The organism is Acinetobacter sp. ANC 5414, from assembly GCF_013004295.1.
In the GTDB taxonomy this organism is placed as follows: domain Bacteria; phylum Pseudomonadota; class Gammaproteobacteria; order Pseudomonadales; family Moraxellaceae; genus Acinetobacter.
In genome coordinates this window covers 1-57,653 of the sequence record NZ_JABERM010000035.1, presented here as the reverse complement: position 1 = coordinate 57,653, position 57,653 = coordinate 1, and the positions used below count along the sequence as shown (strand labels likewise).

The window sequence follows — 57,653 nt, the reverse complement described above, 5'->3', positions numbered from 1 at the left end:
GTGATGTACTGAAAAGGCTGCCGACACATAAAGTGACCCAAATAGAAGAATTACTGCCACACCGTTGGAAACCTGAACCCCGTTAAAACATAGCAATGGGGTTCAGCGGATGCTTACAGAGCTTTGCTTTTAATCCTTCGACTAACTGTTCAACCATTTTAATATCTGCTGTATGCCCATTTGATAAAGCTGTACTGACAATCTCTCCTGACTGATTCATGATTAAATGCAGCTTACAGTCAAAGAACCATCCCATTGAGCTTTTGCCGCGGGTTGCAATCGCTGCCAGGAATTTATGCCGTTGAATCCGCTGATTTTTGCATACAGGTAGCGTCGTCGAATCAATCCATAAATAATGACTTTGACAATCTTTCATCAAGGCAAAATGTAAAGCATGCAGCACCAATCGATGAACTCTGATGAGATGAACCATCCGCTGGTAACACGGTAAATATCGAAATAGTTGACTTTGATTCTGCTTTAATGAAAAGAAAAAGGCTTTGAAGTTATTGAAATGAGAGCTTTTATACCAAATGGCGATGAACACGATTTCTGAAACTGTCAATTGAGAAGAGTGTTTTCTCAAACGCTTGTTGCTGTATTTTAAAAATTCCCAATAGGTTGCTTCAAATTTCTGAAAAAAGTCATCAATGATGCAGAAGAAATATGTAAAATCGAACATGATGGCTGAAGGCGTAGGTGGTGTGGTAACTCCCTAATGGTTTTCAGCCACCTTTTTTTCAAGTTAATTTCTTATCCGCGATTCAGGTTAGTAATACCATCTGAAATGGTGCTACTAGGACTCTGATAATTTTAAAATGAGTTAAATGGGTTGCCAAACTGGTGGAGATAAACCGAGCCAATTTCAGCTGATCCCACATAGTTAAGATGGTCTTTGTCTTTATGAACATAAAGCGGGGTCTGATTTAAACTTAACGAACACGTCGCTTCTTTGCATATCACTTTTTTAGGATCAATAAATTTGATTTGAGGGAATTCTTTCTGTAAGTCAAATAATATTTTCAGCGTTTTCGCATCTCGAGCTTGTATTTGATCGATTGGCTGAGTACATGATTGATTCACACCAATAGATTCGACACGAGCAGGACAATTAGCTCGTATCCCTTTAAGTTCAGGAACATCTAAAATTACGAAAATTTTATCTGTTGATTGGCTAATATTATTAAATGCTCTGCGTAGACCATTTTTGAGCACATCTTCTCGATTTGTGTGTTGACCATCGCGAATATCGAACATCGTATCTAGATACAGTGAGTAGTAACCTGCGAATATGACAAAATCATATTGATGATTGTTTAAATGAGCAGTAATTGCATCATTTCGGGTTTTATATTCAGGGCGAAGATGATAATCTTTTTGGTTCGCTGCATAATAGCGGTCGACATCAGGCATATACATGGTTGCTGTGTGTGTTGGATCGTAGCCTCGTAAACCAGCATCTTTTGCCCATACATCTATAGCACCAATCATGCTATTGGCATGTGAGTCACCAAGAACGATAAAGTCGATATGGTCTTTTTCTATGCCAATCCTACAGATATCAGGATTAGGTAGTTTGCGCTCATCATTTGGTGAGTCATGGCACTGTTGTCTTGCCCTATGAGGAGCAGCTTGTAAAGCCAGTACTTGTTTTGAGACTAAAGTGTTGTAACGGTTAGGAAAGCCTTGGAATTGATATGTACAAGCCACAATCATGGTGAAAATTAAGCTAGGTGCAACGAAGCCTTTAAGAATGACCGTTTTATTTGGAAGGTTAAGCCATTTCTTACTTGGATCTTCGATATAAGTGTATGTGAGATATGAAAGTACAATGGTCAAGCAGACGATGAAAAGTTGGTTAGTCCAATTAAATTCAATGTAATAGAAGTTAAAGAACACGACTATTGGCCAATGCCAAAGATACATCGGATAAGAGAGTTTCCCTATCCAACTGTTGATAGGATTACTTAATAAAAAGTTATGGTTAAGCGGGTTTTTACCTAAGTAAATGATGATGCCAGTTGCAATACATGGGATCATTGCATTAATCCCAGGGAAAGTTGTGAACTGATTATAGCTTACTGCACAGTAGCTAATCACACCGAGGCTTAAAGCTATCGAAATTTGTGCATAGATTTTTTTGAACTTTACGAGAGGTAGAAAGTAAATAAGTGCACCGAGAAGTAATTCACAAGCACGAACTGGCATTCTGTAATACGCTTTCGCTGCACTTTTAATAATTTGCTGTTCTGCATAAAAAACAGAGAGTGCAATGCATCCAAGAATGATCCAAATAATGTATTTAGAATAAGATCTTTTAAACAACAAGAGTAAGAGTAAAGGCCATACTAAATAGAATTGTTCCTCAACACCAAGTGACCAAAGGTGTAATAATGGAATTTCATCGACTGAGCCTGAAAAATAGTCACCAGCTTCTTTCCTCATATAAATATTAGCAAGGAGAAATGTTGAATAAATTAAGCTCTTTGAATATTCCATTAGTTCATTTGGAAGCATAATGAAATAACTAGTAACAGAAACAACAGTGAGTACAGTAAATAATGCAGGCGCTAATCGAATGATGCGCTTTTTATAAAAATTACCTAGAGAGAACTGGTGATTACTAATATCTTTATGTAAAATCTTGGTAATCAAAAATCCAGAAATCACAAAAAAAACATCTACCCCAATAAACCCGCCAGAAAACCATGTCAAATTGATATGATTAAAGATTACAAGCAAGATTGCCAAAGCTCTTAAGCCTTCAATGTCAGATCGATATCTCATGTAAATATTCAAGAAAACTAGAAGATTGTAAGTGTAAAGATATTGTGTCTAGATTATGTTTAATTTTGTTGATTTTGACAGTTAATAAAATGGACTGCTCCCAGTATCTTAGACATGAGACAGCCTCATTTTGAAGCTGCCTCAAAGGCTTCTGGACTCATCCCATCGAGATGCGAATAATGCCTGATTCGATTGTAAAACATCTCGATATAATCAAACACATCCGCACGGGTCATTTCTCGTGTTTTATAGATCCGCTTTTTACTTCTTTCCTTCTTCAAGCTGCTAAAAAAGATTCTGCAACAGCATTGTCCTATGAGCAGTATACTGCGCAAGACCTCGATGACTCATACTCGGAACTAAGTTATGCTTCTGACAGAATTTCTGCCAGTCTCCGCTGCTATATTGTGAGCCTTGGTCTGAGTGTATGATCACAGGTTTATTGGGTCTGCGTCGCCACACTGCCATTAAAAGTGCATCTAAAACGATATCCTTAGCAAGCGTAGGTTTCATTGACCAACCGATGACTTTCCTTGAATATAAATCGAGAACCACAGCCAGATATAACCAGCCTTGCCAGGTGCGTATGTAGGTAATATCAGTTACCCACGAGGTATCAGGTGTGTTTACAACAAATTCTCGATTTAAATGGTTAGGTGGCACAATCTGAGGACGACCACGACCATAGCTTTTATGTATGCTTCTTATATCCTCGAACAGCGGAAATGCCATTGTTCTTCATGATCTTCAGCACACGATTAGGCCCACAGCTTTCACCTAGCTCTTTAAGATCCAGCGTGATGCGACGATAACCGTAGATGCCATAACTGGCATCATAAGAAGAACGGATGAGCTGTAATAACCGCTTATCTTCAATAGTCCTGCCTGATTCAGGTTCATGCAACCAGGCGTAATAGCCAGCACGAGCAATCTTAAGAACCCGACACATCGTTTTAATTTTAAATTGATGGCTGTATTCAAGGATAAACTGATACTTTACTCTGGCAGGCTTGCAAAGCGGCGTGAAAGCAGTGCTTTCACTTTAAGATTTCCCGTTCCTCTTCAGTTTGTTTAAGCTGACTTTTAAGGCGAAGGATTTCTTTCTTTGCCTCGAGTAGTTCATGTTCATCAGGGTTATTGCGTAAAGGCTGTACCGCCTTTAGCCATTTATAAATGCTGTGTTGTGATACGCCTAAACGTTCTGCTACATCAGTGACAGAATATCCACGTTCAGTAATCAATTTAACAGCTTCATCTTTAAATTCTGGGGTGTATCGTTGTCCACTCATAATATTCTCTCCTATGCAAAAAGAATAGACGATATTTGTCTAGGAGAGTGGTGGCAGTCCATTTTGGTCAAGATTAGTGTTTAAGCTTCTTCATGCTACAGGTTATAATACTGACAGTATTCACTCTATTGGAATCAAAGTGACTCATCTTCTTATCAAATCGAATATTCATGATGCAAAATATAAGATCTCAATCACCTCTAACAAATACGACCCGATAGAATTTTTATTTCCTTACGAAGCTTTACCGAAGATTAATTTCCATGATTATGCACTTTGGGCGATTTTACCTTTAGCCATGAAGAATGGCGATCATATTGAAATTCAAGAGCCAATTTCAAAAAGAGCATATGAATCAGTGCTGAAAGTTGCACGTATTTGGAATTTTTGGGTACCGCACTTTTATCAAAAAATTAAAATTACGGCCCATCAAATTGTTGAGACTGAAAAAGCCAACAATCAGAAATCATTAATGTGTTTTAGTGGTGGTATTGATTCGACCTATAGTACCTTAAAATTGTATCAGCAACAGGTAAAAAACGTAGATAGTCTCACTGTTCATGGGATGGACTATAAAGTCAATGACACATCTAAATTTGACCAATTGTTAGAAAAAACTCATAAACTCAGAGCATCTGTGTTTGGTCAAAGCCGTTTTGTAAAAACCAATATTTACACGGTTTATAATCAGCAAAAGTGTAATCCTAAAGGCACTCACGTTACGCATATTTTTTCATTATTTGCCTCACTTTCGCTTTTTGAAGGGTATGAACATTATTTGATTGCATCTGATGAGCGTATTGATCAACAATTTGTGAGTCATCCTTATGGCTCTAATAGTGCTTCGAATAAGTTAATGCATAACGTAAGCGGTAGCTTGGTTACCGTTGACGACGATGTCACTCGTTTTGAAAAAACAGAATATCTCGTTAAGAATCAATTTGACCTCACCAGTTTGTCTGCTTGTGGAGATGCAAAAGCACGTCCGCATAACTGTGGTGTTTGTATTAAATGCTTGTGGACAAAGTCGATGTTACTCGCTGTGACGGGTAAAATTCCAAACATCTTTTTAGATATAAATCTGAGTCATGATTGGTATGAAAGAATCGATTTAAGAGATATTACCAATCAGATGTATGCATTCGATGTTTTAGAGTATCTAGATATTCATAATAAGACTGATCTCCTACCTGGTTATCAGGGGCTACGAGAAAAGCTTAATCTTGTGATGTTAAGACGAGAGCTGGATAGACTGAAAAATTATCCCAAATTATCTTTGTTAAAAGAGTTGATCACACTTTAAGTTAAGATGATTATTTATATTGCATACATTATCTTAAATTTTGAATTAATCTTGGAGCTAATGCTTAGAATGGGCATTACTTAAATGGAATAAGTTCTTTGAAAATCGCATATTTTATTAATACATTTAAATCGACGAATTGGGGTGGACAAGCAACTTCAACAGGTATCCGACATTTGCTTAAATTCGAGTATCCACACGCAGAGTTTGTGCCTTTAGACTTGCCTGATCTTCCATTTAAAAAGCTCAAATTACTCAGATCATATTACGAAAAAAAGCTCTTGAAGGCGCTGATTCAGCATCAGCATCAGGACATTCTTTACTTCCTTGAAAAGATGAACATTCCTGAGCAATTTTTCGATGATTTCACCCATGTGTGTTTCAATGGTGAAGGGGCTGTACATTATAAATCGGGGCATCTTGTTCGATTTTTAGGTCTGTTGTATTTAGCAAAATATAAAAATAAAAAAGTCGCTTCAATTAATCAAACCGTAGATTTGAATAATCAAAAGGCATTGGCACAGGCTATCGTGGGTATATATGGCCAATGTGATTTTGTGTCTGTTCGAGAGCCACTGTCTTATGATTATTTAAAACATATTGGTTTGGAAAAGACGCATTTGATTCCGGATGCGGTGTATGGTCTACCAATGCTAAAAGAGGAGTTTATTCAGGCGACCCTGAATAAATTCGGTTTGAAACACAAACAGTTTATTACAATGACAGGTTCTTCATTTTTAGAGCGTGATGCTAAAAGCGTTAAATTCATGAAGAATATTGTTGAATTCACATTTAAAAATCAGCAGTTACCGATAGTTTTCTTATCTAACGCCAAAACCGATTTGTATTTAATCAAAAAAATTATCGAATTAAATTCTGAACTCAAAAATCATATTCAGATTGTTTCATCAGACAATACCCACTTCAATGAAGTAATGGCATTAATCGCTGGGTCGTGTTTATTGGTCGGTGGTAGACAACATCCAAATATTTTTGCGTTTATTTATAAAACGCCTTACCTGCCTTTTGATGGAAACACTTTCAAGAATTTAGGCGTGGCTAAACTCCAAGAGTACCAAATTGAACCGTTGAAATGGGATTGTAATCTAGAAACGTTCAGTAAGAAAATGCATGAGGCATTAGCGCTGAAAGCAGATCAATTTAAAGATGTTCGAATTAATGAATTTAAAATCTTTGAATGATGTATTGGAATAATAATATAGGCTTAGTCTCAATATTACGCTAAGCTTGTTTTCATTTTATAGCTAAGCCAAAAAAGTTTAATACAATACGGAAAAACCCTGCTTTGTAACTATGCCAAAACCATATTTCAATGATCTTCGTCAAAAAGTTTTAGATTATTACAAACAATACGGACATAAATCTAAAACATGTACGATTTTCAATATGTCGGGTTGCCTAAAGCATCAGTGCGGGCATGAATTTTGGTGCTTAAGCTACCTTTACTGGGTCCAATCGCCTGATTTTTTCCCCAGCGCTGTGTTGGTGAGCACGTACAATGGTGGAGCCTAAATGGCATATTCATTATCACTATCATGTGCCAGCATTTCAAAGACCCTCTGCCACACACCTGTTTTAGCCCAACGACTATGCACGACTCTAAAATCACCAAAGCATTCTGGTAAGTCTCGCCACGGGATACCTGAACGATACCAATACAATACTGCTTCAACAAATAGTCGGTTGTCTTTGGCTGTTACTCCAACAGTACTCGTTCGTTCAGGGTAAGCATCCGCTGAACCCCACTTTTTTTATCTGCTCAGCATCATGATAGTGTCCACTTAAAAATGAAGTGGACACCTATTATGGATTTAAAGACAGTCTCAGACAGCACACCAACACTAAAAAAGCCCCGTCGAATCTTTACAGCTGAATTTAAACAGCACCTGATCGAGCTTTGCCAGCAGTCAGAGGCATCTGTAGCCAAGGTGGCAATGCAACACAAGTCAATGCCAATCTACTGCATAAATAGATTCGCCAGGCCAGATCAATGCCTCCTGCATTAAAAAGCCTGCACAGTCCACAGACCGACTTTCTTCCCGTCATTGTTCACCCGACGCCAGTCAAACAAGAGACATCTCCGCCACCTGTGCCGGAGAAGAACGCTACCGCTCATATCAGGATTCCACTGCATGAGGAACAAGGTTAAGCAAGGGATCAAATGATCGAAATCGAATGGCCGGTGGAATCTGAAACTGAATTACTGTTGCTAATCCAGGGTTTGACTCAATGATCCATATCGATGAAATCTGGCTCTCTACCCAGCTCATGGACATGCGTGCAGGGATGGATACTGCCATGGCACAGATTATGAAAGCCTTTGGCTCGATCAAACCGCATTGCGCCTAACTGTTCTGTAATAAACGTGGCCATCGTATGAAAGTACTGGTGCATGTTGGACTGGGCATCTTGCTGTGTGCCTGGTGGCTGGAACAGGGTAAATTTCACTGGGCACGAAACCGTAGCCCTCAGCCCGGAACAGTTACAGGCACTGATCCAGGGTTTACCCTCGCAGCGCATTGGACTGCAGCATGTGGTGACTATGCTCTAAACCAAGCCAGTGCATTCTGCCATTCTCCAAACATTCTATTTCATTCTCCTCATGACCTCAGGCATACTGCAGTCATGAATATGCTGCCTGACTTAAGCCAACTGACCCATGAACAACTACTGGAATTTACCAGACAGTTGGCGATGCAGCATCAACAACTCGCAGAAGATAAACAGCAATTAGACTCTAAAGTTCAACATCTTTCTATTCTCACTCAAAAATACGAGCATGAGCTTGCCCTGTTTAAACGGCATAAATTCGCCCAGAAGAATGAGCATTTAACGGCCAAACAAATCCATCTCTGCGATGAGGCGGTCGAAGAAGATATTGGTGGATCTGGAATTAGAACGATTAAATGCAGGTAAAACCGATGCATTCGCGCAGAAAGCCACAGCAAATAAACCTAAACGTCGACCGCTGCCAGATCACCTGCCAACTCTCCGTATTGAACACGAACCTGCCTCAAAGCAATGCAGCTGTGGCTGCCAATTACGTCGTATCGGCGAAGATATCAGTGAAAAACTGAATTTTAGACCGGCACAGTTCTATAAGGAACAGCATATCCGTAGTAAATGGGTCTGTGATCAGTGTGACACCCTGACTCAACAAGCGATGCCTGCCTATGTGATTGATAAAGGCATTGCCAGTGCAGAATTGCTGAGTCATGTGCTGGTGTCGAAATATGCCGATCATTTGCCACTGTACCGTCAGCGCCAGATTTTTCTACGTGCGGGAATTGATTTATCCAGATCCACTCTGTCTCTTGCGAAGCATTGCTTCTCAGGTTGGTCGCTGTGGGGTGGAACTTGCCCCCCCCCTGGCAGATGCCTTAAAACAGGTATTGCTGCAGCAATGGGTGATCCATGCAGATGAAACGCCAGTAACAGTCATGCAGATCGGTGAGAAAAAACCGAAGAAAGGTTATGTTGGGGCCTATGCCACCACACAGGATAATCCAGTTCAGGCGGTGATCTATGACTTTCAAGATAGTCGTTCAGGCCAGCATGCTGAAGAGTTCCTGAAAGGCTGGCAGGGTCATTTGGTTTATGATGATTACAGTGATTGTAAAGTAAAGCACGCTTTAGATCAAGCCAGGTCATTGAGGTAGGCTGCATGGCACATGCACGTCGTAAATTCGATGAACTGCATGTGACCGGGAAAGTCAGATCGCTGAACAGGCATTAGTACTGATTCAGGGACTGTATGCCATAGAAACAGAATTAAGAAAAAAGACCGACACTACAGCGGAACAACGCTACGAATACCGGCAACAACATAGTCAATCGGTCATGCAACAACTGTATGAATGGCTCAACCAACATCATCTGACTGTGCCATCGAGTTCTGCCACTGCCAAGGCAATCAATTACAGTCTGAAGCATTGGACTGCTTTAAGCCGTTATCTGGATGATGGAAATTTGTCTATAGACAGGAGAAGCACTGCTTCAGAAGGGGTGGAAAACCAAATGCGTCCCTCTTGCGCTGCTTTAACCACAGCTCATGGGGCGTAAGAACTGGCTGTTTGCTGGCTCGGTACGTAGTGGTCAGAGAGCGGCGAACATCATGACCCTGATTCAGTCAGCAAAACTGAATGGGTTGGATCCCTATGCTTATTTAAGTGAGGTACTGAACAGCCTGCCAACACAGAAAATGAGCCAGATAGAAGAATTACTGCCACACTGCTGGAAACCTGAACCGAATTAAAAAATAGCTATGGGGCTCAGCGGACGCTTACCGTTCAGGTAACAGATCTTTAATCTGGTCCCACTATCATCTCTTAATACATGGCGTTTAGTCATAAAAGTGTAATGGGGACAAGGCAGTTTTCTTCAAGTTAATTGATGACACGCCTTAAATGGAACATGTTATTTGCAATGACATAGTGCATAAAATAGCTACTAAACGATTGAAAAATACAATCAGCATGATTCTATGGTTACGGATAGCAAAATGCATCGCCATTTATATTGTGCTTGATGTATAAAGATTTTTATTTCCATCAACCTTTCTAAACCGCTTATAAGACCAAATATATTGCTCAGGTGAAACATTAATCATCTCTTCTAGATTTTGATTCAGGCAATCAACAGAATTTTGCAAATCTTTTGATAAAATATTATCTGACAAACGTAAGCAATGCACATTAAATTCTGATTTTTGATCACGAATACAACTCAGTCCAATCACATTACATTGGGTTTTACTGGCTAATTTTGAAACCAGAGTAGTGGATAAGGTCTTTTGCCCAAAAAACTCTGAATAAATACCACCTGATGCTTTAGGAAGATGATCCGGTAAGATGACCGTCAATCCCCCTTGCTTGAGGTGTTTAAAGATCGCACGTACGCCATTTTCATCGGTAGGGACAAGGGTGGCATTCAATCGCTGGCGTGCTTCTAATATAAAGCGATCCACCGATTTATGTTTGTTAGGCTTGTACATGATCATGGGTGCGGTATACAGATTTAGCCATGCATTTAAAAGTTCCCAACAGCCAAAATGGGCAATTACGACAATCACCCCTTTTTTATTGTTTAAAGCTTCGGTCAGATGCTGTTCGCCAAAAGTATTTTTGATCAAGCCAACATTATATTTTTGAGGCATTCCCCAGATTTTAATGGACTCTATATAGGTTAGACACTGACTTTTTAGTGTTGTCTTGAGTAAAGCTTGATGTTGTTCAATATTTAATTCTGGATACGCAAGTTTTAAATTAATACTACTCACTCGTTTCATGGATGAATTATAGCTATTAAGTAATATGGCAATCCAAGATGCAATCAATTGCAAGACACAGAGTGGAAGTAAAGAGACAACTTTGAATAAAAAATACATAACAACGCACAACTCTTTATAGCCAAGATAATTATAAAAAGAAAATTTTGGAAAGAGTTTTATTGCATCAAAGATGCTGCGTCATTTCTAAACCACAGAAAATGAGGTCAAAAGTCTTGAGAACAAAATAAATAAGGAGGGCAAAATCACTGGAAGAAGAATCTTATAAATCCAGTGGAGACTGGAAGATGATTAAGGTTTGTCAGCGTTGCCTTTCAACACCATATAAATCAAACTCACAAAAATAAGTAAGGCTCCGCCTAAGCTGCTCACACAAAAATATAGAATACGTTGATTGGTATCCATATTGAACAAACCATTGGCTAAGATATAACGCATAAACAACCATTGAGCTATAGCAAATATAATTAACACAAGTGCACGACGACGGACAGCAGGACGCATAGCCATAAGGTTGTTCACCACAAAGTAGAAATAGGCAGCTATTATGCCATTCTCAAGTCTTGATCTCAATGCAATAAAAAACCCTGCATAAGCAGGGTTTTTTATCACTGAATTAAAGCCTTAAGCTTCTACTTTAACTTCAGCTTTTGGTTTTTCGCGTAAACGAATACCTAAGTCACGCAATTGATTAGGTTCAACTGGTGCAGGTGCTTGAGTCAATGGACATTCAGCAGTTTTGGTTTTAGGGAATGCAATCACGTCACGAATTGAAGTCGCACCCGTCATTAACATCACTAAACGGTCAAGACCGAATGCCAAACCACCATGCGGAGGCGCACCGAATTTCAATGCATTCAACAAGAAGCTGAATTTCTCTTCCGCTTCTTCTTCAGAAATACCTAAAGCTTCAAAGATTGCTTTTTGCATTTCCAAGTTGAAGATACGGAGTGAACCACCACCCACTTCAGTACCGTTCAATACCATATCGTAAGCAACAGATAATGCAGCACCGGGGTTGTTTTTCACTTCTTCAACGCTTGATTTAGGCAGCGTGAATGGATGATGCACAGACGTCCATTTACCATCATCAGTTTCTTCGAACATTGGGAAGTCAATCACCCAAAGCGGTGCCCACTCGCAAGTCGCCATCTTCATGTCATGACCGACTTTGATACGTAAAGCACCCATCGCATCATTCACAACTTTGGCTTTGTCCGCACCAAAGAATACGATGTCGCCATTTTCAGCGCCAACACGTTTCAATAGATCAAGCACGATTGGCTCGATGAATTTCACGATTGGAGATTGAAGACCTTCGATACCTTTTTCAAGTTCGTTGACTTTGATATAAGCCAAACCTTTCGCGCCATAAATGCCAACGAATTTAGTGTATTCGTCAATTTGGCTACGTGGCAATGAACCTGCACCCGGTACGCGAAGCGCAACGATACGGCCTTTAGGATCTTTAGCAGGGCCTGCGAATACTTTGAACTCAACGTCTTGCATCATGTCTGCAACGTCAACCAGTTTCAAAGGAATACGCATATCCGGTTTGTCAGATGCATAGTCACGCATAGCATCTGCATAGGTCATACGTGGGAATTTGTCGAATTCAACGTTAAGAAGTTCTTTGAACATCTTGATCGTTAAGGTTTCCATCAAATCCATAATGTCATCGTCACTCATGAACGATGTTTCAACGTCGATCTGGGTGAATTCTGGCTGACGATCCGCACGTAAGTCTTCATCACGGAAACATTTAGCGATTTGGTAGTAACGATCGATACCGCCCACCATCAACAACTGTTTGAATAGCTGTGGCGATTGTGGAAGTGCATAGAAGCTACCATTCGATACGCGGCTTGGCACTAAGTAGTCACGCGCGCCTTCAGGCGTCGCACGAGTCAAAATCGGTGTTTCAACGTCTAGGAAACCGTTATCTTCGAAGTAGTTACGAATCAGGTTAGTTAACTTAGAACGGAAACGTAAACGATCTAGCATCTCTGGACGACGAATATCCAAGAAACGGTATTTCAAACGAATTTCTTCAGAAATATTGGTGTTTTCGTCGTTTAATGGGAAGGGAGGTGTTTCAGAAGCAGCAAGAACTTCGATGTCTTTGGCTAGAACTTCGATTTGACCGCTCACCATGTTGGCATTTTCTGTGCCTTGATAACGACGACGTACACGACCTGTAATTTTTAATACGAATTCAGAACGTGCCTTGTCAGCAGTTGAGAAAGCTTCGGGAGTATCTGGGTCAATAACGACTTGAACAAGACCGTCACGGTCACGCATATCCAGAAAGATAACACCACCGTGGTCACGGCGACGGTGTACCCAGCCGCATAATGTTACGGTCTGGTCAATTTGGGCTTCGGTTAAAGTACCGCAGTAATGAGTTCGCATCATAGCGTAAAAAATCCAACTATATGGGTTAAGGCAAGCGTATACGTAAACAGCGTACCGCCTTTGAATGTTGAATTATGCCTCTTTGGGGATTTTGTCACAAGAACTAGATCTAAAATCACCATGATTTCAATGCTGAGATTGCTTGAGTCTGGGTAATATTCCTTAATTTTCATCATTTATTGATCTAGTTGATGATTTCTGTCTAAAAATAGAAAGAGAACACAGCCCAAACTAAATGCAGTTAAAAATGCACTGGCAAATTGATTGGCCGATCTACCTATAAATGAATATAGATCAGTTGACCATAAATGGGCGTCAAGTATTTGCATAAAATGGATATATGAATAGCAACCATAAAAGAATGAGATAAGAAGAATGAATAAAGCAGAAGTTTTTATTTTGCTGGAAATAGGTTTTAACTGCTTATATTTAAAATAATAATGTATTCCCATCCACGCCATAAATGGTAAGGCAATGATTGAAGTTCCAATTTGTAAAATACGGTGCATCGGATAGACGTGATTAAGCAGTGAAACAGGGCGATTTAAGAAAGAATCAAAGGCAAATGTTCTGAAATCTGAATGTGTCAGCCCATCCCAAATTAAATGGCTAGAAATCCCCACAATTAAAGCAAGAATGACACTTAGAATAAACCCTATCACTTTATCGAAAGAGCCACAATCAATGGGTTTCTCCATCCCAATCCATCGAAAAATCACCGGTCGATAGAGCCCATACCATAGCAAACAAAAACCTAAACCAATCAATAGATTTGGAAAAATCAAACCCTGCCATTGATGTGATATATCGTAAGTTTCTGAAGTAAATAGGCGGTAAAGGTCAGGTGTCATGCTGCCAATTGCAAGTGCTGAAATCGGTAAGCGATAGCCGGTGAGTTTGGCAATGGGAGGCGCTAAAACAGCATGTGAGATCGTAAAGGGCATCTAAAAACTTTAAAAGTTAATTATTAATTAATGAATTTAGAAGTCAGTGTATCCGAAAGTATACAAAAAGAATGTTTTTTATTGCAAAAATAGTGAAATGTTATATTATAACATTATTCAGAAATTGCAGCTTTGAGCCAGTTCCATGTCTTTTCATAAGAATTTAATTACACTCTCTATTTTTGCAGTCATTGCACCCGCTGTCTTTGCAGAAGAGCAGCGCACAAACCAACAATTAGAAACCATCAAATTACAGGCACATCCCTTAGTGCAGTCTGCTGCAGATTTTGCAGTTGCCGATCAGGTCATTGATCATAAAAAGCTTGCACAAGGTGGAGTGACGATTGGTGACGCTTTGGCGGGTGAACTGGGAGTATCTTCAAATCAGTATGGTTCTGGTTCAAGCCGTCCAGTAATTCGTGGGCAAGATGGGCCACGCGTTAAAATTTTACAACATGCTTCTGAAACGGCCGATGTCTCAACACTTTCACCAGACCATGCGGTAACGGTTGATCCTATTTTAGCCAAGCAAGTTGAGATTATTCGCGGACCATCTACTTTACTCTATAGCGCAGGCACAGTCGGTGGATTGGTGAATGTTACCGATAATAAGATTCCCACCCAAATGCCTGAAAAAGGTTATGAAGGGCAAGTGGGTTTACGCTACAACTCTGGCAGTGATGAGAAATTAGCTAGTGCGGGGGCAACGGTTGCTTTAACTGATCATGTTGCATTAAGGGTTGAAGGTTCAAAACGTGATGCTAATAGCTATATTGCACCTGATTATTTTCATGATGGTGAAAAAGAGCGTCGTGTAGACAACACCTTTGCCGAAGGTGAAACGGTGAATGTCGGTTTATCCTGGATTCATGACCGTGGTTTTAGCGGTATTTCATATAGTAACCGTCAAGATCAATATGGTTTACCCGGACATAGCCATGAATATGAAGATTGTCATCCGCATGACAATGAACTTTTTTGTGGCGACCATACAGGTCATGTGCTAGACCATGATGGACATGATCATGATGAAGAACATGATCACGCTGCTGGACCTTGGGTCGATCTGAAGACAGAACGTTATGATTTCCGTACCGAACTCAACGATCCTTTTTCAGGTTTTCAAAAGCTTCGTGCCCATGCCAGTTATACCGACTATAAGCATGATGAAATTGAAGAAAATTCAGTCATGACCAATTTTAAAAGTCAGGGTTATGATGCACGCTTAGAACTGGTGCACAATCCTATTGCGAATTGGGAAGGAGTGATCGGCGGTCAATATAATCAGCAAAAGCTGGATATTACTGGCGAAGAGTCTTTATTGGATCCGACCAAAACTCAAAAGTGGAGCCTGTTTGCTTTAGAGCATAAACAGTTTAATGATGTTCACGTTGAACTGGGTGCACGTTTGGATCAGCAAAAAATTCAGATTGATTCAGATAAAAAAGATTTTGATGATTATGGCTTCTCTTATTCAGGTGCCGTGAACTGGGAATTTGCACCGAGCTATAAATTGTCTTTGGTTGGTTCGCATCAAGAACGCCTGCCTTTGGCGCAAGAACTGTATGCCAATGGCAAGCATTTCGCGACCAACACGTATGAACGTGGTAATGAAAATTTAAGTGCGGAAAAATCCAATAATCTGGAGCTTGGTTTGCATTATGAGCAAGACAAGTTTGATTACCATGTGCATGTCTATCACAACTGGTTTGACAGCTACATTTATGGAGCGACAACGGATCGTGAAGAAAATTTCCGCCTAGTGGATTATACCCAAGACAAAGCCAAGTTTTATGGTACCGAAGCACAAGCGTCTTATGCTTTAACCGATGCCTATAAACTGAGTGTATTTGGTGATTATGTGCGTGGCAAAATTGACAGTGAAAATGCACCACGTGTTCCTGCAGGACGTCTCGGTACCAAAGTTGATGCGAATTTTGATGATCACTGGTCTGGTTTAGCCGAGTATTACCATGTGTTTAATCAGGACAAGATCACAAGTTATGAGCAGGAAACCGATGGCTATAATATGCTCAATATCGGTGTTTCTTATGCAGGTCAATATGCTAAAAATAACGATTATCGTGTGTATTTCAAAGCCAATAACTTGCTCGATCAGCAAGTGTATTCACATGCTTCATTCTTGTCGAATATTCCGCAAGTCGGACGTAACTTTAGCGTCGGTTTAGAATTTGGTTTCTAGGCAAAAGTTAGCGTAGATAAAATCATTCAAACAGGATTCACAGAAATCCTCTTGAAAAATAAAGCAATAAAACCTAGTCTGATGCCATTGGACTAGGTTTTTTGTTATGCGTATTTTTCAACGAATTCATCAGAAATTGAATTGGTCACGCCGTCGTTATGTCAGCGTGATGATCGGTTTGTTGGCTTTGGGATATCTCTCATCTGCGATTTATCACACCTATAAACCCTTGCCAGAGGGCTTGGATTTTACGGGTAAGTTGCGCCATGCCGAGGTGAAATTTTTAGCAGATCAAACCTATATTGATGCCAGTGGTAAACAACAACAAAACCAGGTTATTTTTAATGAAATGTTAAAAATGATTGATGAAGCGCAAACCACCATTGTGCTGGACATGTTTTTATTCAATAAAGAAGTTGGTGAATCAACGCTTGCGCATCGCACACTGGCGCAACAGTTAACCGATGCCTTAATTTCAAAACGTGGTGTACAGCCAAATATTGAAATTAAAGTGATTACTGACCCAATTAATTCTGTTTATGGCGGTGTTGCACCCGAGCATTATCGTCAGTTACGTTCAGCCGGTATTGATGTGATTGAAACGGATTTAAGACCGTTACGCGCATCCAATCCATTGTGGTCGGGCTTTTGGTATATCTGTTGTCAGGATGCGGGCAATAATCCTGAAAAAGGCTGGCTCACCAATCCATTTGGTCCTGAAAAAATCACCTTGCGGAGTTATTTCAATTTATTCAATTTTAGAGCCAATCATCGCAAAACTGTGGTTGTAGATACCGCACAGGGCTGGAAAGCCTTGGTCACTTCTGCAAATCCGCATGATGGCAGTTCACGTCATTCAAACGTGGCTTTGGTGGTTTCAGGCAATACTGCAATTGATGTGTTAAAGACCGAACAGGCGGTAGGGAGAATGTCCAAAGGTGACATTCCGATGGTGATTGTCGGTGAGTTTGAAGGCGAAAAATCTTTGCCGCAAGTTCAGGTACTGACTGAAAAAGCTATTTTTGATGAAACAATCAAACTGATTGAAACAGCCAAGCCACAAGAACAGATTGATCTGGCGATGTTCTATCTTTCTGAACGTCATATTGTGAAAGCTTTAATAGCAGCTCATGAACGGGGTGTAAAAGTTCGTGTCTTACTCGATCCGAATAAAGATGCTTTTGGTCGTCAAAAGAATGGTATTCCTAACCGTCAGGTCGCCTCTGAATTGAATGATGCGGATGTACCTGTGCGCTGGTGTAATACCCAAGGGGAGCAGTGTCATAGCAAGATGATTGTGAAACGTAATGCACAAAATTCAGAGTTGATTTTAGGTTCTGCGAATTTCACCGCACGTAATATTAAAAATTATAATTTGGAAACCAATTTACGTGTTGTGGGTGCATCTCAAGCACAAGTCTTTAGCGATGCCAATCAATATTTTGATACAGCCTGGTTAAACTTGGATGGCAAAAATATGAGTGTCGATTACAGTCAATATGCAGATGAATCGAAACTCAAATATGGCATTTACCGCTTTATGGAGTGGAGTGGGTTGTCGACGTTTTAGAAAATCGTTCCAAATTTTTAAATCCCTCCCAACCTCCCTTTGAGAAAGGGAGGAGCCATCTTATTTAAGGATGGATAAGGACGGATGGAAGTCCTTCTTTTTAAAGATGAACTGTGATAACAGCGCAAGGGGAGATTCAATCTGTTAAAGATAAAAAAGAGCGCTTATACGCTCTTTTTTATATCAACCTTTTATAAAGGATTCGGTGGAATTAATGCATCCAAATCAGCATCTTTCATTTTATCGAGTTCTTTTAAATCAGTTTTAATTTTCCACTGACTTTCGTCTTCAACCGGTTGCGGTAACCGCGCTTCTAACCAGTCACACACCACATCTGGTGGAAAGTCAGGATGATTACATTGAATCACCCACGCCAAAAACTCTTTAGCCTCACCATTCATATAGGGTGGTGGTGAAACAGGTAAGAACTGGGTTGGAAGACGTTCATTCTTTGAAATGTAATTCAGCACATGACCCAATTCCTGAACGGTTTGCCATGCAAGCGGGTGATCGACATTGATCTGAAATTTAAACCACCATGCATGTTGACCATCTGAACCATACGCATCAATCAATGCTTCTTGTACGCTCGGCACTTTGCAAAAGAATTGATGTAGGCGGTCAAAACTTAAATCAGCCACTCTGTTTGATCCAGTAACAAAAAAGAATATCTTAGCATAAACATATTCAGCGCCTAGATGCACGAAAGCATGAAGTCACAGCAAAATTTAATTTACAAAACGTTGCATTTGCTGTTTTTTTATCCATTTTTTATCCTAAACTAGGGATTAAAATCAGTTTATAAACTATATGATGTGATCAACATCGTTCGGAGGCTCTGATGAAAGTAGCAATGCTTTGTGCTCTGGGGGGCATGGTGCTCTTGGGGGCTTCTGCGACCACGCAAGCGGAAAATAAGTGGTCCAATTATCGTGGTGTGGATACCAGCAAGTATCAGCATCGGCCTAATTATCCCCAAAATAGCTATCCAAAAAATAACGATCCACAGCAGTATCCTGGCTATTCACAACCACAACGTTATCCACAACAGAGTTATCCACGAAATAGCTATCCATATAATCACTATCCGCAAAATCACCCCAATGACCCACATTATCCCTCACGTCCACCCCATGGTGGATATCCACCGATACAAAATGGCATTAGCATTCAATATAGTGCGCCAACGACCATCACTCATAATTCTCAAAGCTATAGCTGGGTAAATGGCGATCCGAATACGGCACGGATTGAAAGTTCAAGCCATACCTTAATTACGGATTGGCAACGTTTAGGTTTGCCTGCACCACCGAAAGGGATGTACTGGATTTATGACCATGGGCGCTATGTGTTGGTGCCGAATCGTTGATTTGCTGATTTTAAACCTCTCCCTGACCCTCTCCTAGAAGGAGAGGGAACAAACAGCATTACGCCAGTTCGTCATCTTGTGGACGTGGGGTTTTACCTTCGGGTAATGACTTTTCACTATGTTTGTCACGAATGACAGATGGATAAGTCCAAGATGCATAACGTACCACCAAGATCGCAAAAGCCAGAATCAGAATCGAACCGGTAATAATCACCAAGTCCATATCTGCTTTATGGTCGTGCTGGATATCCGAAATGAGTAGGCGAGTGAGCGCCGTAATCGCGATATAAATCAGAAAGCGTACTGGCATGTGATTGGTCTTGAAATAAATACCGACCATGGCGCCCAGTTCAAGATAGATAAATAACAGCAGAATATCGTCAATGGTGGCGAATTGCTTCACTGTAAGTATGTGAAATACGGTATTGCCTGCAGACCAGATCACCATACAGCCAATAATAAATAGCGCAATATAATGAAAACTTTCTACAGCGATATTTCCGAAACGGTCGAGGAGGGTTTCAATTTTTTCAACTTTGGCATCAGGTTTTGGCATGTTTTTCCTCCTTTATATTAGATGAGTATTTGTATGAAACTGGTATTAAACAGTATGCAATTTTCATGCACATTAAAAGGCAATAAAATGAATGTTATAAATAATTCAATGGGCTGTATTTTTTTTATATGGAATTGATATATTGTATGAATGGTTATTTCATTGATCAGGGAAAAGAAAATGTTAGAAACAATTCAAACAAAAATTAATAGTTTACAAAATGGTAAAAAACTTATTTTAGGTTCGGGGATTAAGGGAGATGAAATGCAGAAGCTGATTGCCTTATGTGAAAATTTACAATCCGAGGGCGTGATTAAAATTGTGAAAATTCATCAAGACGCACAAAGCAGCAAAAAAATCTCAGATTCCATTATGGTTGAAAAAATATAATTCATTTTAGATGAAAAAAAAGATGAAAAAAACGCCTGACAATGCAGGCGTTTTTTATATCTGCTTTAAATTAAGATTGGTTGGTAAAATAATCTTCACTGAAGTTCATGATTACTTCTGGACCTGCTTTTACTTTGGTAATGCGTAGTGCAAGCTCAGGCAAAATGCGTTGCACGAAGTATTGAGCAAGCGCCACCTTGTTTTGATAGAACTCGCCTTCTTTCGCTTTCGCTGCATTGGCAATTTTTGCGAACATGTAAGAGAAGCTTAAAAGACCTACAGCATGCAGGTAATCTACAGCAGCAGAGTTCGAGAATTCAACATTCTCACGTGCGGCTTCAATCACGTATTGCGTCACTGATTCAACTTCAGTTGCTGCATCTAAGGTGGCATCTTTAATGAAGTTCAGGTCAGCATCTAGGCTGTTAGCGAAGTCACGAATCTCCTGGATATATTCGGCAATGAATTCACCCTTACATTTAATGGTTTTACGACCAATCAAATCTTGAGACTGAACGCCGTTGGTGCCTTCGTAAATTTGTGCAATACGTAAGTCACGTACGCATTGTTCCATACCCCATTCACGAATAAAACCATGCCCGCCAAACACCATTTGTGCATCAATCACTGCATCAAAAGCAGTATCGGTTAAATACGCTTTTGCAATTGGTGTAAGCAGGGCAACACGGTTATTGGCAGCTTCCACTGCTTCCGCATCGGTAGAGAACTTGGTGATATCCAGTTGTTGACCCACATAAACTGCGAAAGCACGCGATGCTTCATTGTTTGCACGGGCATTTAACAACATGCGACGTACATCACCATGCACCAGAATGCTGTCTGCTGCTTTGGCTGGAGATTGAATGCCAGAAGCGCTACGACCTTGAATACGGTCAGTCGCATATTGCGCTGCATTTTGGTAGGCAAATTCAGAAGCGCCTAGACCTTGAATACTCATAGATAAACGTTCGTAGTTCATCATCACGAACATTGCTGCTAAGCCTTCGTTTTCTTTACCTACAAGGTAACCTTTGGCACCGTCAAAGTTCATTACACAAGTTGCAGAGGCTTTAATCCCCATTTTGTGTTCAATTGAACCTGGGCCTGCCGCATTGCGTTCACCGAGTGAACCATCTTCATTGACCATGAATTTAGGCACGATGAACAGTGAAATCCCACGTGAACCTGCAGGTGCATCCGGTGTTTTCGCAAGGACTAAGTGAATGATGTTTTCTGCTAAGTCGTGGTCACCGCCCGTAATAAAGATTTTAGTACCAGTGATGTTATAAGTACCATCTTCGTTACGTTCAGCTTTGGTTTTGATAATACCCAAGTCTGTACCGGCATGTGGCTCGGTTAAGCACATGGTACCTGACCATTCGCCAGAGTAAATTTTAGGTAAATAGGTTTCTTTTTGCTCTTGAGATGCATAACTGTTGAGCGCCATACCAGCACCCACAGAAAGAAGTGGGTAGAGCAGGAACGATGGATTGGTTGCGAACAGCATTTCATCTGCAAGTACAGTCAGCATTTTTGGCATGCCTTGACCGCCCCATTCTTCGTCTGCACCCAGACCAATCCAGCCGCCTTCAGCGTATTGTTTGAATGCTTCTTTAAAGCCTGCAGGTGTGGTCACCTTGCCATTTTCAATTTTAGCGCCTTCTTCATCACCGGTACGGTTAATCGGTAAAGTGACGTTTTGGGCAAATTTCGCCATTTCTTCAAGAATAGCTTCAGCCGTTGCAGCATCTACATGGGCAAGATTTTCATTGGCTTGCCAGAATTGCTCTGCATTAAAAACATCATTCAGGATGAATTTCATATCTGCAAGCGGTGCATTATAAATTGGCATAAGGTGTTACCTGTTTATTGTTTGAGTCAGTTCGGTTTTAGTTGAGTCTAAGCGATGAAGAATAGTGTTGTTAGACGACTAAAGATTAATTTTTGCATCTTTTATAAAGAAAAAGGACTGTCAAATCAATGACCGTCCTTCTCCTGTTCATCAAGTTAAAACTTTATGAAAATTAAAATGCGAAGTGTTCAGCATCTAAAGCAAGTAATGGCTCTACACCACCTGCAATCACGTCTACGTGTGAACGTACGCGTGGAAGGATTTTCTTGAAGTAGAAACGTGCAGTGGTTACTTTGGCGTTGTAGAAGTCAACTTCAGTCGTACCTGCAGCAAGCGTTTCTTGAGCGAGAAGTGCCATACGAGCCCATAGGTAAGCAAGGGTTACATAACCGGAGAAGTACAGGTAGTCAACCGCAGCTGCACCGACTTCATCTGGGTTTTGCATCGCACGCATACCAATCTGCATGGTTAAATCACCCCACTCTTTATTAAGAGCAGCAAGTGGTTCAACGAATTCTTTCATTGCAGCATTGTCTTTGTTTGCTTCAACAAATTTGTGGATGATCTTGGTGAAGTCTTTCAACATTGCACCTTGAGTACCCAAAACTTTACGACCTAACAAGTCAAGTGCCTGAATTTCAGTAGTACCTTCATACAAGCAAGCGATACGAGTGTCACGAACAATCTGTTCCATCCCGTGTTCAGAAATAAAGCCATGACCACCGAACACTTGAACACCGTGTTTCGCAGATTCAGAACCCGTTTCAGTCAGGAATGCTTTTCCGATCGGAGTCAGTAGCGACAACATGTTGTCCGCAGCTTTACGTTCTTCTTCAGTTGCACCTTGCTCTACAGTGTCTGCATAGAAAGACAATAAGTAAACCAATGCACGGCCAGCTTCAGCAAAAGATTTTTGCGTTAACAGCATGTTGCGTACAGCAGGATGAACAATAATCGGATCTGCTTCTTTTTCTGGCGCTTTAACACCTGAAAGTGAACGCATTGCCAAGCGGTCTTTTGCATAGGTAAGTGCCCCCTGGAAAGCACCTTCAGATGCCGCAAGCCCCTGTACCGCAGTACCAATACGGGCAGTGTTCATAAATGTGAACATGCAGTTTAAGCCGCGGTTTTCAGGACCAATCAGGAAGCCTTTTGCGTTATCAAAATTGAGTACACAGGTTGCGTTACCGTGAATACCCATTTTGTGCTCGATTGAACCGCAACGAACGGTATTGCGCTCGCCTAAAGAACCGTCTGCATTCAGGTTGAATTTAGGAACGATAAATAACGAGATTCCTTTAGTGCCTTTAGGTGCGCCAGGAAGGCGAGCCAGCACGATATGGATGATGTTATCCGCCATGTCGTGTTCACCAGCAGAGATAAAGATTTTCTCGCCAGAGATTGCATAGCTGCCATCAGCATTTGGTTCAGCTTTGGTACGGATAATCCCCAAGTCGGAACCTGCGTGAGATTCTGTCAAGCACATGGTACCGGTCCACTCACCTGAAACCAGCTTAGGCAAGTAAGTATCTTTTTGTTCTTGAGAGCCGTGATGTTCCAAGGTGCGGACAGCACCGTGCGAAAGGCCAGGGTACATGCCCCATGCCCAGTTTGCAGTACCCACCATTTCAGAGATCACGTTGCCTAAAGAAACAGGCAAGGCTTGACCACCATATTGCTCTTCAGCAGATAATGACGGGAAGCCCAACTCTATATATTTTTGATAGGCTTCTTTAAAGCCTGTAGGCGTCGTTACAACACCGTCATTCCAAGTACAACCTTCACGGTCGCCCACTTGGTTAAGAGGAGAAAGTTCATTTTCACAGAAGTCGGCAGCCGCTTCTAAATATTGATCAACCAACTCACGGCTTACGGTTTCTTGAAATGCAGGGAGTTTGGCATAATGTTGTTCTGCATTTAATAATTCATGGAGAACGAATTGCATCTCGCGTAAGGGCGCTTTGTATTGTGGCATATCGGTTTCCTCAATACTGGTTTAACCAGCTTATAATCCTAATCAACATTTGCACGTGCCTTCTATGACACGTATTTCTATGGCTTAATCGTGCAACATCTTCCTACTTGGTACAAGCGTTTGCATGCGTTTTCTTGGTGACTGTAAAGTCAAAGATTTCTAGCTTAAAATTGCTAAGTACATTGAGTGTAAATGCTTTTATGATTTATTTAGTGGCATAAATAGTCAAATCGCCAATTTTTTAATCAGCAATAAAAAAGGCGCAGAGTTGCGCCTTTTTTACTTTGGTTAAATTTTTACGATGCAGGTTTTACTGCGACAGGAGCCATCAGAGTTCTAGGATGGAAGCGAACTTCACATTTACCATTGATGGTATGTGTTCCCATTTTGACTTGAACAGCCTTGCCATTGGGCTGACCTTGGCAAGCTTTTAACATGGCTTGCTGATGCGCTTGGTGTTGAGCCAAGCGCTGATCAAATTGCTTGGTCAATTCTGCACGTTTGGCATCGGTTAAAGGTTCACCGTATTGCATACCCATGCCTTTCATTTCGCCCTGCATAGCACGATGTTCACGTCGCATTTTCTTCATCTCTGCACGATCAGGATTGAATTGCATCACGCAAGTCCCATTAATGGTCTTTTCACCGGCTTTAATTTGTACTGCTGTACCGGCAGCTTTTGCATCACACGCTTTTTGAATTTGTTCAAATACTTGTTTACGTTCAGCACGGGCTTGCTGGAACTGCTCACGCTGTTCGGGTGTCATGTTGCGCTCATGCTTTTGATGATGATCTCGCATCATGCGCGGGTGGTCGCCATCTTTATCCTGAACCGTGTTGGTCGATTGGCAGGCTGTTAAAGCGCCCATACTGATTAGGCTTGCGCTCACTAAAGCTATTTTTGTCATGGAATTCATTGTTGTTATCTCCAATGAAAAAACGAAATTTGATAAGTTAAAGATTAAACAATAATGATGAAGAAACAATGGAGAGTTTTTTTTTACCGGGTTAGTTACAATAATAAATTGAGAAAAAAATATTGAGATTTTGCTTTTGAATATTCGTCGTGTTCCGATCGCCTTACGTCTGTTTTTGACCGTATTACTCACCACTTTAGTGATTACGACTGTCAGCCTAGGTGTATTGCATTGGACCATGCAAAAGAACTTCGCCAGATATGTGGCAGATGTTGAAATGCAGAAGCTGGATCATGTCATCAGCAATTTGGCAGGGGTGTATACAGTTTATCATGATTGGGGCAATGCCATTCAAGCGCAGATTTTACAGATTGAAGGCACTGCAGCTCCCGACGATTATGACAGGTTGTCACGCTGGTGGTTACGTCGTCAATATGATATTGCCTTGCAGCAGCGTTATTTTCAGGAAAACACCTTACTCAGTGTTTCACCCAGTTTGAACCCGGCAGAACAAAGCAAACCGGTGGTTGATGCAGAAGAACTTCGCTTGATGGAACAGAACTTACCTTCTGAATATCAGCCTTTTGAAGGACTTAAATTTCCTTTAAGTGCCAATCAAAATATATTTCGTACGGATAAAAAAGCGGATAATGCACAAACAGATTCAACTCAAAATCAAGGCAAGAAGAAGCAGTTTATTTCCATGCCTGACCGTTTGGGCTTAAGTTCACGACTTTCACTGTATGATGCCAACAAACAGTTTGTGGTCGGTGAGCCATCCGACATCCCAGTTTCGTATCGCCCGATTATGGTGAATGATAAAATTGTCGGCTATTTAGGTTTAAAACCGGTGCTGGATAAAGATGATGCTTTAAGTATTAATTTCTTTAGCAACCAAAAACGCTATTTACTACTGATTTATGGCTTAACTTTTTTAAGCAGTTTGATTGCCGCTTTATTGTTGGCGACCTATTTCAAAAAGCCGATTCAACGCTTGCTCAATGCAACCCGTGAATTGACTAAAGGACATTATCAGCATCAGGTGAAAATTAACCGTAACGATGAGTTAGGTGATTTATCAAATGAAATTAATCAATTGGCAGTGATTCTAGATCAACATGAACAATCACGCCGTCAGTGGGTGGCAGATACTTCACATGAATTAAAAACACCATTGGCAGTACTGCAAGCGCAAATTGAAGCGATGCAGGACGGTATTCGTAAACCGACGCCTGAACATTTTGAATCGATGCTTCGTCAAGTCACCAGCTTGAAAAAACTGACTCAGGATTTGGCAGATTTAGCCCAAGCTGAAGCACAGCAGCTAACCTGCTATATGGCTGAGGTAAATCCTTGGGATGTGGTATTACAGGAAGTTGAAAACTTCAAACCCAAGTTTGCCCAAGCGGATTTATCTATTTCAGTGCAAGGCAAAGGTACGAATTTACAATTAGATATAGATCGTTTTAAACAAATTATGGTCAACTTACTTGGCAACAGTATTCGCTATACTGAAGCGGGTGGTGAAGTTAGTGTGCATACCGAGCAATCGGCTACGCACTGGAGTGTGATTGTCGATGATAGTCCGCTCGGATTGAGTGATGAACAATTGGCACGTTTAGGCGAGCGTTTCTACCGTGTTGATGATTCGCGAACGCGGAGTACCGGTGGTACAGGTTTAGGTTTGGCATTATCTGGTAAAATTGCGCAGGCATTGGGTGGGAAGTTGAGTTTTGAACATTCTCCATTGGGTGGTTTGCGTTGCAAACTGACTTTTCCAAAACAGTTAAACAAATAAAGGGATGAGATTCATGAAACATGTCATGCTGGTTGAAGATGAAGTTGAACTCGCACAATTGGTGCGAGATTATCTGGAAGCTGCGGGTTTTGAAGTCAGTATGTTTCATGATGGTCAAGAAGCCTATGACAGTTTTATTCAGCGTAAACCAAGTTTGATGATTTTGGACTTAATGGTTCCACGTATGGATGGTTTAACCATTTGCCGTAAAGTACGTGAACAGTCTGATTTGCCGATTATTATGGTCACTGCACGTACTGAAGAAATTGACCGTGTCTTGGGTTTAAACATGGGTGCAGATGATTATATTTGTAAACCTTTTAGCCCGAAAGAACTGGTGGCACGTGTACAAGCGGTTTTGCGTCGCTTAGACCGTCATGCAGAGCCAGAACAAAACAGCTTGTTCCGTATGGATAAAGCCCAACAACGCATTTGGTATCAACAAAAAACCCTGAATTTGACGCCAACTGAATTCCGTTTATTGGAGTTGTTTTTGGAGCATGTTGGGCAGGTATATTCACGTGCACAATTGCTCGATCATATTAACCCTGACAGTTTTGATGTGGCAGATCGCGTGATTGACAGCCATATTAAAAACCTGCGCCGTAAGATTTCCGATGCGGCTGAAACCGGCAACCGTCATGAGTGGATTCAAGCAGTGTATGGTGTAGGTTATCGTTTTGAATATCCTGAAGATTAAGCTTTATATTCTTAATAAAAAAAACTCCCAATTCGGAGTTTTTTTATTGCAGAGCTAAAAGTTTAAGAAGAACAGCTCACCATCACTTCAGGCACATCACTTGGCAATGGCGCTAAATCTTCAGCTTGTTCTAAATCTGTTTGCTTGGTATAAGGCTGACTGAGCAATTCAAATAAACGATTCACTTCAGAAAAATCATCCTGTTCCGCCAGCTCAATCGCTTTTTGTGCCATGTGATTGCGTAGAATATATTGCGGATTGGCTTTAAGCATTTCAGCATCAAGTTCATCTGTTTCTTGGTTTGCTCGAATACTTTCATATTGGGCCAAGAAACTTTCAAATTGGCGTCGGTCCAGACAGTCATCTTTAATTAACTCAAATTGTTTGTTCTGAAGTCGAATAAAACTTTGGGTATAGTCCAGTTGTTCGCTTTGAAGAATTCGTAAGAAAGCCATACCACAATCAAAACTGTCTTTATGGAAACTTGGCAAGCCCATTTTCTGGTTTAAACCATGTTTATAGTGCTCTAAGAAGGTTGGCTCATAGTGCTCTAAACATGCTACCAAATCCTGTTTCCAGTGTTCTTTATCATAGTCTGTAGGGCAGAGCGGAACCAGGTTGTTTAACCATTGCCATAAATTCCAGTGCCCAATACTTGGCTGCTGCTGATAGGTATAACGACCTTGATAATCCGAGTGGTTATTGATCCAATTCGGACGGAAACGTTCCATAAAACCATAAGGACCAAAGTCAAGGGTTGAACCGGTAATATTCAGGTTGTCAGTATTCATTACCCCGTGGGCAAAACCGACCAGCTGCCATTTGGCAATCATCACTGCGGTGCGCTGAATCACCTTTGTGGCAAAAGCCAAAACAGGCTGTTCAGCATCCAGACATTCGGGATAATGCCATTCAATGCACTTTTGGGTAAATTCAGTTAGTAATTCAGATTGATATTGATTGATCCATTCAAAATGACCCAAGCGAATATGGCAGTCTGAAGTGCGCAGCATCATCGCGCCAGGTTCCATTTTTTCGCGTTGTATGCCTTGGGTGGAAGAGGTGAATCCAACCGCATTACTGGACGCAATGCCCAAAGCATTCAGGGCATGACCGGCCAAATATTCGCGAATTACGGAACGCAAGACCGCACGACCATCACCCATACGAGAGTAGGGAGTAGAACCGGCGCCTTTCAAATGCAGGTCGATGGTTTGATTATTTTGATCCAGGATTTGTGCAATCAGTAAGCCACGACCATCACCGAGTTGTCCTGCCCATTGTCCAAACTGATGCCCGGCATAGACCATCGCCAAGGGTTCAAATTCGGTAAAGGTTTTTTGTCCACTACAGATTTCCACCCATTGAGCTTTGTCTTGTTCTGACCACTGCAATTGATTGGCCAAAGCTTCATTGAAATGACCTGCTTTGGCACCTTTTAAGGGAACCGGCATTTGATGATGATAAAGCTTGCGATTGAGCGAAGGATAACGAGGATTAAATTGCATAGGACAATCTAAAAATGGGAGGAGATGCGCTTACTATAACAAATTTGAACGGCCAAAATGAATAAAGCCCCAATAATGGGGCTTTATCAATAGAATCCGGTTTTATTCAGAAACTGGATTTTTTTTAATACTACGCATTAAAATTTTCAAGCTATTGCGATGATGCGCAAGACGCTGTTCAACCAGTTGGAAATCCACTTTAAGTTTGCTGTCCATTTGATGGATTTTTTCAGCAACAGAAGCTTTTTTCGCTTGAATCTCTTGTTCTTTCAGCGTGGCCCAATCATTTAAAGTTTGGGTAAATGCTTCATATTCTTGAGCAATACGCAGTTTAGCTGCCGCCATATCTTCATTGACATTATGACCATAAACCGCCAAATCCTGTTCGGCATATTTAAAGCGCATTGCCAATTCTGCTTTTTTAATATTAAAGCTTGGAATACGGCGTAAGTTTTTAGCAAGACCGACTTTTGAACAAGACCAGATCAACCATTTGGTCGGATCGTACTGCCACCATTTCACCCCATTACGGTAATCGTATTGGAAAATGTGGTGATAGTTGTGATAACCCTCACCCCAAGTGGCAATGGCTAAAATGAAATTGTCACGTGCAGTATTTTCGTCGGTATAAGGACGTTTGCCCCACATGTGACAAAGCGAGTTAATGAAGAAGGTCACATGATGGCTCAAGATCAGACGGACTAAACCGCCTAATAACACTACGCCCCACATATCGCCAACTGCCCAACCCACAGTAGTGAGAATCACGGCATGTACGGCAATGACCAGTGGAATGTAATATTTGTCTTGGAACATCACCACTTTGTCATTTAACAAATCAGGTGCATTTTTATAGTTTGCTTCTGCTGCTGGATAGTTGCGAAGCATCCATCCCATATGCGCATACCAAAAGCCATTATTAATTGAATATGGGTCTTGTTCGACATCATCAACATGACGGTGATGGGTACGGTGACCTGAAGCCCAGAACAAAATACTATTTTGAACGGCAAAAGTACCCATAAGCATTAAAATAATTTTTAATGGCAAGGTTGCTTCATAAGCACGATGTGCCCATAAGCGGTGATAACCCGCAGTAATCCCTAAACTACTCACACCGAGTAGTACAAATAAGCTGATCCATGCGCCTAAGCTAAAATCATGATGATAAGCATATAAAGGGATAGCGATTACAGCCACAATCGGTAAAAAAACCAACGCGAATACTGCAATCCAGTTAATTGGGGCTTTGGGTAGGGGAGCATTCATCTCCAACAGCACTCCTAGAACCTTTTAAAAGGTAAAGGTAAGGTATAAATGAATTCTTAATTCAATACGGTTTATAAGGATTAAGACTTTCTCAATATTAGCATGAGCAAATAAAGCTGCACTAGCATTATTCTACAGATGTATTGTACTAAACAGTAACAGAATACCGGGTGGACGTGATTGATTTTATCGAAGGTCGAGGTAGCTTCCGGCAACAGCAACGATGTAGATCATTTTTGAGTGAATAAATAGCAGATTTAGTCACAGAAATGGGGTCGAAAAATTTATTTTAAAGTTGTTCGAGCATCATTTTCGGGAAATCTGTAATCAATCCGTCAATGCCTAAACTTTGCAGATGTTTGGCGCGTTCAATATCATTCACCGTCCAGACACTGATTTGTAAATGGGCTTGTTGGGTGGCCTTAATGATTTCATCGGTTGCCAGCTGATTCATCCAGCCAATTTGGCAACAACCGAGTTCTATAGCTTGTTCAATGGCTTTACGTTTGATGTCGTCTTCAACCAGTAAGCCACGTTTAAAGATCGAGTACTGCTGTTTTAAGGCCTGATGGATTTTTAAATCGAAACTGGTGATCACGGCAGTTTGTTCAAAACCGTGTAATTGTTTTTGTAATTCTAAAACCAGTTTTTCAGCTTCAGGCATAGTTGCAACAGCTTTGACCTCAACTTCAATATGCTCAAAGTCATGAATAATACTCAGGGTCTGGCGGAGTGTTGGGGTAAGCTGTTTTTCCCAGTCCATCCAGATATGTGCCTGATTATAAGCTTCGAGTTGGTGACTGTTTAATTCATAGAGTTGTTGATCTGTGCCGGTGGTTCTTAAGAAGTTGTCATCGTGCATGATGATGAGTTCATTATCTTTCAGTTGGCGCACATCAAATTCGACTGAACGGATGCCCAAGTCATGAATGTATTGAAAGCCGCCTAGGGTATTTTCCGGGGCTTCACCACGTGCACCACGATGTCCGATGATTCTCATAATCAATCTATTCTGTATAGTTTTAAATGATTGTAGCCTTAAATGATTTGATCAGGAAGTTACTTAAATTGGTCGTTTAATTGGATACGCGTAAACGCCATCTGTAACTGTTCGAGGCAGGACTACATTGGAAAAAAATGTTTCTGCGAAGCTGATGTTTACTGACGGTTATTGACGAGTTTTACGGTGAGGAGCGCTGCTCCGCAAGATGTTTTGTTCTTGCACAACAGCGTTGTTCATCCCGAAAGAAAAGTAACAGATGAGCTCCAGGTAGTGAATTATTCAGAGTAAGACTCCTGAAAATGCTCATTTGGATAAAGAGTTTGACAGAATGTTCAAATCGTCTCATTAATATTTTTTTGCCACAGTACTTCAGACCCGCCTTCAGCACGTTGCAAAGTCCGCGAGGCTACAAATAACCAGTCAGAAAGACGGTTTAAAAGCTGCAATGAAGTTGCCTGAATATTTTGATCACGAGTATGTACCGTCATCAGGCTGCGTTCAGCACGGCGGCATACCGAACGTGCTTGATGTGCATAACTGCAAGCTAAAGTTCCGGCCGGTAAAATGAAGTCTTTCAGCATGGGTAAAGCTTCATTCATGCGGTCAATTTCATTTTCCAGAAATTCAACTGAAACCGGTAAAACCATGTTGTAATTGGGAATACAAACTTCACCACCCAGGTCAAAGAGCCAGTGTTGAATCAGGCTTAAAGATTTATCCCAAGCGGCTTTGTCTTCAATGCTACTGACGGCAATTTGTGAACGTAAAATACCGATACAAGAGTTGAGTTCATCGACATCGCCTAAAGCGGCAATACGCAAGTCATCTTTGGCAACGCGAGAACCGTCGCCTAGTCCGGTTGTGCCAGAGTCGCCTGTGCGGGTATAAATTTTACTTAAACGGTGGCCCATATTTTTTCCTTGGATTTTCCTAAAACTAAATGCAATAAAAAAGGATAATGTCGGTCATAACATTATCCATAAACTGCGCTGTTTTAAAATTTTTTGCTGTTGAGAGCTTAGTAACGGAAGGTTACACCCGCAGAAGCGAGGCGACCGCCGTTGACATAAAAGTGATTACCGCCATATGAAGCATTTTTATATTGCACATCACCAATATTTTCAATGTTGGCAAATAATTTCACATTAGGATTGATATTCCAGTAGGTATTTACATTTACAGTGGCATAACCGGTTACACCCGATCCATTTTTAGGTTTAGATTTGGCCGATAAAGACGTACTAATACCATACACCTCGTTTTGTAAACCTGTAGTGAGTGTCAAACTTTGACGTGGGCGACGGCTTAAATCTGTATCATTGCTTTTATCTTTTGGCTGAACATAAGCATAAGAAAGATCTAAAACTAAATCATCTTGTGCCCAGTTTAAATTGAATTCACCACCGGTAAAAGTCGCTTTTTTAACATTCAATAATTGACCTTCATATGTTACCGGATCAGTCACATAAGTAATTAAGTCTTCCACTTCGTTACGATATGCAGATAATCCCACTGTAAGACTATCTGTAATTTTTTGATCTAGACCAATTTCATAAGAAATGCTTTCTTCTGGTTTGAGTTCAGGATTTGCTCCCCAACCAATCGCATAAAGATCGTTATTTGTTGGAGCACGGAAAGCCGTTCCAATATTGGTATAAATACTTGTGGCTGGGAGAATTTGATATCGTGCTGCAACCTGGCCTACGGTATGTGTACCAAAAGTTTCATTATCCTCAACACGAAGACCCGCCTGAGTACTCAAATGATTGTTCTGATATTGATGCTGGATAAAATATCCTGTACTACTAACATCTTTATCATATTGAACTGTATTCCAACCTAGCGAAAGTAAATCAGTTTTAGTATTTCGATGTGACACACCAGCCATCATGTTTTGATGAGGGGTAAATTGCCATTTAGAATATAATTCTGCTTCTTGTGTTTTATTATGAATAAAATCAGCAGTTTCATTTTGAGAAAGGTCATCTTTAAACTGCGATACACGAGCATTGACTGAAATTGTATCGTTGAGATTTATACGACCTTTTAAATTAATGATTTCGTTTTTAAAGTCTTGGGACTTATTGATTAAACCTAGTAATTGAGTATAAGAAGGATTGAAAATACCATCTGTATAGACTGAAGTGCCTTCATTTTGTGAATAGTCTATAGATGCAGCATATTGCTTTTGTTCAATACCAAATTTTGCACTAAAGCCTTCTTGATCATAGGCACCGGTTTTAGCATTCGAATTTTTAAAATCGGTAACTTGAGTGCCTTCAGATTCCAAATGCTGACCACGAATTTGGGCATAAACACCATTTTCAGATAAATCAGCTCCAACTACGGATTTATAGGTTTGATGCTCACCTATTTCCCCTGTAACAAATGCACCTGTTTTTTCAGGTGTCTTAGAAACCAATTGCACTACACCACCGATGGCATCGGTACCATATAAAACAGAAGCAGGACCTTTTAAAACTTCAATCTGCTTAATGTCAGTCGTATCAATAAAAGATAAAGATGCAGCTCCAGCTGAACCCGTATTTAATCGAACCCCATCACGAAGCACCAGCGTATGGGTTGAGTTTGTGCCTCGGGTAAAAATTGAAGCAGCTTGACCATATCCTCCATATTGCATCATATCGATGGATGCATCGCTCATGAGTAAATGGGGGAGTTCTGCAATAGGAGATTGTTCTAGAATATGTGGTTCAATAATTGAAATCCGCGCAGGAACATTTTTAATATTTTCTTCACTACGTGATGCGGTAACTACAATCGTATCTAAGCTGGTTTTTGCAACTGCTTGATCGGCAGCTTGGGTGCCAGTGGAAAAACCTAACACAATAGCGATTGCACCCGCTAAGGCAGCAGGCTGAAATTGAATAGACATAATGTGCTCCATACATTCACTCCCCGTGAATGATTGAGTTAAAGAACACAACAAGCAGGTATCCGGACTTAAATGTGCAGGGCAGGCACCATGCTGCCAATCCACCTTCCCACATTTTCATGCAGTGGCGTAAACCAGAGGTTTAAATTGATTGACGTTTCATTTTTTACCGTTGCGGGGGCAGTGTTGGATTTGCACCAACTTCCCTAAAGCTTTAAGGCTTTGACTTGTTGCAAGATGGGCGCAGTATAAAGATTGTATGGCTGATAAACAACGTCAGACAAGAATTATTCGGATGAACTTTACGCAAGCTAAAGAAATTGCATTACAATGATTCGCCCTCATATTTATAGCATGACTATAAATTGGCAAAGTTAAGGTTAAAAAATTAGAGCGAATTGTATGCGAACCCGTGCCAAAATTTGCGGAATCACACGAATAGAAGATATACATTCAGTTGTGAATGCAGGAGCAGATGCGATTGGTTTTGTATTTTTTCCACCTAGTCCACGTAGTGTGACCAAAGAGCAAGTGAAAGAACTGATCCAGCATGTACCTGCCTATGTGCAAACAGTGGGTTTATTTGTTAATGCATCTGCGGATGACATTCAACACGTTTTAAAAGATGTGCCTCTGGATATGCTGCAATTTCATGGTGATGAAAGTCCTGAGCAGTGTCAGCAGATTTCCAAACAGGTCGGCCGCCGCTGGTACAAAGCCATCCAGGTGAAACCGGGTTTAGATATTCAAGCCGAAATTCAAAGTTATCAGGATGCAGGGGCAAGTGCTGTGTTGTTAGATGCCTGGCATCCAGATTTAAAAGGGGGCACTGGGCATAGCTTTGACTGGACTACTTTCCCAAAATTAAATATTCCGCTCATCTTGGCAGGGGGCTTAAACCCTGACAATATCGAGCAGGCAATTCTCACCACACAAGCCTATGCTGTGGATGTGAGCGGCGGTGTCGAGTCCGCAAAAGGTATAAAAGACCAACAACTCATCGAACGCTTTATGCAAGGAGTCCTACGTGGATCAGCAAAATAATGTGATTGACTATACCCAATTCCCTGATGCAAAAGGGCATTTCGGTATCCATGGCGGACGTTTTGTGTCAGAAACCCTGATGGCAGCTCTAGAAGACCTAGAAAAGCTGTATCTCCGTATGAAAAATGACGAACAGTTTCTGGCAGAATTCGACCGTGATCTGGCTTACTATGTAGGTCGTCCTAGTCCTTTATATTATGCTGAGCGATGGTCAAAAGAGTTGGGCGGTGCGCAAATTTACTTAAAACGTGAAGACCTGAACCATACCGGCTCACATAAAATCAATAACACCATTGGTCAGGCACTGCTGGCAAAACTTTCCGGTAAAAAACGTATTATTGCGGAGACCGGTGCAGGTCAGCATGGTGTGGCAACAGCGACGATTGCAGCGCGTTTAGGCCTGGAATGTGTCGTGTATATGGGTGCCGAAGACGTAAAACGTCAGGCCATGAATGTGTACCGTATGCGTTTGCTGGGTGCCAAAGTGGTTCCAGTAGAAAGCGGCTCTAAAACCCTGAAAGATGCATTAAATGAAGCGATGCGTGACTGGGTGACCAATGTAGACAGTACTTACTATATTATTGGTACAGTGGCGGGTCCTCATCCGTATCCAATGCTAGTGCGTGACTTCCAGTCTGTGATTGGTCGTGAAGCACGCCGTCAGATTCTGGAACAGGCGGGCCGTTTGCCAGATGCATTGGTGGCTTGTGTGGGTGGTGGCTCGAATGCGATCGGTTTATTCTATCCATTCCTGAACGATCAGGACGTGAAAATGTATGGTGTGGAAGCAGCAGGTTTGGGGATTGAAACCGGTAAGCACTCTGCTCCGCTAAACGCAGGTCATGTCGGTGTGTTGCATGGTAACCGCACTTATCTGATGTCAGATGAGCAAGGCCAGATCATTGAAACGCATTCAATTTCTGCCGGTCTGGATTATCCGGGTGTTGGTCCTGAACATAGTTTCTTGAAAGATATGCACCGTGTTGAATATGTGCCGATCAATGACCAGGAAGCATTACAGGGCTTCCGTGATTTAACCCAGATTGAAGGTATTATTCCTGCACTGGAAAGTTCACATGCGATGGCGTATGTGACCAAACTTGCGCCAACCATGTCTAAAGATCAAATTATTATTGCGACTGTTTCAGGTCGTGGCGATAAGGATTTAATGACTGTTGCGCGTATTGATGGTGTGGAAATGGTTGAGATGTAATTTGCCTTGAAGCCCTCCTTTTTTAAAGGTGAGGACTTCAGAATATATTCTGAATCCGCAAGGGTGGATTTTATAAAGAATAAAATCGTGCGGAAGCAATTCAGCACGATTTTTTTATACATACAGAAAAACTTTTCCTTTTTAGAAGGGTATCGAAGATGCAAAAACATATATTCTTTACTTTTGACGGGACAAAAGTAACAAAACCCCTTTGTTTGGCAGAGAATACATCCTTGTATTCCTGCCAAACGGGCGACATCCATGTCGCCAGCGTATATCATATTGAGATGTCATAATTATTCTCCTAACTAAATTTTGTCATGTAAAGTTCCCCCTCCTTTGAAAAAGGATGAGAAACACTGTTTCGCAAGGGAGGAGGATTAAAATTAAGGAGAGAATCATGCCCAGCCTATTTATCGTCATGCTTGGTGGTCGTCATGCACGTGCCAATACAGAAGTACATGATGTGGTGTTAGCTGTTGGTGAAAGTTTGCAAGAAGTCTATCCTCAACTGAAAAATGCATGGTTTGGCGAACAAAAAGGGTTGCATATTGATGCCTGGGCGCAAATCAACGGGATTGAATTTGACGGAAAACACTATCAAATCCAATTTAGCGATGCAGCACCGAATTCATCTTCAGAACATCTGTTTTTAATTAACCTGGGTGGCTACGATGCTCAGGAGTTTGGAGAGCTGCATCGTTATGTTCTGGTTGTAGCACAAAATGCTAGGGCGGCCAAACAACACGCTAAGGCTTATTTTGCCAAGCATTGGCAGAAGCAACATACCGACCGAATCTTAGATGTAGATGATTGTATTGTAATTGATCATATTCATGGCCGTTATGTAGAGCTGGTCGAAGGTCAGTTTTCAGCGAACCGCTGGGAAAATACCTATTTAATGCTGGATGAGGGTTGATTTATATCTATTTGATTAATAAATTATATTTATCAAATATTAGACCAGGTGAAATATTATAAATTTTTGTATTTTTCGATGAAATATGCTTTTTGACACTTTCAAGTTCCGCTTATATAGGCATAATAACGCTAAGGAATTGTTATCTCTTAGCTAGATGGAATTTGATAAATGGATTTGATTCAATCAAATGGACAACCGCATTATGGACGTTTTAGCGCCCTCCCAAAAACCATCGATTTGAATCAATACCAGTACAAGACACCTTATGGCGATGTCTTAACTGGTTGGCGCAAGCGATTAAAATATAAAAAGTTTAAATTTTGTTGTATTCAGCATGGACATTATACGATTGGTCTGGCCATTGCCGATATTGCATGGGCTGGGCATGCCTTTTTCTATATTTATAATCATCAAAACCATGAGGTTTTAGAGTGGAATGCGATTAACCTGTTATCACGCAATACCGTGGTAGATGAACAGCCGCTTTATAACCAGAGTTTTTTTTCCAAGTCGCCTTTTCAAATTGATATCCAGCATGCCAATGGCGTGCGTTATATCCATGTCACAAAATACGGGGAAATCAGGCTTAGTGCGCGAATTTTCTGTGCTGGTACAAACCCGCTTAGTATGTGTAGCCCGACGGGAATTAATGGCTGGACTTATACGCAAAAACTGACGACTTTGGGCTGTGAAGGTTTTTTTATCAATAAACAGCGTGAAACCATACAGTTTAATGAAAGAACTTTTGCATCACTAGATGATACCTGTGGTTTTCTACGGCCGGAAACGGCCTGGTTCTGGTTATCCTGCAATTTTTGGGATGCGCAAAATAACCGGATCGGTTTGAATCTGGCTTCCGGGGTCAATGAAAGTTTTGGCAATGAAAACTGCTTGTGGATCAATGGTGTGCTGTATCCTGTCAGTGATGTTTTATTCCAGCATCAGGATGAGGGGCACTGGACAATTCGCTCACTGGATGAAAAATTAAATCTGGATGTCAAAACGGGCTGGCGACGTTATGAAAATCTGAATTTAAGACTGGTGGGCAGTCAGTTCAGCCAATGGCAAGCCAAAATTAGTGGAACCATTCAGCAAGGCGATCAGGAAATTATCTTGTTAAATGAATATGGCTTGTTAGAACAGCATTATGCCAAGTGGTAATACATTACAAGATAATAAAAACCTAGTCGGTATTTATACCGACTAGGTGAGTGATAAATACAATAACTATTATGACTCTTTAGCCGCTTGCCAAAAAGCTTCCCCAGCTTGGATGGGATCACCTGTTTCTTCTAAAGTTTTTACCCAGACATTATATTGTGCAATCACAGGGTGTTGGCTAGGATGAAAGTCTTTGTTAAACCAGTCGCGATATTGCTTGCTCATTTTGGTTAACTTACCTTTACTTCCAAAGAACCACGGTAAACCGCGAATGTTCATTTGCAGACGTTGCAGTAGGGTAAAGCCATCATACTTTAACATCACATTGGCACGGTAAATGGTAAAGCCAAAGATGAGCAATGTCGTCCATAGCAATGTAAATATTCGCGTAGACTCAGGCACATTTCCAACCTGTTTCATCACATCAAAAGCCACATCACGATGTTCCATTTCTTCAATTGCATGCCAGGCAAATAGCGCGCGGACATAAGGATGTCCATCTCGCAAGGTGTCTTTATTCGCATAAAAGGTTTCTGCCATCAGGGCAGTCAAGTGTTCAGCCGCAGCTGTCATGGCAATATTGTATTGAGGGGAACGCTTTTCCAGTTCGAATTTAAAAATTTTATTTAAACGCTGAATCAATTGATCCACCGGCATGCCTTGCTCTTTCATAACCTGATTCATTTTGTCATGCGCTATACCGTGCTGCGCTTCCTGACGAATAAAATCAGCCACACGCCGTTTTAAGTCTGGATCGGTAATCTGATCGCGGAACAAACGTACCGACTGAATAAAGTAGCGTTCACCATCTGGAAAAGTCAGGCTGAGTGCATCAAACATGCGGGTAATAAACGGATCGCCACCAAACCAAAAACGCGGAACTTCATTCAGTTTAAAATCAAGGTTACTGCGGACCACAGGTTGGACTTGAGATTGGGCAATAGCATTCATTTTATTTTACTTCAATCGCCTTGGATCATTGCAGTATGTCGGACTTTTTTAGTTTTGTTTTGACAGTACTTGCCATTTTTTATACATTTTACGACAGAATTAAAATTTAAAATGTCAAAAAACAAGGATGCATTGTGCAAGAACTGCAGATTCCCAATGGTTATTTTCAACTGTGGCAAATGTTTTTGTCAGATCGGGGGCTGGATGGATTGCAACTTGATTTTCTGCAAGATCACCATGCGCAATTACGGCATGTCTTAAACCTGCCGATTGATACTCAATCACCGTATACCTTTTTCTTAGAAGTCATCCAGCGTACCCAGCAACATCTCAATTGCCCGCAGCTGATTTTTGAAATGGCACGTTATATACGGCCAGAGCATTTTGGTGTGTTGGGTTATATGGCCTCACGTAGTAATAGCGTGGCCGAAGCTTTACAAAATATTATTCGCTTTAGCCGGTTGGTGATTGATGGTGCAGCAGTCATTCCTATGCAAATGCTGCATCAGGATAAAGAGATTTATCTCTCCTGGCCGCTGCATGATGAACGATATGCGATGATAAATGAGCTGACTTCAGCCTGTATGGCACATTTGGCCAAGCAAATTTTTCCAGCCTCGTTGCAATTGCTGAGTATGCAGTTTGCGCATACGCCGCAGATGGCGCGTTATCATTATGAGAAGTTTTTTGGTTGTGAAGTTAGCTTTGGTCATGCCCAATATTCTTTTGTGATTAGTTCTGACAGTTTGGATTTAAAATCGGAATTGGCGGATCCTTCCTTAATGCAACTTTTACTGCGCCAAGCAGAAGAGGCGATTGCTTCCAAGCCCAATTATGAAAGTTTAGATCAGCATATTCATATGAGGGTGGCTGAATATTTGCGCGTGCAAAATAGTGTGCCCAAAATTGAGCAGATTGCGAATGAATTGCATGTATCTGCACGGACACTGCAGCGGCAATTGAATGACCTGAATTTATCTTTTAAAAAGATTGTTGAGATGGAACGCATGAAACGTTGTGATCAATTATTGCAGCAGGACATGCAATTGACCGATATTGCCACGCAATTGGGCTATTCAGATCAATCTGCTTTGGCTCGTGCTTATAAGGCCTATAGCGGTCAAACCTTATTACACAGGAAACAACAGCTGAAAGATCCGCATGAGTCATAAAAAAGCGACCCACTTGGGTCGCTTTAAAATATAGATCAATTTAAACAGGTTTGAAGCGAGGGAAACGAAATGCAATTGCCAGTATCGCCACGATTGCCAAGACCCAGCAATAGTAAATATTCCCGATCAGCTCTACCGGTGACATCTTCGCAATAGAGCAGGCGAGAAGTAATTGAGCACCATAGGGAATCACGCCCTGGATCACGCAGGAAAAAATATCCAGCAATGCTGCAGCACGTTTAGGATCTACGCCATATTCTTTGGCCACTTCACGCGCCATATCTCCCGATAAAATAATCGCAACGGTATTATTGGCAACGAACAGATTGGCAAACACCACTAGAAAACTCACACCCAACTCACCCGCATGTTGGCGTCCAACTTTAAATAAACGGGTAATACTGTAAATACGTTGGATGAGCCATTGTAGTCCACCTTCTTTTTGCATAATGGCCGATAAGCCACCCAAGAACATCGAAAGTAGTGCCACCTCAAACATGCCTACAAAGCCATCATAAATGGAGGTATTTAACTTCAAGATGCCGAAATCCGGGCTGACCATGATACCAATCAGACCTGAAAGAACCACCCCAAGGGTTAAAATGGCCAGTACATGCAAACGTGAAAAAGCCAGAAAGAACACTGTCACATACGGCAAAATCAGCCACAAGTCGTAATCTTTATATTCAATGGTTTGTGAATCATGGCTAACAAATGCATAAATCAGGATAGTGAGCACGGCGGCAGGAACCGCAATCCAGACATTAACTTTGAACTTATCGCGTAGCTGAACCTTCTGACTGCTGGTGGCTGCAATGGTGGTATCTGAAATCATCGACAGGTTATCACCAAACATGGCACCGCCCACCACTGCGCCAATGGCGTAGACTGCTTCAATATTGGTGACTTGGGAGAAACCAAAGGCAATCGGGGCACAGGCAGCAATGGTGCCCATGGAAGTCCCCATCGCAGTGGCGATAAATGCCGAGATCACAAACAGCATGGGCAGCACAAAGGAGGGCGGGATAATCGAGAGACCCAATTGCACTGTTGCATCAACACTGCCAATGCTACTTGTGGTGCTGGCAAATGCTCCTGCAAGCATAAACACCATAAACATCAGAATTAAATTGGGATGACTGGCACCCTTTAAAAACTCATCAATGGCGGTATTCAATTTTCCACGGTAAATCAGCACGGCAAGAATAATGGCAGGCAGAGCTGCCACAGGTGCTTTAACCTGATAAAAAGCAAACTCGGTACCAATGATGGAATGATAGATACCACTGCCTAAAAAAATAGCTAAAAATACAATAAGAGGTAGCAATGCTAGCGCGCGAGCGTGCACTTCACCTTGGGATTCGGGAGTCATATAAAATAGAAAAAATGAAAATCGTGCGTAGTATAGTGCAGGTTTTGCTATTTCATAAAACTTTAAATGTAAAAGCTAAGCTAATTATTTTTATCAATTTTTTACCAATAAAAATAAGTTTATCTTAATACTGGTTATTTTTTTAAATAGCAAAATTAGGCATCTTTGATCATTGAGAAAAAATCGTAAATATCAGTAAATGGTGTTCTCGGATTGTTCTGAAAAAATGAGATTGTCAGTCTAATGTAGCGTGAAATGTTTGAGCTCTATTCAATGAGTAAAAAATAGCGTTACAATGCGTTGTCTTGTATTTCTACAAAGCCAACTCCTCAGTTTTTAAATAATTCAAGGAAAGCATAGCCTTATGTCACGTTTAGCCACTCGTTTTGGACAGCTTAAATCTCAGCAGCGTAAAGCGCTAGTTTCTTATGTAATGGCTGGTGACCCTCATCCAGAAGTAACCGTTCCATTGTTACACCAAATGGTTGAGGCAGGGGTGGATGTGATTGAACTTGGTCTTCCATTTTCAGACCCTATGGCAGATGGTCCAGTGATTGCCCTTGCAGCAGAACGTGCATTGGCAGGTGGAACCAATACCCTGGACGCTTTGAATATGGTGAAAGAGTTCCGTCAGAAAGACACAGAAACACCAGTGGTTTTGATGGGTTATTTAAACCCGGTCGAAGTGATTGGTTATGAAAAGTTTGTGTCTTATGCCAATGAATGCGGTGTAGATGGTGTACTTCTGGTGGATTTACCGCCGGAAGAAGCAAAAAATTTGGATGACGTGTTGAAAAAATTCGACATGGATCAAATCTTCCTGCTTGCGCCAACATCTACGGATGAACGTATTCAGCATGTGGCAAATCAAGCCCGTGGCTTTATTTACTATGTGTCCTTGAAAGGGGTAACCGGTGCGGCAACTTTAGATGTATCTGAAGCGGCAGCCCGTATCCAGAAAATTAAAGCTGTGACTGACGTTCCTGTAGGTGTCGGTTTTGGTATTAGCGATGCTGCCTCTGCGAAAGCCATGGGTGTAGCGGCTGATGCGGTCATTGTGGGCAGTGCTTTTGTCAAACAATTTGCGAACTTAGCGCCAGAACAAGCTGTTTTTGAAACGGTTAATAAAGTCAAGGAGCTTCGAGCCGCGCTCGATGAGTTAGTATGAATCAAGAAGTGAAAATAGGCAAAATTCTAAGCCCAGCGACGCCGTGGACGGAACGTCATGTTCCGGGTATTCACACCCCTGATGAGCAAACAGCACTCAAAGCAACCTTTACAGAGCCAACCATTGAGTGTCCTGAATGTCACGCACTGGTTACTCGTACCGCGATGTCATTTAACGCTTATGTTTGTCCGCAGTGCGATGAACATTTGCGTATGAAAGCACGCGACCGTTTAAACTGGTTCTTCGATCAGGTTCAAAATGAACTGGGTCAGGAATTTGTGGCCAAAGATCCGCTGAAATTTGTAGATAGCAAAGCCTATCCGGACCGTATGTCTGAAGCGCAAAAGAAAACCGGTGAAACAGAAGCATTGGTTGTGATGCAGGGTTTACTGAAAGATATTTCTTTAATCGCATGTGCATTTGAATTCGACTTTATGGGCGGTTCAATGGGTACAGTGGTTGGTGATCGTTTTGTGCAAGCGGCTGAACGCGCCATTAAAGAGAAACAACCTTTAGTCTGCTTCGCGGCATCTGGTGGTGCACGTATGCAGGAAGGCATGTTGTCACTTATGCAAATGGCACGTACTTCAGCAGCGATTCAACGCATGAAAGATGCAGGTTTGCCGTATTTGGTGGTATTAACCCATCCAGTTTATGGTGGCGTAACCGCTTCACTTGCAATGTTGGGTGATGTGCATATTGCTGAACCTAAAGCCATGATTGGTTTTGCGGGTAAACGTGTGATTGAGCAAACCGTACGTGAAAAACTGGAAGAACCGTTCCAGCGTGCTGAATATTTGCTTGATCATGGTGTAATCGATCAAATTGTTCATCGTCACGCATTACGTGATACAGTCTATCGTATTGTCGCGAAACTGATGAACTTGCCTTGAACACAGCACCACTTGCAACAGACTCTTTAAACACATGGCTCGATTATTGGAGCCATGTTCACGTTACGGGGATTGATTTAGGTCTGGAACGCGTCATTCCAGTGGCTGAAAAGCTGGGTGTGACCCGTCCACAGGCAAAAGTTCTGACCGTAGCGGGAACCAATGGTAAAGGTTCAACTACCACCACTTTGGCTGCCATTTTAAATGCGCAGGGCTATAAAGTCGGATTGTATCAATCACCACATATTTACCGTTTTAATGAACGAGTAAAGTTGTCGGGCATTGAGGTGGATGACCAAACGTTGGTGGATGCGTTTGTGCAAGTGGATCAAGCTCGTCGTGATTGTGATTTAAGCCTTTCTTTCTTTGAAGCCACCACACTTGCCGCTTTTGTTATTTTTAAAGCCAAACAATGCGATGTCTGGGTGCTTGAAGTTGGACTGGGTGGTCGCCTCGATGTGGTGAATGTGATTGAGCCAGATGTCGCCGTGATTACCAATATTGGTTTAGATCATACCGATTGGCTCGGTGACACGATTGAAAAAATTGCCTTTGAAAAAGCCGGAATTATTCGTCCGGATATTCCGGTAATTTTTGGTGGTATGCAACAACTTCCTCAAGCCATTAAAAATAAAGTCGATGAATGCAATGCAACATTGTATGTGGCTGATCGTGATTACTTTTATCAATATACGGATGATGGTCAAGCCTGGATGTTTGCATCTTCAGGTACAACTTTAAAATTACCGACAGGTGCTTTGGCACTGGAAAATATTTCCACAGCAGTCGCAGCAATTTTAGTCAGCGGTTTAAGCGTGACTCAACCAGCAATCGCTCAAGGTATTCAGCAGGCACGTCTGCAAGGTCGCTTTGAAATTCGCAAGATTCAGGGCAAAACGGTGATCTTTGATGCCGGACATAATCCCCATGGCGTAGATTTTTTGTTAAATCAGTTGCGAAAATTTTTAGAATACAATAAACAGTACACAGAAGTGGTCAGTGTTTTTTCCATGTTGGCGGATAAAGATATCAATTCTGTCGCAGACTTGTTGAAAGATACTGTTTTAAAATGGAAAATTTCACCATTAACGGTTCCGCGAGCAGCTCCGCTTGAGCAGCTCGATGCAGCATTAAATGGTGAAACAGTACAACACTTCGACAGTGTTCAATTGGCTTTTAAATCAGCGCTAAATGAAACAAAGAATAATCAGCTGATCTTGGTATGTGGTTCATTTCATACCTTAGAAGCGGTATGGGAGTATTTGGAAGAATGTCAATGAATAGCAAACAACGCTGGATGGGTGGCGTTGTTTTATTAGGTGGTGGTGTTTTATTGACAGCATTGCTCCTGAAAGGCAAAGAAGAAATATATCAAAACGAACTTAAAAACCCCGAGCTTGCAGCTCAAGTCACACAGAAAAAGCCGGCTCCAGAAGGCGAAATGGTTCAGCTGCAGGCTTTAACAGTCGATGTTGAAACAGAAAAACGTTTACTGGAAGAGCAACGTCGTGCGCGTGAAAAAGCGGTTGCAGAACAAGAAGCCCGTGCTGCTGAATTTTTAGTGATGCAACAACAGGCTGAAGCCGAGGCTGCACGTAAAGCTGCCGAAGAGTATGCGGCATTAAATGCCCATCGTACCGGTGCACAGCAAAGCTCGGATAATATTCCTCCTGAACTGGTGGAAGATGAAAAAGTTAAACAAAAGCGTTTAGCTGAAGAAAAGCTGCTTGCGCAAAAAAAGTTAGATCAGCAGAAAGCTCAACAACAGCGAACTGATGCTGATAAAAAAGCAGTTGAAGATAAACGTAAAGCCGAAGCTGATAAAAAAATAGCGGATATGAAAGCGGCTGAAAAGAAAGCAGCAGAGAAAAAAGCGGCTGATGAAAAAGCCAAACGTGAGGCTGAAGTAAAACGTAAGGCAGCTGAAAAGCAAGAAGCAGAGAAGAAAGCCCAAGCAGAAAAGAAAAAAGCAGAAGAAAAACGTGAGGCAGATGCCAAGAAAAAGGCAGAGGCTGAAAAAGCACGTGATCTGTTGGAAAATGGCGACAAGCAATGGATGGTACAAGTTGCTTTGGCAGCAAATGAAGCCAATGCAGATGCTGTTGCCTCCAAGTTACGTGCTAAAGGCTACAAAGTCACCAAAAGTCCAACATCGAAAGGTGTTCGCATTATGGTCGGGCCATCTAAAGATCGTGATGCAGCAGATGCGGCACGTAAGAAAATCAACACTGATGCAAGCCTGAACATGAAATCGGCTTGGGTGATTGAATGGGTGCCTCTCGATAAGCGCTAAATCAAGTTTAAGCTAAAAATTAAAATGGATTCGACAGTTGCTGTTGAATCCATTTTACGTTTTCGGGGCTAAATATCTTTTCAATATGAACCCAGATCGGATGAAATCCATAGCCGCCATGTTTCATTTCATCCAGTGCATCTTCAATTTTCCAGTTTTCAAAAATAATTCGATACATGGCAATGCTTGCACCAGTACGGTCTGAGCCGTGATAACAATGAATCAGTACCTTTTGATTAAGTGCTTTGGCTTGCTGAATCTGTTGCATGACCTGTAATAAATCTTCACGCGACATTGCCCAGGTGTGAATGGGGATATGAACCAATTTAAAATCTGTGGATGGTAGAACAGCTAGATCCTTATTTCGTGACCTTAAATTAATCACTACATCAATATCATGTGCTTTTAATTGTGGAATCAGTTCAGCCGTGGGTTGCTCACTACGAAAGACCTGCTCACTAATTTGATAAAAATTATCTCTTTGATTAAGTACTGTTCCCCAGTGTTGAGGACGCTGTTGCGATGAAATTGTGGGCGAGGTGATACATCCCACCAAACTTGAGCTACTCAGTAAAAGGGCAACAGCTGTTCTTTTAATCATGTTAGATAACGTTCCAGTTCGACTGGATCATGCGCACAGATGATTTCAATATTTTTTTCCGTTTGTGCGAGCTGTTGAATTTTGTGCAAGTTGTCTACACGCATTGAATTGTTTTCGGCAAAGACACGTTCCAGTTTATCCAAAGTTCGGAGTTTGTTTTTAGGGTCAAGCTGCAGATGTGAATAGTAAGCATCGCCACAGAAGAACAGCCAACCTTCTTTTTGCTTAATCGCAATCCCGCAATGACCTTTGCTATGACCCAGTAAGGGAATCATTAAAATTTCATCTTGAAATAAGTGGAAGCCTTGAACCTGATGTAAATTAAACCAAGCATCTCCTTGTTCAGGTTCGATGAAATTCCAGTAACGATGTTGCTTGAATTGTTGGGTTTTATAGCGTGCTTTATTTTTCAGTGAGAAAAAACTTTGCGTTGCATTATATTCACTGGAGAGCAGATGTACGGTGGCGTGTGGAAAATCTGCAATACCACCAGCATGATCAAAATCCAGATGTGAAACCAGAATATGTCGCACATCTTGCGGGCTAAAGCCCAAGCGTTGGATTTGTGCAATGGCAGTCAGTTCTAAATTGTTTTCTATCCGACCCAGTCGTGAAACCAGGTTACCTAAGCGGGCTTTGGTATGTAGATAATCCTGTATGCCTAAACCGGTATCTACCAGTACCAAACCTTGATCGGTTTCAAGCAGTAGGCAATGACAAACCACTTTGGCGTGCAAGCCTTTTTGCCCAAACAGAGGACCGCAAACAGGACACATGGTGCCGCAGTGCAAATGATGGATGTTATAAATCACAATATTTATTCTTAAGATGATTAGGCGTATTTATAAACTGCCTGTGAAATAAACACCAACTTGATTTTGTAATTCAATTGTTTAGCAGAATAAAAAAGCCTGTCATCAGACAGGCTTTCAGCAAATCAGGATTTGGCTCGTCATTTTAGTCCTGAACTTGCAGTATATGAGTGATATCGGCGTAAAGGCTTGAGTTGGAACGCACTTCGTTTGCTTGCGAAAAACAAAAGCAGCGGCTTTAGTTTTAACTCGAAGCATAGTTACTCGTCTTCTTGCGGAATATATTCCTCAGGGCGGAGTGATGCTTCTATTCTGAAACTACGCACTTCGTTTGTCTTGCGCAAAAATAAAAGCACTGCTTTAATTTTAACTCGAAGCATAGCTTCTCGTCTTGCGTTCGAGCAAGGCACTGTCTTGCTGATCCTCACTCAGGCTGTGGCGTTAAGCGCAAATAAGGTTTAACCACTGTATAGCCTTTAGGGAAACGTTTTTTGATTTCGTCCTCATCTTGAAGAGAAGGTACAATTACCACATCTTCCCCTTGTTGCCAGTTGGCAGGTGTAGCAACTTTGTGCTTGTCGGTCAGTTGTAGCGAATCGACGACACGTAAAATTTCATGAAAATTACGTCCTGTTGAAGCCGGGTAGGTAATAATCAAGCGAACTTTTTTGTTTGGATCAATAATCACCAAAGAACGAACAGTCAGGGTTTCACTGGCATTGGGGTGAATAAAGTCATAAAGAGTAGAAACTTTACGATCCTGATCGGCAATGATCGGGAAATTGACCGTAGTATGTTGTGTTTCATTAATGTCGTTAATCCAGCCATGATGCGATTCGACATCATCGACCGACAGGGCAATGGCTTTAACCCCGCGCTTATCAAATTCATCTTTCAGCTTTGCGGTATAGCCAAGTTCAGTCGTGCATACCGGAGTGTAATCAGCAGGATGGGAAAATAAAATCCCCCAGCTGTCACCTAGATAATCGTAGAAATTAATTTTGCCTTCACTTGAGTCCTGCTCAAAATTCGGTGCAGTATCGCCTAAACGTAATGTCATTTTTATAGCCTCATATGCTTTGTTATGTATGTTGATGCGATCTAATATGACGCATTTTTTTTTGCAAGGAAAATAGCGTTTTTGTATTTCTTTATGAATAAATAGAATATACGGTTCTGGTTTGATTTGTAAAATCTGTATAAATCACGGATTTTATGACTATATTGGCTGTTTAAAATTTGTTACATTGTTTTCCCTTAGCTGTCACGTGCTAGAACGAGTGATCAGAATTTTTTTATTGGTTTTGTGCAAAAGCCTTGTACTTCAAATTTCTAGCACCATAATAACGACTGAGAAAAAATTTATTCATTCGACAAGCAAGATTTAGAGAGTCTATTCATGTTGGCAAGTCTGATCGGAGGCATCTTCGGTACCAAAAATGAGCGCGAACTCAAACGCATGCGTAAAATCGTAGATAAGATTAATGCGCTCGAGCCGACGATATCTGCACTAAGCGATGCAGACTTATCTGCAAAAACTGAAGAATTCAAACAACGATATAACAAGGGCGACAGCCTGGATAAATTATTGCCTGAAGCATTTGCGGTTTGTCGTGAAGCGGCAAAACGAATCATGGGGATGCGTCATTACGATGTACAGCTGATTGGTGGTATTACGCTTCACGAAGGTAAAATTGCAGAAATGCGTACTGGTGAAGGTAAAACCCTGATGGGTACTTTGGCTTGTTATTTAAATGCGATTAGTGGTCAAGGTGTGCATGTCATCACCGTGAATGACTATTTGGCACAACGTGATGCTGAACTCAACCGTCCATTATTTGAATTCTTGGGTTTAAGCATTGGCATTATTTACTCAATGCAAAATCCGACTGAAAAAGCAGAAGCCTATCGTGCCGATATTACTTACGGTACCAATAACGAATTCGGTTTTGACTATCTTCGTGACAACATGGTGTTCTCGCTGGCTGAGAAAAAACAGCGTGGCTTGACTTATGCCATTATCGATGAGGTCGATTCGATCTTAATTGATGAAGCGCGTACACCATTGATTATTTCGGGTCAAAGCGATGACTCTTCACAATTGTATGCTGCAATCAATAGCATTCCACCAAAACTGACTCCGCAAAAAGAAGAAAAAGTAGCCGATGGTGGTCACTTCTGGATTGATGAAAAACAACGCTCTGTCGAAATGACCGAAGTCGGTTATGAAATGGTTGAACAAGAACTGATAGACATGGGGTTATTGGCTGAAGGCGAGAGCTTGTATTCATCGGCTAACTTGAACCTGGTTCATCATGTTACGGCTGCCATTCGTGCGCATTATCTTTATCAACGTAATGTTCAGTACATCATTCATGATGGCGAAGTGATTATTGTTGATGAAAATACCGGTCGTACCATGCCGGGTCGCCGTTGGTCAGAAGGTTTGCACCAAGCAGTTGAAGCAAAAGAAGGTCTGGAAATCCAACCTGAAAACCAAACCCTTGCAACAACCACTTTCCAGAACTATTTCCGTTTATACAAAAAGCTTTCAGGTATGACAGGTACTGCCGATACTGAAGCGGCGGAAATGAAAGAAATTTATGGTCTGGATGTGGTGCTTATTCCAACCCATCGTCCCATGATTCGTAATGACCAAAACGATTTAATCTATTTAAATCGTAATGGTAAATACAACGCAATTATTCAGGAAATTCAAAATATTCATGAAGCAGGTGTTGCACCGATTCTTATTGGTACAGCAACCATTGAAGCTTCAGAAATTCTTTCGGATAAACTGAAAGAAGCCGGTATTGCCCATGAAGTCTTGAATGCAAAACAACATGAGCGCGAAGCTGACATTATTGCGCAAGCAGGTTCACCGAATGCGGTGACCATTGCCACCAATATGGCCGGTCGTGGTACCGATATTTTGCTCGGTGGTAACTGGAAAGCCAAGCTTGCCAAAATTGAAAACTATACCGCTGAAGATGAAGCACGCTTAAAAGCCGAATGGGAACAAAACCATGAAATGGTATTGGCTTCTGGCGGCTTACATATTATTGGTTCAGAACGTCACGAATCGCGTCGTATCGATAACCAGTTACGTGGCCGTGCCGGTCGTCAAGGTGACCCGGGTGTTTCACGTTTCTACTTGTCGCTTGAAGATGACTTGATGCGTATTTTCGCGGGTGATCGTGTTGTAGCCATGATGCGTGCAATGGGCTTGCAAGAAGATGAAGCCATTGAGCACAAAATGGTGTCACGTTCCATCGAAAATGCACAACGTAAAGTTGAAGCACGTAACTTTGACATTCGTAAGAACCTGTTGAAATACGATGATGTGAATAATGAACAACGTAAGATCATTTATTCGCAACGTGATGAAGTGCTTGCTGAAAGTACTTTACAAGATTACATCGAAGAAATGCATCATGAAGTAATTAAAGGTGTGATTGCAAATTATATTCCACCTGAATCGATTCATGATCAATGGGATATTGAGGGTCTAGAACGTGCATTACGTGATGATCTGGGCATCGATTTACCGGTGAATCAATGGTTGGAACAAGACCGTCGTTTAGATGAAGAAGCTTTGGTGGAACGTATTTCTGATGAAATCGTGAACCGCTATCGTGATCGTCGTGCGCAAATGGGTGATGAATCTGCAGCAATGCTGGAACGTCACTTCATGTTGAGCGCTTTGGACCGTCATTGGAAAGAACATTTGGCGGCTATGGATTACTTGCGTCAAGGCATTCACTTGCGTGGTTATGCACAAAAGAATCCAGAGCAAGAGTATAAGAAAGAAGCATTTAACTTATTCGTCAATATGCTTGCGGTGATTAAGTCGGATGTGATTACTGACCTTTCACGTGTGCATGTGCCTACAGCTGAAGAATTAGCTGAAATGGAAGCACAGAAACAAGCGCAAGCTGAAGCGATGCATTTAAATCTTTCTCATGCTGAAGTGGATGGTTTAACCGCTGATGTGACTGCAGATCTAGATGCACAATATACTCCAGTGGATGAACAAATCATTATTCCACCTGCAAACCGTAATGCGCCTTGTCCATGTGGTTCAGGTCTAAAATACAAACAATGTCACGGTAAAATTTAATTTTACCCAGACTGCAAAGCCACTTTAAATATTCCTCTTGTTCATTGAGAGGTGTTATCTAAAGTGGCTTTTTTAATTCCATCTAAATATATTATTTAGTTTTTCAAGATGTGAATACGTTTGCAGAGAACCCAATTAAGTGGTATTTAGTTGCATATCGAACACTGATGAAAAGCGGAAAGACAATGAAAAAAGTATTACAACTATTGATGATTGCAGCTTTAGCTATTCCTACTTTGACTTTTGCAAATCAAACAACAACCGTAGACAAAGTACAAGCTGCGCGTGGTGCAACCACAGCTCCAGCAGTTGCTCAAGACGGTAACATTACAGTCGCAAGCCCACGCACTGGTATTCGTTATACTTTTGCTAATCCGAATCAACGCCCGGTGGTATTGAAAACTACAGCGGTGACTGCAGCCAATGCAGCTAATGTGAATCGTATCGTGGCTTCAAATCCTGCTTTATCTACAGCGAGTCAAGAAAAAGCCAAACAGGCATTATTGTCAGAAGCTTCCCAATTAGCGTCAAACTAACGTTATGTTGTTTTTTTAAACCAGTCTGCAGACTGGTTTTTTTGTGCCTGGAAACATCCATCCAATAAAAAATAAATCAAACCAAGTGTTCTGCTCGATTTTTTAGTCAATTTCTACTAAGCTGTCTTTTTATCACGAACTTATTTGGAAGTTTAAAAATGGCGGTGGGCGACGTAACAATGCCACAGATGCATGTGGTTAAAGGTGTAAAAATTGGTTCAGCTGAAGCCTATGTGCGCTATCAGAACCGACGTGACCTGGTCATTTTTGAATTTGCTGAAGGCTCAAATGCTGCTGGTGTATTTACTCAAAATGCATTTTGTGCGGCACCTGTGCATGTCTGTAAAGCGCATCTTCAAGTCAGTAATCCACGCTATTTAGTGATTAATACCGGCAATGCCAATGCAGGTACCGGAAAAATCGGAATGGCAAATGCACAAGCGACTTGCGCGAAACTGGCTGAACTTGCTGGTGTGTCAGATAACGAAATTTTACCCTTTTCAACCGGGGTGATTGGTGAGCAATTACCGATTGAACGCTTGATGGCGGGTTTACAACCTGCACTTGATTCATTACGCGATGATGCCTGGTTAGATGCAGCGACGGGCATTATGACCACAGATACGTTACCTAAAGGCGCATCTGAACAATTTGAGTTAGATGGTGTGACTTACACCATGACTGGTATTTCAAAAGGCGCAGGCATGATTCGTCCGAATATGGCGACTATGCTCAGCTATGTTGCAACAGATGCTCCGATCAGCCGTGAATTGGTACAGCAATTATTAAAAACAACGGTAAATGTTTCATTCAACCGTATTACGGTAGATGGCGATACTTCAACCAATGACTCATGTATTTTTGTGGCGACCGGTCAGGCCGGTGGTGCAGAAATTACATCGACTGATGATGCACGTTATGCTGCGGTTTTAGAGGTTTTAACCCGCGTGATGAAACGTCTAGCACAACTGATTGTGCGTGATGGCGAGGGTGCTACCAAATTCATTACTGTTACTGTTGAAGGAGGTGCAGATACCCAAGAATGTTGCGATATTGCTTATAGTATTGCCCATTCACCACTGGTTAAAACTGCATTTTTTGCATCCGATCCAAACTGGGGGCGTATCCTTGCAGCGATTGGTTATGCAGGTGTTAAAAATTTAGACGTTGAAAAAATCCAGGTTTGGTTAGATGATGTACAGATCTGCAAAGATGGTGGTGCGGCAGCGGACTATACGGAGGAAGCTGGCGCGCGCGTGATGTCTCAAGCTGAAATGACGATTCGTGTTGATTTAGGACGAGGTCAGGCAAAAGACACGGTCTATACCTGTGATCTGTCTTATGACTATGTCAAGATCAATGCAGATTACCGTTCTTAAGTTTAGTTGAATGAAAAAAGCCTCCGTAGTGAGGCTTTTTTATAATGTAAAGTTTTTAATGACTGGTCAAAAAAGCAAGATGCCATTCTGATCAGTAAATTGAGTGTGCTGCTTGTAGTCTAACAAGCACCAAGGATAGAGAAGACGTTTATGAACGATGCGACCAATTTAATTGCCAATGAGGCTAAATCGATTGTGCAGGCGCATTTAGATCGTTTAGGTGAGCCTAAAGATATTCATTTGAGTGATGAGGTTAAACAGGAAAAGTTTGCGCAAATTCTGGCAGAACTCAAAAAACGCGACGCTGTCCTTGTCGCTCATTACTATTGCGATCCCGAAGTTCAAGAGATAGCGGAGCTGTCTGGTGGTTGTGTTTCAGATTCGTTAGAAATGGCTCGTTTTGGCCGTGACCATCCAGCTTCAACCTTGGTGGTGGCGGGTGTGAAATTCATGGGAGAAACAGCGAAAATTCTTTCTCCTGAAAAAACAGTGTTGATGCCAACCTTAGAAGCGACTTGTTCTTTGGATTTGGGTTGTCCTGTTGATGAGTTTACTGCGTTCTGTGATGCACATCCTGGTCATACCGTTGTGGTGTATGCCAATACTTCTGCGGCAGTCAAAGCCAGAGCTGATTGGGTGGTAACATCGAGTTGTGCAGTTGAAATTATTGAACATCTAGATAGTTTGGGTGAAAAGATTATTTGGGCACCAGATCAGCATCTTGGTCGTTACATCCAAAAGAAAACTGGTGCTGACATGTTGCTTTGGGATGGTGCCTGTATTGTGCATGAAGAATTTCGTGCACGTGGTATTGCCAACATGAAAGCACTCTATCCAGATGCGGCTGTTTTGGTACATCCAGAGTCACCCGAATCGGTGGTAGACATTGCAGATGCAGTAGGAAGTACCTCGCAACTGATTAAAGCAGCACAAACACTGCCAAATGAACGTTTGATTGTGGCAACCGACCGTGGCATTTTCTATAAAATGCAACAAGCCGTGCCAAACAAGATTTTGATTGAAGCACCAACAGCAGGTGAGGGGGCAACTTGTCGCTCTTGTGCACATTGTCCTTGGATGGCAATGAATGAATTGGATGGAATTTTAGCGGTTTTGCAAAAGGGTGATCAAGAAATATACGTCGATCCAGCCCTTGCGGAACGGGCTAAATTACCTCTTGATCGCATGTTGAACTTCAGTGCCAATTTAAAACGCTAATAATTGTATATAAATTAGCTAAAATGCTTGATAAATATACATTTGAAGCGTTTTTTTAATTTTTTTTGAATATAGGTGTTGACGTTATTCGACGTCACGCCTAGAATGCACACCGTACCGCACGAACTGCAGTATGAAGCTAAGATGAATCGGAGCATGGCGCAGCTTGGTAGCGCACCTGGTTTGGGACCAGGGGGTCGTAGGTTCGAATCCTACTGCTCCGACCAATTCTTCAAGGCAAAGGTTTCATGGTATTTGATATCATAGGTCATGCGCCTGTAGCTCAGTAGGATAGAGCATCCGCCTTCTAAGCGGATGGTCACAGGTTCGAATCCTGTCAGGCGCACCATTTATGGTTGCTTGATATTTAGAATCTGAAAATGTTGTAACGGTGGATGTAGCTCAGTTGGTAGAGCCCCGGATTGTGATTCCGGTTGTCGTGGGTTCGAGCCCCATCATTCACCCCAATTCGGAGCATGGCGCAGCTTGGTAGCGCACCTGGTTTGGGACCAGGGGGTCGTAGGTTCGAATCCTACTGCTCCGACCATCTTTCTAAAAGATGATATAAATAATCCGCTTAAATGCGGTTTTTTTATGTCTAAAATTTAATAATAACATTCAACATTCAACATTCAACATTCAACATTCAACATTCAACATTCAACATTCAACATTCAACATTCAACATTCAACATTCAACATTCAACATTCAACATTCAACATTCAACATTCAATATTCAATATTCAATATTAGATCTCTTTCATAAATCAAAAAGTGATCATATTTTTGATTTATATTTGTACCCCGGATTTTTAGTATTTGTGCATAATCTGCGGATGAAATACATCGACTCAAAGAAGCTTTCTGAAACACAGTTCAAGCGATATACGGGCATCTCCTGGTCAACCTTCTATTTAATGGTTGAACAATTAAAGAAGCATGTTACAACTAAAGGCAGACCGCCCAAGTTAAGCGTGGAGGATCAGGTTCTTCTCAGCCTAAGCTATTGGCGGGAATATCGAACTTTATTTCACGTTGCGACAAGCTATGGAGTTTCAGAACCAACAGCCTCAAGAATTGTACGTCATGTTGAAGACTGTCTGATTCAGTCCAATCTGTTTAATTTACCCAAAGATTTACCTGAAGGTGAAGGCATAGACTGGAATGTTGTGATCGTAGATGCCACAGAAATTCCAATCCAAAGGCCTAAAAAAACAGAAGAAAAGCTATAGCGGCAAGAAAAAGACGCACACCTTTAAAGTACAGGCCATGATTCACTACAAAACTCAGCAAATTCTGATACAAAACTCAGCAAATTCTGAGTTTATGTACCAGTCGCGGTGCAGTGCATGATTTCGAGTTGTTCAAATGCAATTTAAACCAGATTCCTTCTGGGGTTTTTATCCTTGCAGATAAAGGCTATCAGGGGATTTATGCGTTGTATCCGAATAGCCTGTTGCCATTAAAAGCCAAAAGACACTGTAAATTGGATCCTGAACTCAAAATCTACAATCAGGAAATCAATAAAAGAAGAATAGGTATTGAACATGTATTTGGTAGCCTGAAAACCTTCAAAATCCTTGCTGAGCGTTATCGAAATAGAGGTAAAAGACTCGGTTTGAGATTCAATTTAATCGCTGGAATCTACAACTTGGAACTGAGCAAAAAATGATTTATGAAAGAGGTTTATTCAATATTCAACATTCAACATCGTTTGAATAATCTTTAGTGATCGTGGTTTAAATCTTGGGAGTAATTTGATTGCTCTCGATGGTGTTATTATAAAACCAGTGGAAAGTAGGGGGTGAAGACACGGATGAGTTGCTTTGAGGAAAATGGAAATTTGAAATACTTTCTTATGTTGATTTATTTGATGGGTGATTTTGTTTTGGATTTGGTGACTCCTTTTTTATTCTGTGTGTTTTTACTGGTTTTTATATTGCATTTAATGGGTAGGTGTAATTTAGAAATTAGAGGGGCGGAATATAGATAATAGAATGGTAAAAATAATTAAAATGATATGGATGTGGATTCTATTTGGCTTGTTTGTGAGTCTTAAACTAAAAAACTTTGTGAATTTAAACTTAAAAATAAGAAAAAACCCACCATTTTGAAGAATAAATAAACAGTCGAAGCGTTATTTCTAAAATAATGTGGAAAAGGGGTTGTGTCTGACCTGAAATGCTGTAGAATGCACATCCATCGGCGGTGATGTTGATTAAAACTTGTTGAGAAACAAGGATTTAGCCTGAGTGGTGTGAATCTGGAAGTCTTGGATGAGTTTAAAAATAATCAATAAAACCTGTTGACTTTTTAGAGATAGAGAGTAATATAGCCGACCTAGCTTGCTGCTGACGAAGTAGCAAGAAGATCATTAAGAGATTATGAAGAACAACTTGTGTGGATTTTTACCGGTTGATCGATCGAAATTATTTTCATTGATTGATGGTAGAAATTACTCGAAGTTTATTTGAGAAATATTTGTCAGAAAATTGATGAGCCAAGATTGGTAGCCATAAGCTACTACTGATTTTAAACTGAAGAGTTTGATCATGGCTCAGATTGAACGCTGGCGGCAGGCTTAACACATGCAAGTCGAGCGGGGAAAGGTAGCTTGCTACCTGACCTAGCGGCGGACGGGTGAGTAATGCTTAGGAATCTGCCTATTAGTGGGGGACAACATTTCGAAAGGAATGCTAATACCGCATACGCCCTACGGGGGAAAGCAGGGGATCTTCGGACCTT

The 57,653-nt window shown here is 41.3% G+C and carries 43 protein-coding genes, 4 tRNA genes, 1 rRNA gene, 5 pseudogenes and 1 riboswitch; of the genes and pseudogenes, 30 read left to right on the top strand and 23 right to left on the bottom strand.

Translation table 11 applies throughout. The features are described 5' to 3' along the window. Nucleotides 1-118 precede the first annotated feature (118 nt). From HLH18_RS15805 to HLH18_RS15795, 3 genes and pseudogenes are all read right to left on the bottom strand, one after another. Nucleotides 119-682 (bottom strand): annotated as a pseudogene (locus tag HLH18_RS15805) (transposase); the annotation flags it as partial. A gap of 131 nt (nucleotides 683-813) precedes the next feature. Beyond that, a complete protein-coding gene (locus HLH18_RS15800; protein ID WP_171547560.1) occupies nucleotides 814-2,787 on the bottom strand; it encodes an acyltransferase family protein in 1,974 nt (657 codons plus the stop codon). A 125-nt stretch (nucleotides 2,788-2,912) separates the two neighbouring features. Then, nucleotides 2,913-4,076: pseudogene (locus tag HLH18_RS15795) on the bottom strand (IS3 family transposase). Nucleotides 4,077-4,152: 76 nt separating this feature from the next. Here HLH18_RS15795 and HLH18_RS15790 point away from each other — a divergent pair. Both HLH18_RS15790 and HLH18_RS15785 read left to right on the top strand, forming a co-directional pair. Then, nucleotides 4,153-5,379 carry a hypothetical protein gene (locus HLH18_RS15790; RefSeq protein ID WP_171547559.1) on the top strand — a complete coding sequence of 409 codons (1,227 nt, stop codon included), beginning with the start codon at nucleotides 4,153-4,155 and terminating at the stop codon, nucleotides 5,377-5,379. A gap of 98 nt (nucleotides 5,380-5,477) precedes the next feature. Further along, entirely contained in the window at nucleotides 5,478-6,581 is a 1,104-nt protein-coding gene (locus tag HLH18_RS15785; protein WP_171547558.1) for a polysaccharide pyruvyl transferase family protein, read from the top strand. A gap of 209 nt (nucleotides 6,582-6,790) precedes the next feature. Here HLH18_RS15785 and HLH18_RS15780 read toward each other — a convergent pair. Beyond that, nucleotides 6,791-7,133: pseudogene (locus tag HLH18_RS15780) on the bottom strand (transposase); the annotation flags it as partial. A 616-nt stretch (nucleotides 7,134-7,749) separates the two neighbouring features. On the opposite strand from HLH18_RS15780, the pseudogene tnpB reads away from it, so the two are divergent. After that, nucleotides 7,750-7,851 (top strand): annotated as a pseudogene (gene tnpB, locus HLH18_RS16235) (IS66 family insertion sequence element accessory protein TnpB); the annotation flags it as partial. 174 nt (nucleotides 7,852-8,025) lie between these two features. Further along, nucleotides 8,026-9,655, top strand: a pseudogene (tnpC, locus tag HLH18_RS15770) (IS66 family transposase). Nucleotides 9,656-9,913: 258 nt separating this feature from the next. Here tnpC and HLH18_RS15765 read toward each other — a convergent pair. The 4 genes from HLH18_RS15765 to HLH18_RS15750 form a co-directional block, all read right to left on the bottom strand. After that, nucleotides 9,914-10,786, bottom strand: coding sequence for a lysophospholipid acyltransferase family protein (locus HLH18_RS15765; protein ID WP_171547557.1), 873 nt, complete (start codon nucleotides 10,784-10,786; stop codon nucleotides 9,914-9,916). Nucleotides 10,787-10,978: 192 nt separating this feature from the next. Further along, nucleotides 10,979-11,197, bottom strand: a complete 219-nt coding sequence (locus HLH18_RS15760; protein WP_067722914.1) for a hypothetical protein — start codon at nucleotides 11,195-11,197, stop codon at nucleotides 10,979-10,981. Nucleotides 11,198-11,311: 114 nt separating this feature from the next. Beyond that, nucleotides 11,312-13,102 (bottom strand): aspartate--tRNA ligase, encoded by a 1,791-nt coding sequence (gene aspS, locus HLH18_RS15755; RefSeq protein ID WP_171547556.1) that lies wholly within the window; start codon nucleotides 13,100-13,102, stop codon nucleotides 11,312-11,314. Between the two features lie 176 nt (nucleotides 13,103-13,278). After that, nucleotides 13,279-14,046, bottom strand: a complete 768-nt coding sequence (locus tag HLH18_RS15750; RefSeq protein WP_171547555.1) for a DUF4184 family protein — start codon at nucleotides 14,044-14,046, stop codon at nucleotides 13,279-13,281. 145 nt (nucleotides 14,047-14,191) lie between these two features. Here HLH18_RS15750 and znuD point away from each other — a divergent pair, with 145 nt between their 5' ends. After that, complete coding sequence (znuD, locus tag HLH18_RS15745; protein WP_171547554.1) at nucleotides 14,192-16,249, top strand: zinc piracy TonB-dependent receptor ZnuD; 2,058 nt, start codon at nucleotides 14,192-14,194, stop codon at nucleotides 16,247-16,249. Nucleotides 16,250-16,355: 106 nt separating this feature from the next. Further along, the gene (locus tag HLH18_RS15740; RefSeq protein WP_171547553.1) at nucleotides 16,356-17,819 is read left to right on the top strand and encodes a phospholipase D family protein; all 1,464 of its coding nucleotides are present in this window, start codon (nucleotides 16,356-16,358) and stop codon (nucleotides 17,817-17,819) included. Between the two features lie 191 nt (nucleotides 17,820-18,010). On the opposite strand, the gene HLH18_RS15735 is transcribed toward HLH18_RS15740, so the two are convergent. Beyond that, complete coding sequence (locus HLH18_RS15735; protein WP_171540795.1) at nucleotides 18,011-18,460, bottom strand: hypothetical protein; 450 nt, start codon at nucleotides 18,458-18,460, stop codon at nucleotides 18,011-18,013. Nucleotides 18,461-18,660: 200 nt separating this feature from the next. Between HLH18_RS15735 and HLH18_RS15730 the strand changes: the two genes are divergently transcribed. Further along, nucleotides 18,661-19,188 (top strand): RcnB family protein, encoded by a 528-nt coding sequence (locus tag HLH18_RS15730; RefSeq protein WP_171547552.1) that lies wholly within the window; start codon nucleotides 18,661-18,663, stop codon nucleotides 19,186-19,188. A gap of 58 nt (nucleotides 19,189-19,246) precedes the next feature. Here HLH18_RS15730 and HLH18_RS15725 read toward each other — a convergent pair whose 3' ends face one another. Then, a complete protein-coding gene (locus HLH18_RS15725; RefSeq protein WP_171547551.1) occupies nucleotides 19,247-19,744 on the bottom strand; it encodes a phosphate-starvation-inducible protein PsiE in 498 nt (165 codons plus the stop codon). A gap of 180 nt (nucleotides 19,745-19,924) precedes the next feature. Between HLH18_RS15725 and HLH18_RS15720 the strand changes: the two genes are divergently transcribed. After that, complete coding sequence (locus HLH18_RS15720; RefSeq protein WP_171547550.1) at nucleotides 19,925-20,134, top strand: hypothetical protein; 210 nt, start codon at nucleotides 19,925-19,927, stop codon at nucleotides 20,132-20,134. A 70-nt stretch (nucleotides 20,135-20,204) separates the two neighbouring features. Here HLH18_RS15720 and HLH18_RS15715 read toward each other — a convergent pair whose 3' ends face one another. The 3 genes from HLH18_RS15715 to HLH18_RS15705 all read right to left on the bottom strand — a co-directional run bounded on the left by HLH18_RS15715 (nucleotide 20,205) and on the right by HLH18_RS15705 (nucleotide 24,878). Continuing rightward, a complete protein-coding gene (locus HLH18_RS15715; protein WP_171547549.1) occupies nucleotides 20,205-21,986 on the bottom strand; it encodes an acyl-CoA dehydrogenase C-terminal domain-containing protein in 1,782 nt (593 codons plus the stop codon). A gap of 172 nt (nucleotides 21,987-22,158) precedes the next feature. Continuing rightward, nucleotides 22,159-23,961, bottom strand: a complete 1,803-nt coding sequence (locus HLH18_RS15710) for an acyl-CoA dehydrogenase C-terminal domain-containing protein (RefSeq protein ID WP_171547548.1) — start codon at nucleotides 23,959-23,961, stop codon at nucleotides 22,159-22,161. A 296-nt stretch (nucleotides 23,962-24,257) separates the two neighbouring features. Next, complete coding sequence (locus tag HLH18_RS15705) at nucleotides 24,258-24,878, bottom strand: hypothetical protein (protein WP_171547547.1); 621 nt, start codon at nucleotides 24,876-24,878, stop codon at nucleotides 24,258-24,260. Between the two features lie 136 nt (nucleotides 24,879-25,014). On the opposite strand from HLH18_RS15705, the gene baeS reads away from it, so the two are divergent. Both baeS and HLH18_RS15695 read left to right on the top strand, forming a co-directional pair. Further along, a complete protein-coding gene (gene baeS / locus HLH18_RS15700) occupies nucleotides 25,015-26,676 on the top strand; it encodes a sensor histidine kinase efflux regulator BaeS (RefSeq protein WP_171547546.1) in 1,662 nt (553 codons plus the stop codon). Nucleotides 26,677-26,689: 13 nt separating this feature from the next. Continuing rightward, a complete protein-coding gene (locus tag HLH18_RS15695; protein WP_081406183.1) occupies nucleotides 26,690-27,376 on the top strand; it encodes a response regulator in 687 nt (228 codons plus the stop codon). Nucleotides 27,377-27,438: 62 nt separating this feature from the next. Here the strand turns inward: HLH18_RS15695 and HLH18_RS15690 are convergent, their stop codons facing one another. The 5 genes from HLH18_RS15690 to HLH18_RS15670 all read right to left on the bottom strand — a co-directional run bounded on the left by HLH18_RS15690 (nucleotide 27,439) and on the right by HLH18_RS15670 (nucleotide 34,052). After that, entirely contained in the window at nucleotides 27,439-28,884 is a 1,446-nt protein-coding gene (locus HLH18_RS15690; protein ID WP_171547545.1) for a protein adenylyltransferase SelO, read from the bottom strand. Between the two features lie 102 nt (nucleotides 28,885-28,986). Continuing rightward, nucleotides 28,987-30,153, bottom strand: a complete 1,167-nt coding sequence (locus HLH18_RS15685) for an acyl-CoA desaturase (protein WP_131288575.1) — start codon at nucleotides 30,151-30,153, stop codon at nucleotides 28,987-28,989. 289 nt (nucleotides 30,154-30,442) lie between these two features. Beyond that, entirely contained in the window at nucleotides 30,443-31,153 is a 711-nt protein-coding gene (locus HLH18_RS15680) for a glycerophosphodiester phosphodiesterase (protein ID WP_171547544.1), read from the bottom strand. Between the two features lie 335 nt (nucleotides 31,154-31,488). Next, entirely contained in the window at nucleotides 31,489-32,067 is a 579-nt protein-coding gene (locus HLH18_RS15675; RefSeq protein ID WP_171547543.1) for a cob(I)yrinic acid a,c-diamide adenosyltransferase, read from the bottom strand. Between the two features lie 107 nt (nucleotides 32,068-32,174). Beyond that, nucleotides 32,175-34,052 carry a TonB-dependent receptor plug domain-containing protein gene (locus tag HLH18_RS15670; protein ID WP_171547542.1) on the bottom strand — a complete coding sequence of 626 codons (1,878 nt, stop codon included), beginning with the start codon at nucleotides 34,050-34,052 and terminating at the stop codon, nucleotides 32,175-32,177. A gap of 36 nt (nucleotides 34,053-34,088) precedes the next feature. Then, nucleotides 34,089-34,298, bottom strand: a riboswitch (cobalamin riboswitch). Between the two features lie 156 nt (nucleotides 34,299-34,454). On the opposite strand from HLH18_RS15670, the gene HLH18_RS15665 reads away from it, so the two are divergent. The 4 genes from HLH18_RS15665 (at nucleotide 34,455) to HLH18_RS15650 (ending at nucleotide 38,392) form a co-directional block, all read left to right on the top strand. Then, nucleotides 34,455-35,096 (top strand): phosphoribosylanthranilate isomerase, encoded by a 642-nt coding sequence (locus HLH18_RS15665; protein ID WP_166171305.1) that lies wholly within the window; start codon nucleotides 34,455-34,457, stop codon nucleotides 35,094-35,096. Then, nucleotides 35,080-36,309 carry a tryptophan synthase subunit beta gene (gene trpB, locus HLH18_RS15660; protein ID WP_166171307.1) on the top strand — a complete coding sequence of 410 codons (1,230 nt, stop codon included), beginning with the start codon at nucleotides 35,080-35,082 and terminating at the stop codon, nucleotides 36,307-36,309. The genes HLH18_RS15665 and trpB overlap by 17 nt, the downstream gene beginning before the upstream one ends. A gap of 400 nt (nucleotides 36,310-36,709) precedes the next feature. Beyond that, nucleotides 36,710-37,228, top strand: a complete 519-nt coding sequence (locus HLH18_RS15655; RefSeq protein WP_171547541.1) for a DUF1543 domain-containing protein — start codon at nucleotides 36,710-36,712, stop codon at nucleotides 37,226-37,228. 171 nt (nucleotides 37,229-37,399) lie between these two features. After that, nucleotides 37,400-38,392, top strand: coding sequence for a DUF2804 domain-containing protein (locus tag HLH18_RS15650; protein ID WP_171547540.1), 993 nt, complete (start codon nucleotides 37,400-37,402; stop codon nucleotides 38,390-38,392). A gap of 69 nt (nucleotides 38,393-38,461) precedes the next feature. Here HLH18_RS15650 and HLH18_RS15645 read toward each other — a convergent pair whose 3' ends face one another. Continuing rightward, nucleotides 38,462-39,343 (bottom strand): metal-dependent hydrolase, encoded by an 882-nt coding sequence (locus HLH18_RS15645; protein WP_171547539.1) that lies wholly within the window; start codon nucleotides 39,341-39,343, stop codon nucleotides 38,462-38,464. Between the two features lie 134 nt (nucleotides 39,344-39,477). On the opposite strand from HLH18_RS15645, the gene HLH18_RS15640 reads away from it, so the two are divergent. Next, entirely contained in the window at nucleotides 39,478-40,515 is a 1,038-nt protein-coding gene (locus HLH18_RS15640) for an AraC family transcriptional regulator (RefSeq protein ID WP_171547538.1), read from the top strand. Between the two features lie 40 nt (nucleotides 40,516-40,555). Here HLH18_RS15640 and HLH18_RS15635 read toward each other — a convergent pair whose 3' ends face one another. Continuing rightward, on the bottom strand, nucleotides 40,556-41,887 hold the full coding sequence (locus tag HLH18_RS15635; protein ID WP_171547537.1) for a Na+/H+ antiporter NhaC family protein: 1,332 nt from the start codon (nucleotides 41,885-41,887) through the stop codon (nucleotides 40,556-40,558). Between the two features lie 364 nt (nucleotides 41,888-42,251). On the opposite strand from HLH18_RS15635, the gene trpA reads away from it, so the two are divergent. The 4 genes from trpA to HLH18_RS15615 are packed head-to-tail and all read left to right on the top strand — an operon-like array spanning nucleotide 42,252 to nucleotide 46,241. Then, complete coding sequence (trpA, locus tag HLH18_RS15630; RefSeq protein WP_171547536.1) at nucleotides 42,252-43,055, top strand: tryptophan synthase subunit alpha; 804 nt, start codon at nucleotides 42,252-42,254, stop codon at nucleotides 43,053-43,055. Beyond that, on the top strand, nucleotides 43,052-43,948 hold the full coding sequence (accD, locus tag HLH18_RS15625; protein ID WP_171547535.1) for an acetyl-CoA carboxylase, carboxyltransferase subunit beta: 897 nt from the start codon (nucleotides 43,052-43,054) through the stop codon (nucleotides 43,946-43,948). Before trpA ends, accD begins: the two co-directional genes overlap by 4 nt. Beyond that, the gene (gene folC / locus HLH18_RS15620) at nucleotides 43,945-45,228 is read left to right on the top strand and encodes a bifunctional tetrahydrofolate synthase/dihydrofolate synthase (RefSeq protein WP_171547534.1); all 1,284 of its coding nucleotides are present in this window, start codon (nucleotides 43,945-43,947) and stop codon (nucleotides 45,226-45,228) included. The genes accD and folC overlap by 4 nt, the downstream gene beginning before the upstream one ends. Continuing rightward, nucleotides 45,219-46,241 (top strand): SPOR domain-containing protein, encoded by a 1,023-nt coding sequence (locus HLH18_RS15615; protein ID WP_171547533.1) that lies wholly within the window; start codon nucleotides 45,219-45,221, stop codon nucleotides 46,239-46,241. Before folC ends, HLH18_RS15615 begins: the two co-directional genes overlap by 10 nt. A gap of 19 nt (nucleotides 46,242-46,260) precedes the next feature. Here the strand turns inward: HLH18_RS15615 and HLH18_RS15610 are convergent, their stop codons facing one another. From HLH18_RS15610 to HLH18_RS15600, 3 genes are all read right to left on the bottom strand, one after another. Continuing rightward, on the bottom strand, nucleotides 46,261-46,839 hold the full coding sequence (locus HLH18_RS15610; protein ID WP_502708155.1) for a dual specificity protein phosphatase family protein: 579 nt from the start codon (nucleotides 46,837-46,839) through the stop codon (nucleotides 46,261-46,263). Beyond that, entirely contained in the window at nucleotides 46,839-47,654 is an 816-nt protein-coding gene (locus tag HLH18_RS15605; protein ID WP_171547531.1) for an MBL fold metallo-hydrolase, read from the bottom strand. The genes HLH18_RS15610 and HLH18_RS15605 overlap by 1 nt, the downstream gene beginning before the upstream one ends. A 424-nt stretch (nucleotides 47,655-48,078) precedes the next feature. After that, on the bottom strand, nucleotides 48,079-48,714 hold the full coding sequence (locus tag HLH18_RS15600; RefSeq protein WP_171547530.1) for a peroxiredoxin: 636 nt from the start codon (nucleotides 48,712-48,714) through the stop codon (nucleotides 48,079-48,081). A 339-nt stretch (nucleotides 48,715-49,053) separates the two neighbouring features. On the opposite strand from HLH18_RS15600, the gene secA reads away from it, so the two are divergent. The 11 genes from secA to HLH18_RS15550 all read left to right on the top strand — a co-directional run. Beyond that, on the top strand, nucleotides 49,054-51,774 hold the full coding sequence (secA, locus tag HLH18_RS15595) for a preprotein translocase subunit SecA (protein WP_171529246.1): 2,721 nt from the start codon (nucleotides 49,054-49,056) through the stop codon (nucleotides 51,772-51,774). A gap of 185 nt (nucleotides 51,775-51,959) precedes the next feature. Continuing rightward, nucleotides 51,960-52,310, top strand: a complete 351-nt coding sequence (locus HLH18_RS15590; protein ID WP_171529245.1) for a hypothetical protein — start codon at nucleotides 51,960-51,962, stop codon at nucleotides 52,308-52,310. Between the two features lie 158 nt (nucleotides 52,311-52,468). Continuing rightward, nucleotides 52,469-53,689, top strand: a complete 1,221-nt coding sequence (gene argJ / locus HLH18_RS15585; RefSeq protein ID WP_171529244.1) for a bifunctional glutamate N-acetyltransferase/amino-acid acetyltransferase ArgJ — start codon at nucleotides 52,469-52,471, stop codon at nucleotides 53,687-53,689. 150 nt (nucleotides 53,690-53,839) lie between these two features. After that, on the top strand, nucleotides 53,840-54,907 hold the full coding sequence (gene nadA / locus HLH18_RS15580) for a quinolinate synthase NadA (RefSeq protein ID WP_171529243.1): 1,068 nt from the start codon (nucleotides 53,840-53,842) through the stop codon (nucleotides 54,905-54,907). 150 nt (nucleotides 54,908-55,057) lie between these two features. Beyond that, a tRNA-Pro gene (locus HLH18_RS15575) sits at nucleotides 55,058-55,134 on the top strand. 45 nt (nucleotides 55,135-55,179) lie between these two features. Beyond that, nucleotides 55,180-55,256: transfer RNA gene (locus tag HLH18_RS15570), tRNA-Arg, on the top strand. A 42-nt stretch (nucleotides 55,257-55,298) separates the two neighbouring features. Then, nucleotides 55,299-55,374 (top strand) — tRNA-His (locus tag HLH18_RS15565). Nucleotides 55,375-55,377: 3 nt separating this feature from the next. Then, nucleotides 55,378-55,454, top strand: a tRNA-Pro gene (locus HLH18_RS15560). A 275-nt stretch (nucleotides 55,455-55,729) separates the two neighbouring features. Continuing rightward, nucleotides 55,730-56,140: a transposase family protein gene (locus HLH18_RS15890; protein WP_214647367.1), complete on the top strand. Its 411-nt coding sequence runs from the start codon at nucleotides 55,730-55,732 to the stop codon at nucleotides 56,138-56,140. 83 nt (nucleotides 56,141-56,223) lie between these two features. Continuing rightward, on the top strand, nucleotides 56,224-56,580 hold the full coding sequence (locus HLH18_RS15885; protein WP_350643752.1) for a transposase family protein: 357 nt from the start codon (nucleotides 56,224-56,226) through the stop codon (nucleotides 56,578-56,580). An 862-nt stretch (nucleotides 56,581-57,442) separates the two neighbouring features. Next, a 16S ribosomal RNA gene (locus HLH18_RS15550) occupies nucleotides 57,443-57,653 on the top strand; the annotation flags it as partial.

Excerpts from the sequence above, each read along its gene's own strand:
- HLH18_RS15800 (WP_171547560.1), bottom strand. The coding sequence starts at position 2,787 with ATGAGATATCGATCTGACATTGAAGGCTTAAGAGCTTTGGCAATCTTG.
- HLH18_RS15765 (WP_171547557.1), bottom strand. The coding sequence starts at position 10,786 with ATGTATTTTTTATTCAAAGTTGTCTCTTTACTTCCACTCTGTGTCTTG.
- HLH18_RS15760 (WP_067722914.1), bottom strand. The coding sequence starts at position 11,197 with ATGGCTATGCGTCCTGCTGTCCGTCGTCGTGCACTTGTGTTAATTATA.
- aspS (WP_171547556.1), bottom strand. The coding sequence starts at position 13,102 with ATGATGCGAACTCATTACTGCGGTACTTTAACCGAAGCCCAAATTGAC.
- HLH18_RS15750 (WP_171547555.1), bottom strand. The coding sequence starts at position 14,046 with ATGCCCTTTACGATCTCACATGCTGTTTTAGCGCCTCCCATTGCCAAA.
- znuD (WP_171547554.1), top strand. The coding sequence starts at position 14,192 with ATGTCTTTTCATAAGAATTTAATTACACTCTCTATTTTTGCAGTCATT.
- HLH18_RS15740 (WP_171547553.1), top strand. The coding sequence starts at position 16,356 with ATGCGTATTTTTCAACGAATTCATCAGAAATTGAATTGGTCACGCCGT.
- HLH18_RS15730 (WP_171547552.1), top strand. The coding sequence starts at position 18,661 with ATGAAAGTAGCAATGCTTTGTGCTCTGGGGGGCATGGTGCTCTTGGGG.
- HLH18_RS15725 (WP_171547551.1), bottom strand. The coding sequence starts at position 19,744 with ATGCCAAAACCTGATGCCAAAGTTGAAAAAATTGAAACCCTCCTCGAC.
- HLH18_RS15720 (WP_171547550.1), top strand. The coding sequence starts at position 19,925 with ATGTTAGAAACAATTCAAACAAAAATTAATAGTTTACAAAATGGTAAA.
- HLH18_RS15715 (WP_171547549.1), bottom strand. The coding sequence starts at position 21,986 with ATGCCAATTTATAATGCACCGCTTGCAGATATGAAATTCATCCTGAAT.
- HLH18_RS15710 (WP_171547548.1), bottom strand. The coding sequence starts at position 23,961 with ATGCCACAATACAAAGCGCCCTTACGCGAGATGCAATTCGTTCTCCAT.
- HLH18_RS15705 (WP_171547547.1), bottom strand. The coding sequence starts at position 24,878 with ATGAATTCCATGACAAAAATAGCTTTAGTGAGCGCAAGCCTAATCAGT.
- HLH18_RS15695 (WP_081406183.1), top strand. The coding sequence starts at position 26,690 with ATGAAACATGTCATGCTGGTTGAAGATGAAGTTGAACTCGCACAATTG.
- HLH18_RS15690 (WP_171547545.1), bottom strand. The coding sequence starts at position 28,884 with ATGCAATTTAATCCTCGTTATCCTTCGCTCAATCGCAAGCTTTATCAT.
- HLH18_RS15685 (WP_131288575.1), bottom strand. The coding sequence starts at position 30,153 with ATGAATGCTCCCCTACCCAAAGCCCCAATTAACTGGATTGCAGTATTC.
- HLH18_RS15680 (WP_171547544.1), bottom strand. The coding sequence starts at position 31,153 with ATGAGAATCATCGGACATCGTGGTGCACGTGGTGAAGCCCCGGAAAAT.
- HLH18_RS15675 (WP_171547543.1), bottom strand. The coding sequence starts at position 32,067 with ATGGGCCACCGTTTAAGTAAAATTTATACCCGCACAGGCGACTCTGGC.
- HLH18_RS15670 (WP_171547542.1), bottom strand. The coding sequence starts at position 34,052 with ATGTCTATTCAATTTCAGCCTGCTGCCTTAGCGGGTGCAATCGCTATT.
- HLH18_RS15665 (WP_166171305.1), top strand. The coding sequence starts at position 34,455 with ATGCGAACCCGTGCCAAAATTTGCGGAATCACACGAATAGAAGATATA.
- HLH18_RS15655 (WP_171547541.1), top strand. The coding sequence starts at position 36,710 with ATGCCCAGCCTATTTATCGTCATGCTTGGTGGTCGTCATGCACGTGCC.
- HLH18_RS15650 (WP_171547540.1), top strand. The coding sequence starts at position 37,400 with ATGGATTTGATTCAATCAAATGGACAACCGCATTATGGACGTTTTAGC.
- HLH18_RS15645 (WP_171547539.1), bottom strand. The coding sequence starts at position 39,343 with ATGAATGCTATTGCCCAATCTCAAGTCCAACCTGTGGTCCGCAGTAAC.
- HLH18_RS15635 (WP_171547537.1), bottom strand. The coding sequence starts at position 41,887 with ATGACTCCCGAATCCCAAGGTGAAGTGCACGCTCGCGCGCTAGCATTG.
- trpA (WP_171547536.1), top strand. The coding sequence starts at position 42,252 with ATGTCACGTTTAGCCACTCGTTTTGGACAGCTTAAATCTCAGCAGCGT.
- accD (WP_171547535.1), top strand. The coding sequence starts at position 43,052 with ATGAATCAAGAAGTGAAAATAGGCAAAATTCTAAGCCCAGCGACGCCG.
- HLH18_RS15615 (WP_171547533.1), top strand. The coding sequence starts at position 45,219 with ATGTCAATGAATAGCAAACAACGCTGGATGGGTGGCGTTGTTTTATTA.
- HLH18_RS15600 (WP_171547530.1), bottom strand. The coding sequence starts at position 48,714 with ATGACATTACGTTTAGGCGATACTGCACCGAATTTTGAGCAGGACTCA.
- secA (WP_171529246.1), top strand. The coding sequence starts at position 49,054 with ATGTTGGCAAGTCTGATCGGAGGCATCTTCGGTACCAAAAATGAGCGC.
- HLH18_RS15590 (WP_171529245.1), top strand. The coding sequence starts at position 51,960 with ATGAAAAAAGTATTACAACTATTGATGATTGCAGCTTTAGCTATTCCT.
- argJ (WP_171529244.1), top strand. The coding sequence starts at position 52,469 with ATGGCGGTGGGCGACGTAACAATGCCACAGATGCATGTGGTTAAAGGT.
- nadA (WP_171529243.1), top strand. The coding sequence starts at position 53,840 with ATGAACGATGCGACCAATTTAATTGCCAATGAGGCTAAATCGATTGTG.